The sequence below is a fragment of the Pseudomonas sp. MPB26 genome, from assembly GCF_046605355.1.
Taxonomy (GTDB): domain Bacteria; phylum Pseudomonadota; class Gammaproteobacteria; order Pseudomonadales; family Pseudomonadaceae; genus Aquipseudomonas; species Aquipseudomonas cedrina.
The window spans coordinates 2,495,461-2,553,131 of record NZ_CP176793.1 but is presented as its reverse complement, the minus strand read 5'-3'; the positions used below and the strand labels follow the sequence as shown (position 1 = coordinate 2,553,131).

Below are 57,671 nucleotides of genomic sequence, written 5' to 3'. Positions count from 1 at the left end.
TCACCTTGAGACCCTGCAGGGCGACCAAGTGATGAAAACCCACCACGTACCACCGCGCAACGATCATAACGATGACTACGGCCGCGTGGACCTCGCCGTCGTTCATCTCTGAACAGCAAAGCCTCCATTGGCCAGGCACAGACGGTATCCTGTGACGCTAATGGAGGCTTTTTCATGAAAATCTACAAAGTCGGCGGTGCGGTACGGGACCGTCTCCTGGGCATCCCGGTCACCGATATCGACCGCGTTGTCGTGGGCGCAACTGCCGAAGAGATGCTGGCCAAGGGTTACAAGCCGGTTGGCGCTGACTTCCCGGTGTTCCTCGACCCAAAAAACGGCGATGAATACGCGCTTGCCCGCACGGAACGCAAGAGTGGCCGGGGTTATGGCGGCTTTGTGTTTCACGCCAGCCCCGAGGTCACGCTGGAAGAAGACCTGATCCGTCGCGACCTGACCATCAATGCCATGGCGGAAGACGATGACGGCAACCTGACCGATCCTTATCACGGCCAGCGCGATCTTGAAGCACGTATTTTGCGGCATGTTTCCCCGGCATTCGCCGAGGATCCCTTGCGAGTCCTGCGCGTTGCGCGCTTTGCCGCGCGGTACGCTCACCTGGGTTTTACCGTCGCGCCGGAAACACTCGCACTGATGCGTCAGCTCTGCGCGTCCGGCGAACTGCAAGCCCTGACGCCGGAGCGCAGTTGGAAAGAAATCTCTCGAGCGCTGATGGAAGACCAGCCCCAGGTCTTTATCCAAGTGCTGCGCGACTGCACGGCGCTGAAAACCTTGATGCCTGAGGTCGATGCGCTGTTCGGTGTTCCACAACCCGAAGCCCATCACCCTGAAATCGATACCGGCATACACACCTTGAGCGTGCTGGAACAAGCAGCCTTGCATCAGCAACCACTCACCGTGCGCTGGGCCTGCCTGCTTCACGACCTGGGCAAGGGCACGACACCTGTGGATAAGTTGCCGCAGCACATTGCCCATGAACATCGGGGCTTGAAGCTGATCAAGGCCGTCAGCGAGCGCTTCAAGGTACCCAAGGACTGTCAGGAATTGGCGCTGCTGGTGGGCCAGTATCACACCCACGGCCACCGTGCTCTGGAGCTGAAAGCTTCGACGTTGCTGGAGCTGCTGCAGAGTTTCGACGTTTACCGCCGGCCGCAGCGCTTTGAAGAGTTTGTCGTCGCGTGCGAGATGGATGCCCGAGGCCGCAAGGGCCTGGAACAAAGAAGTTATCCACAGGCGGATTATTTACGCGGCGCGGCGAAGGCGGCGCGCGAAGTCGCCGTTGCGCCGCTGCTGGAGAAAGGCTTCAAAGGCCCCGAATTGGGGGAGGCCCTCAAGCGCGAACGGCACAAAGCATTGAAGGCCTACAAGGAACGGCAGTCCCTATAGGAGCGCATCCGGCGTCAGTTGGTGGCCCTGCCATTCGAAACCGACAGGCGCCAGCACCTGGGCAATCTGCGCATCGCGCCACAGCTCAGCCAGGGTCTTGCCCGCTTCAGGATGCACACGCTCAGGCGCCATCAACGACAGTGGCCACAGCACAAAGGCGTTCTTGAGGATTTCCGCACGCGGCAGGATCAAGCCATCGAAGTTGCCCACCAAATCGCCATACAACAACACATCGATATCCAGCGGCAGGCCCTTGCGGTCTGGCGCATAGCGGCCGTTATCGGCTTCGATGAATTTCAACCGGCGATCCAGTTCCATCAAGGGCAGGTCGGTGTAAGCCGACACCACCAAGTTGAAGAACGGCCCGCTCTTGATGCCCACCGGCTGGCTTTCGAACACCGGCGAGCAACGCACATCGGTCAAGAAACCTGCCAGCGCATCAAGGCCGGCGCGTAGATGCGACTCGCGCTCGATATTGCTGCCTAGGCCAAGGTAAACCTGAGTTAGCGACATCCGCGCTCGATCTCCACGCCCACGCCCTTGGCAGCCGGCACGGCACCTGGCTTGGTCAACTTGAGGTGCAACCAGGGAATCTGAAATTCACTCATCAGTACTTCGGCCAGGCGCTCTGCGAACGTTTCGACCAACTGGTACTGGGCCTGCTCGGCAAAAACCTGGATGCGGGCGGACACGCTGGCGTAATCCAGCGCCAGGGTCAGGTCGTCACCCGCGGCAGCCGGGCGGTTGTCCCAGGCGAAGCTCAGGTCCAGACGCAGGCATTGGCGGATTCCGCGCTCCCAGTCGTAGGCCCCGATCACGGTGTCGACTTCCAGGCCTTCGATAAACACTCTGTCCAAGCACTCTTCTCCGCAGCACGACAAGGGCGCGATGCCCCGTTAGAATCAGGGCGTCCTCGCCCGGAATAGTTAGCATGTTTTGGTCACTGGCGACTTTCGCCTACCTGCTCGGCTCGCTGTCCTTCGCCATTTTGCTCAGCCGCCTGACGGGAAATCCCGACCCGCGAATGAGTGGCTCAGGCAATGCCGGCGCCACTAATATGTTGCGCCTGGCCGGCAGGAAACTCGCCGTACTCACGCTGCTGGGCGACGTATGCAAAGGCTTGTTGCCCGTCCTGATTGCCAGCCTCGCCGGCCTTACCCTGCAACAGCAGGCCTGGATCGGCGTATGCGCCGTCCTCGGCCACCTGTTCCCACTGTACTTCCGTTTTCGCGGTGGCAAAGGCGTCGCCACGGCAGCCGGCATGTTGCTGGGGATCTACCCCCCAGCGGCCTTGCTGGCCGTGCTCGCCTGGCTACTGACCTTCTACCTGACCCGCACCAGCTCACTCGCCGCCTTGATCGCGACCCCGCTCACCCTGCCGCTGCTGGCCTGGCAAGAACCGGCGGCGCTGCTGCCGATGAGCGTGCTGACACTGCTGATCGTGTGGCGCCACCGGGGCAATTTACGCGACCTGTTTGCCGGGCGCGAACGGCATTTCTAAATACGTACGCTGAGCCCGGCTCACATTGCGGCCTTACAGCGGCGACAACTGCTCCATAGGCCAGCGTGCCTGCACACTGATCGCCAGGCTTTCGTGCTGGCCCGCTTGCAAGCGTTGGCAACCGGCATAGGCAATCATTGCACCGTTGTCCGTGCAGAACTCGGGCCGGGCGTAGAACACATCGCCTTTCATGTCGCCGAGCATTTTTTCCAGTGAAGTGCGCAGCGCCCTGTTAGCGCTGACGCCGCCAGCGATTACCAGGCGCTTCATGCCCGCCTGTTTCAGGGCGCGCTTGCACTTGATGGTCAAAGTCTCCACCACGGCCTGCTGGAACGCCAGTGCGATGTCGCAACGGGCTTGCTCACTGTCGTCCCCGGCGCTGACGCTGTGCTGCCAGGTATTCAGCGCAGAGGTCTTCAAACCACTGAAACTGAACATCAGGCCAGGGCGATCGCACATCGGGCGCGGAAAGGTGTAACGCCCGGCAACGCCTTTTTCGGCCAGACGCGCGATTTCCGGGCCACCGGGATAATTGAGGCCCATCATCTTCGCGGTCTTGTCGAATGCCTCGCCGGCGGCGTCATCCAGGGACTCACCCAACAGGGTGTATTGGCCGATACCATCCACCTGAACCAACTGCGTATGGCCGCCTGAAACCAACAAAGCGACGAACGGGAACTCAGGGGGTGTTTTTTCCAGCATCGGTGCCAATAAATGGCCTTCCATATGGTGCACGCCCAGGGCCGGAATGCCCCAGGCAAATGCCAGCGCCTGGGCGCAAGAGGCCCCAACCAGCAGGGCTCCGACCAATCCAGGGCCCGCGGTATAGGCGATGGCGTCGATCTCGGTCGGCACGCAGCCGGCCTCATCCAGCACCTGGCGGATCAGGGGCAGCATGCGTTTGACGTGATCACGGCTGGCCAGCTCCGGCACCACGCCGCCATAGGCCCGGTGCAGGTCGATCTGGCTGAACAGCGCATCGGCCAACAGCCCGCGTTCACTGTCGTAAAGTGCGACACCGGTTTCGTCGCAGGAGGTTTCAAGTCCCAGTACTAGCATGGGTTTGCGCCTTGTAGAGGCTAGATTCGAAGGCGCGCATAATAGTCGCCGCTCCCCCTCCCGACTAGCGGTTTTCGATCAGAGGCTTTGCATTCCGGTCAATGAGGGGTTAACATCCGCAACCCTTAAAAACCGACGACCTCAGCCGCGAATTTTTTGCGACGAGAACGTTGATCCCGGTAATGAAAGAAGGTAGCTCTGGATGCCAGCCGTCAAAGTTAAAGAGAACGAACCCTTCGACGTAGCTCTGCGTCGTTTCAAGCGCTCCTGCGAAAAAGCCGGTGTACTGGCTGAAGTTCGTAGCCGCGAATTTTACGAGAAGCCAACTTCTGAGCGTAAGCGTAAAGCAGCAGCCGCTGTTAAGCGTCACGCCAAGAAAGTTCAGCGCGAACAGCGCCGCGCCGTTCGTCTGTACTAATACACAGACGTTCGTAGCAAGCTTCTGCCAAGCCCGGCCCTCAGCCGGGCTAATGGCATTTGCGGATATCGCTTGATGCTTCACTGTTGACGCCGCACATGCGACCGAAACACCTGCTTCACACGTCAGGACTGGCGTTTCTGCCAGCGGTGCACGTCTTTTCTGACGAGCCTAACAAGGCTACTGACGAGCACACTCATTCTTCAAGCAGGCGATCAACTGTATCGGCTGTGCCCGACAATGCGCTTCCGAGGCCCGCCATTGGCCAAGACCGGACGCCGGGGCAACATTTCCATGCCGAAAAGCTGATTGAAATTAACGTCAGTGAATGCGCGGCAGATACACTTCCTGAAAGCCCAAGCGGACATTTGATGATCGAGCCACACGATGCGTGCGCTTGAACACTTGATGGGCCTCATTGACACGCAGTGATGACGAGAACGCCATGGCCGGGCTGATTCCCCAGAGCTTTATTGACGACCTTCTGAACCGCACCGACATCGTCGATGTTGTCAGCTCGCGCGTGCAACTGAAAAAAGCCGGCAAGAATTACACCGCCTGCTGCCCGTTCCACAAGGAAAAGACCCCCTCGTTCAGCGTCAGCCCCGACAAGCAGTTCTACTACTGCTTCGGTTGCGGCGCCGGCGGCAACGCCCTGGGCTTTCTCATGGACCACGACAACCTGGACTTCCCCCAGGCTATCGAGGACCTGGCGAAAGCGGCGGGCATGGAAGTCCCCCGCGAAGAAAGTGGCCGCCCACACAAACCGCGACAACCCACCGATTCACCGCTTTACCCGCTGCTGACCGCCGCTGCCGACTTCTACCGTCAGGCGCTTAAAAGCCATCCGCAGCGTAAAGCCGCCGTCGACTACCTCAAAGGCCGCGGCCTCACCGGTGAAATCGCGCGTGACTTCGGCCTCGGTTTCGCCCCGCCGGGTTGGGACAACCTGTATAAGCACTTGAGCAGCGACACCCTCCAGCAAAAAGCCATGATTGATGCCGGCCTGCTGGTGGAAAACGCTGAAACCGGCAAACGCTATGACCGCTTCCGCGACCGCGTGATGTTTCCGATCCGCGACAGCCGTGGGCGCATCATCGCCTTTGGTGGCCGGGTGCTGGGTGATGACAAACCCAAGTACCTGAACTCCCCGGAGACCCCGGTATTCCACAAGGGCCAGGAACTCTACGGCCTGTTTGAAGCACGCAAGAACAACCGCAACCTCGACGAGATCATCGTGGTTGAAGGCTATATGGACGTGATCGCGCTCGCTCAACAAGGGCTGCGCAACGCCGTGGCCACGCTTGGCACCGCCACGAGCGAAGAACACATGAAACGCCTGTTTCGCGTGGTGCCCAGCGTGCTGTTCTGCTTCGACGGTGACCAGGCCGGCCGCAACGCCGCCTGGCGCGCGCTTGAGGCAACACTGTCGAGCCTGCAGGACGGGCGTCGCGCACGCTTCCTGTTTCTGCCCGAAGGCGAAGACCCGGATACCCTGGTGCGCTCCGAAGGCACCGACGCATTCCGTGCGCGCATCAATCAACACGCGCAGCCACTGGCGGACTATTTCTTCCAGCAACTGACCGAAGAAGCTGACCCGCGCTCCCTCGAAGGCAAGGCCCACATGGCCACCCTCGCGGCACCGCTGATCGACAAAGTCCCCGGCGCCAACCTGAAATCGCTGATGCGCATGCGCCTGCTGGAAATCACCGGCTTGAGCGGCGAAGCGGTCAGCCAACTGGTGCACAACGCACCGCAAGATGCCCCGCCCGCGTACGACCCAGGCATTGATTACGACGCCATGCCGGACTATGCCGACTTCCACCAACCGCAGGAGGCCTACGCGCCCCAGCAGGAGTGGACGCCGAAAAAACCCGGCAACGGCGGCAAGAAATGGGACAAGAAACCCTGGAGCAAGAACGGCAAGCGCGGCGATCGCGATGAGCCCTACGCCCCGCGAACGCCCGTGGCCGTTGAAGCGCCAACGCTCATTGCACTGCGTACGCTCATCCACCACCCGCAGCTGGCGGGCAAGGTTGAGAGCGCCGACCATTTTGCAAACGCCAGCAATACCTATGCCCAAGTGCTGATCGCCCTGATCGAGGCGGTACAGAAAAATCCCAAGCTAAACTCAATTCAGTTGATGGCCCGCTGGCACGGCACCGAACAAGGCCGGCTGTTGAAAGCACTCGCGGAAAAGGAGTGGCTAATTGACGGCGACAACCTTGAACAACAGTTTTTAGACACCATTAATAGGTTATCTGCGGGTCAGCACACGCAGACCCTCGATGAACTCATCAAGAGAGCAAGACAGCCGGATTTATCGGCTGAAGAGAAAATTCAGATAGCAAAACAGATGCGCGACCTCTTAAAACAGAACGTTTGCACATCAAACCCGACCTCAGCTGGCGTGTGAGGTCATAGCTCGGGTATAATCCTCGGCTTGTTTTTTGCCCGCCAAGACCTTCAGTGGATAGGGTGTTATGTCCGGAAAAGCGCAACAGCAGTCTCGTATCAAAGAGTTGATCGTTCTCGGTCGTGAGCAGGGTTACCTGACTTACGCGGAGGTCAACGACCACCTGCCTGAGGATATTTCAGATCCAGAGCAGGTGGAAGACATCATCCGCATGATTAACGACATGGGGATCAACGTATTCGAAGCTGCGCCAGATAAGGATTCCCTTATGCTGGCGGACGCCGATACCGACGAGGCTGCCGCTGAAGAAGCGGCTGCCGCGCTGGCCGCTGTGGAGACCGATATCGGTCGTACCACCGACCCTGTGCGCATGTATATGCGTGAAATGGGTACCGTCGAGCTGCTGACACGCGAAGGCGAAATCGAAATCGCCAAGCGTATCGAAGAGGGCATCCGTGAAGTGATGGGCGCAATTGCGCACTTCCCTGGCACGGTCGACCACATTCTCTCCGAGTACACCCGCGTCACCACCGAAGGCGGTCGCCTGTCCGACGTGCTGAGTGGCTACATCGACCCGGACGACGGCATCGCGCCGCCTGCCGCCGAAGTGCCGCCGCCTGTCGACCCGAAAGCCGTTAAAGCCGACGACGAAACCGAAGACGACGATGCTGAAGCCAGCAGCGACGACGAAGATGAAGTTGAAAGCGGTCCGGATCCGGTCGTCGCTGCCCAGCGTTTCGGTGCGGTTTCCGATCAGATGGAAATCACCCGCAAGGCGCTGAAGAAGTACGGCCGCTCCAACAAGCAGGCAATCGCCGAGCTGGTTGCCCTGGCCGAGCTGTTTATGCCGATCAAGCTGGTGCCGAAGCAATTCGAAGGCCTGGTCGAGCGTGTCCGCAGCGCCCTTGAGCGCCTGCGTGCACAAGAGCGTGCGATCATGCAGCTCTGTGTCCGTGATGCGCGCATGCCGCGTGCCGACTTCCTGCGCCAGTTCCCGGGCAACGAAGTCGACGAAAGCTGGACCGATGCACTGGCCAAGGGCAAGGCGAAATACGCCGAAGCCATCGGTCGCCTGCAGCCGGACATCATTCGTTGCCAGCAAAAACTGATCGCGCTGCAGACCGAAACCGGCCTGACGATTGCCGAGATCAAGGACATCAACCGTCGCATGTCGATCGGTGAGGCCAAGGCCCGCCGCGCGAAGAAAGAGATGGTCGAAGCCAACTTGCGTCTGGTGATCTCTATTGCCAAGAAGTACACCAACCGTGGCCTGCAATTCCTCGATCTGATCCAGGAAGGCAACATCGGCTTGATGAAGGCTGTGGACAAGTTCGAATACCGTCGCGGCTACAAATTCTCGACTTATGCCACTTGGTGGATCCGTCAGGCGATCACTCGCTCGATTGCCGACCAGGCCCGCACCATCCGTATTCCGGTGCACATGATCGAGACCATCAACAAGCTCAACCGTATTTCCCGGCAGATGTTGCAGGAAATGGGTCGCGAACCGACCCCGGAAGAGCTGGGCGAACGCATGGAAATGCCTGAGGATAAAATCCGCAAGGTGTTGAAGATCGCTAAAGAACCGATCTCCATGGAAACCCCGATTGGTGATGACGAAGACTCCCACCTGGGTGACTTCATCGAAGACTCGACCATGCAGTCGCCAATCGATGTCGCTACCGTTGAGAGCCTTAAAGAAGCGACTCGCGACGTACTGTCCGGCCTCACTGCCCGTGAAGCCAAGGTATTGCGCATGCGTTTCGGCATCGATATGAATACCGACCACACCCTTGAGGAAGTCGGTAAGCAGTTTGACGTGACCCGCGAGCGGATCCGGCAGATCGAAGCCAAGGCGCTGCGCAAGTTGCGGCACCCGACGCGAAGCGAGCATCTGCGCTCCTTCCTGGACGAGTGATACCAGAACCCCCGGCCCAGGCCGGGGGTTTTGTTTTCTACAGATAAAACCCCACGCCAGACCCCTCTCACAAAAGCCCGTCTACACTCGAAACATTCCCCGTGCCATAACGAGACCGTTATGCCCAGACTGCCGGCTGTGTGTTTGCTGTGGCTGCTGACCTGGACCGCAACGGCTGGCGCGTTGACGCTCAATGATGATGAGCGTGCCTGGCTGGCGGACCACCAGGAACTGCGCCTGGGGGTGGATGCGTCATGGCCACCCTTTGAATACCGTGATGAAGTTGGCCGCTATCAAGGCCTTGCGGCGGACTACGTGCGCCTGATTCAGGACCGTCTCGGCGTGAGGATCAAGCTTATCGAACCACCCGCCTGGGGCGCCGTCCTGGAGATGGCGCGAGACAATCAGCTGGACCTCATACCCAGCATCATGTCGACACCGGAGCGACAAAATTACCTGGCCTTCACGCGCCCCTACATTGATTTTCCGATGGTCATCCTTGCCCATGCAGGCGGTGCTCGTCCCCGCAATCTCAAGGACCTCTACGGGCTGAAGGTGGCGGTGGTCGAGAACTATTCCCCTCACGAACTGCTGCGCACCCACCACCCCGACCTCAATCTGGTGGCATTACCCAACGTCAGCTCGGCCCTGCAAGCTCTGGCCACCGGTAAAGTTGACGCCGTGGTCAGCGACTTGGCTTCGACGGTGTGGAACCTGCGCGAGCTCAAGCTTGACGGCTTGTACGTCAGTGGCGAGACGCCCTACCGCTATCAACTGGCGATGGGTGTACCCCGCGACGACAAAATGCTGGTGGGCATTCTGGACAAGGTGCTCGCCGACATGAGCCCGGCGGAAACCAACGCCATCCAGCAGCGTTGGGTGGGCAGCTTCACCGACCACCGCACCTTCTGGTCTGACTTGTTGCTGTACGGCCTACCGGCGGTTTTGCTGTTGAGCACCGTATTGGCCATCGTGATCCGGATCAATCGCCGGCTCAGTTCGGAAATTGCCCGCCGCGTCGCCCTCGAACAGGAACTGCGCAGCAGCGAATATCACTATCGCGGCCTGGTGGAGAGCCTGTCCGCCATCGCCTGGGAAGCCAGCATTGCCGATTTCACCTACAGCTACGTCTCACCCCACGCCGAAGACCTGTTGGGGTATCCCCGCGCGCACTGGCTGATTCCAGGATTCTGGCGCAACATCGTTCACCCCGCCGACCTGACCCGCACCGAAGCCTACTGCTACCGGGAAACCCGTGCCAACCGTGACCACAGCGTTGACTACCGGGTCATCACCGCCGACGGCCGCTGCTTATGGGTGCGGGACATTGTCAGCCTGATCGAGCACGGCCATGAGCCCGTACTGCGCGGCTTGATGATTGATATCAGCGAGGCCAAGCGCACCGAGGAAGCCTTGCAGCTGTCCGAGCAGAAATTCGCCTCGGTGTTCCAGCAGTGCCCGGACATGCTGTTGATCGCACGGCTGTCCGATGGCTGCCTGCTGGAGGTGAACAAGGCATTTGAGGATCAGATTGGCCTGAGGGCTGCGGATGTAATCGGCAGAAAAATCACGGAGTTGGACATCTGGGACATCCAAGGGATTGGCCCTGACTTGCTGCAACGGATGCAGACCACCAGCATCCGCAACCTGGAAATGCCCTTCCTGCGCAGCAATGGCCAGGCCTTTACCGGGCTGATTTCCGCCGAGCCGTTTCAACTTGATAGCACGGAAGCCATCGTGGTGGTGGTGCGCGACATCACCCAACTCAAGGAAACCCAGCAGTTGCTGCAGACCTCCGAAGAGAAATTCGCCAAGGCCTTCCACGCCTCCCCCGATGGCCTGCTGCTGAGCCGACAACGGGACGGCCTGCTGATTGAAGTAAACGACGGCTTCACTCGAATCACCGGGTTTACCAGCGCAACATCGCTCGCCAAATCGACGCTGGACCTGGGCATCTGGGTCGACCTCAACGAACGCAAACACCTGCTGGAAATGATGCAGCGCGATGGCTTTGTGCGTGACTACGTCTGCCATATACGGCGCAGCGATGGGCAGATTCGGCTCTGCGAGGTGTCCAGCCGCCCCATGAGCATTGGTAATGAGGAATGCATGCTGACCATCGCGCGGGACATCACCGAGCGCCAGTTGATGCAAGAAAAACTGCAACAGGCCGCCACGGTGTTCGAGAGCACGGCCGAAGGCGTCTTGATCACCGATATCCGCCAGAACATCAGCGCAGTCAACCGCGCCTTTACCGAGATCACCGGCTACAGCGAGGCCGAAGCCCTCGGCCAGACCCCTCGCCTGCTTGCCTCCGGCCTGCATGACAGCGCGTTCTATGCTGCCATGTGGCATCAACTGGCCGCCGAGGGCCACTGGCAGGGCGAGATCTCCAACCGGCGCAAGGACGGCGAGCTGTACCCCAGTTGGCTGACCATCAGCGCCGTGCGCAACCGCGACCAGGTGATCACCCACTTCGTCGCGGTGTTTGCCGACATCTCCAGCCTCAAGCTGGCCCAGGCCCGCCTCGACTACCAGGCACACCACGACCCGCTGACCGGCCTGCCCAACCGCACGCTGTTCGAAAGCCGGCTGCAGGCCGCCCTCAACGGGCATCAGGAAACCGGCAAGCAAGGCGCCGTGCTGTTTCTGGACCTGGACCGTTTCAAACACATCAACGACAGCCTAGGCCATCCGATAGGCGACTTGCTGCTCAAGGGCATCGCCGTGCGCCTCAAGGAGCAGCTGCGTGACATCGATACCGTCGCGCGCCTGGGGGGTGACGAATTCATCATCCTGCTTCCCGGCCTGCAGCACGCCAGCGACGCCGAGTACCTGGCCAATAAACTGCTGGCCTGCTTCGCCCCGCCCTTCCAGGCGGGTGAACACGAGTTCTTTATTAGCGCCAGCATCGGCACCAGCCTGTATCCAAAGGACGGCAACGACGTTGCCACGCTGGTCAAGAACGCCGACGCCGCGATGTATCGCTCCAAGGCCAAGGGGCGTAACCGGGTCGAAAGCTACACCAGCGATCTCACCGCGCAAGCCAACGAACGCGTGGCACTCGAACACGAACTGCGCCGCGCCATCGAGCGCGACGAACTTAGCTTGTACTTCCAGCCCAAACTGAGCCTGGCGACCCAGGAACTGATCGGTGCCGAAGCACTGATCCGCTGGCGCCACCCCACCTTTGGCGACGTGCCGCCCGAACACTTCATTGCCCTTGCCGAAGAAAACGGCATGATCCTGCAGATCGGCGACTGGGTGCTCGAACAAGCCTGCCGACAACTGCATGCCTGGCAGGGCACCTTCGACAACTTCGGCCCGCTGTCGGTCAACCTGGCGGGCGCCCAACTGCGCCATCCCGGCTTGCTGGGCCGTATCGAACAACTGCTGCGCGACTACCGTCTCGACCCGGGCCGCCTGCAACTGGAGATCACCGAGAACTTCATCATGAGCCAGGCCGAAGAGGCGCTGGAGGTCCTGCACCAACTCAAGGACCTGGGCGTACAGCTTGCCATTGATGACTTTGGCACCGGTTATTCGTCCTTGAGCTACCTCAAGCGCCTGCCGCTGGACTTCCTGAAAATCGACCAATCCTTCGTCCGCGGCCTGCCCGACGACCCCCACGACGCCGCCATCGTGCGCGCCATCATCGCCCTGGGCCACAGCATGCAATTCACCATCATTGCCGAAGGCGTGGAGAACACCGCGCAACAGGCGTTCCTGGCTGCCGAAGGCTGCGAACAGATGCAAGGCTACATCGTCAGCCTGCCGCTACCGCCGGAGCTTTTCGCCGCGACGTTTCTTCGTATGAGCATTGAGGATTTTTCGGATGGCACAGTGGGGAAACCATCGTTATAATCCGCGACCTGTTAAGGGCCTATAGCTCAGTTGGTTAGAGCAGGGGACTCATAATCCCTTGGTCGTAGGTTCGAGTCCTACTGGGCCCACCAAACAAGGAAGCCGCGCATTGCGCGGCTTTCGCGTTTCTGGCGGAACCATCGCGGCTACCTTCGACGATTCGAGCTTAGAATCGGGATGAACAGTTGCTACTGTAAGAGTTGCCAGTATTGCGTCAAAAAAACGGATTAAAAGCATGCGGTGCGCACGCATTCACGGATGGCTCGTTGCGGCCTCTTCGACTCGCCGGCAGAATTGCGGATAGAACGCTTGGGCGTTCATGCCCCGGCAAGCGTCGTTGATCTGCGCCAAGGCGGCCGGACTGAATGACAGGCTGCGCGGCATGCTGGCGAAGTTGAAGTAACCATCCTGCTGGGTCTTGATGGCATCGAACCCCGGCATGTCGTACACCAATCCCACATCATCATCGGCGAGCATTCGCGCTCTGACGGTCACTTGGGTGTACGCCTTTCCTCCTGGCGCGCCGTTCAGCGCCGCCAGTGCGTGGCCGACGATGCGCAGCATGTCCGGGGCCCAATCGTCGGCCTCCTCCGCGGGCGTGGCTGGACGGTAGAAAACGGTCAGCGCCTGCTGGTCTCGCGTGACCTGCGTGAGGGCCGGATCATAACGCTTGATGCGGTGCTCGATGGTCAGCCAGGTCTTTTGCGCGTCGCTGACGTCGTCGGCAAGTTCCGGTTTCAACGGGCCACGCTGGCACTCGCTGACGCCGAAAACTATGAGCATGCCCGTCAGAATGACCGCGAGGGCGCCTCCACCGATTTGTACGTTCATGGCGTTACTCACCTGAAAGGGGGCTGCACTGTATTCGATGGCAGGTATTGCTGCACGGGGGAGAAGCCAATTTCTCGCTCTGATACCCAGCTCCACGTAGGCTACGCCAAACAAGAAAGCCGCGCATTGCGCGGCTTTTGTGTGTCTGGAAGTCTGTAACATGCTCTCTATCACCGCCAACACCGGAGCCCGCCTTGCCCGCCCTAGACGAAATCGACCGCCAACTCATCGCCGCCCTGCAGCTCAACGCCCGCGAAAGCGTAGCTATGCTCGCTCGGCAGCTAGGCATCGCACGCACCACGGTGACCTCGCGCCTGGCTCGCCTTGAAAAAACCCAGGTCATTACCGGTTATGGCGTGCGCCTCGGCAAGCGTGTGGTAGATGGCGGTTTGCAGGCGTATGTCGGCATCACTGTGCAGGCGCGCTCAGGCAAGGAAGTGCTGCGCCGGCTCAGCGCCATGGCGCAAGTGCAGCAGTTGTGCGCGGTCAGTGGCGAGTTCGATTACGTCGCCTGGCTACGCACGGATTCGCCGGAACAACTCGATCAATTGCTTGACCAGATCGGCAGCGTGGACGGTGTGGAAAAAACCACCACTTCGATCATCCTCAGCAACAAACTGGATCGCGGGCAGCCAATCTGACCGCCGCCTTCGTCGTTATGGCTGAAATAAGCTCAATTAGACGACACATTGCGTCTTAATAACGAACGCTCCGCTCCCTAAACTGGCTGCCATCTTTTCCTATACTCAGCGGGTCACGTCCGCCCAGTCGCCAGTAAGGTCAGCCATGAGCATCCCGTCCAGCACCCTCGCCAAGCCCCATCGCCACCCGGCCGACGGTAAGAAACCCATCACCATCTTCGGCCCGGATTTCCCGTTCGCCTTTGATGACTGGATCGAGCACCCGGCCGGCCTAGGCAGCATTCCTGCCGCCAACCATGGTGCGCAAGTGGCGATTGTCGGCGCGGGGATCGCGGGCCTGGTGGCCGCCTACGAGCTGATGAAGCTGGGCCTCAAGCCGGTGGTGTATGAAGCCTCGAAAATGGGCGGCCGCCTGCGCTCCCAGGCGTTTGAAGGCGCCGAAGGCATCATCGCCGAGCTGGGCGGGATGCGTTTCCCGGTGTCGTCCACCGCGTTCTATCACTACGTGGACAAGCTGGGCCTGGAAACCAAACCGTTTCCCAACCCGCTGACCCCGGCGTCGGGCAGCACGGTGATCGACCTCGAAGGCCAGACCCACTACGCACAGAAACTCTCCGACTTGCCCGCGCTGTTCCAGGAAGTGGCTGACGCCTGGGCCGATGCGCTGGAAGCCGGCTCGCAGTTCGCCGATATCCAGCAAGCCATTCGCGACCGTGACGTGCCGCGCCTCAAGGCGCTGTGGAACACGCTGGTGCCATTGTGGGACGACCGCACCTTCTATGACTTCGTCGCCACCTCCAAGGCGTTTGCGAAGCTGTCGTTTCACCACCGCGAAGTGTTCGGCCAAGTCGGTTTCGGCACCGGTGGCTGGGATTCGGACTTTCCCAACTCGATGCTGGAAATCTTTCGCGTGGTGATGACCAACTGCGACGACCACCAGCACTTGATCGTCGGCGGCGTCGCCCAGGTACCGATGGGTATCTGGCGCCATGTACCGGAGCGTTGCGCCCACTGGCCGGCCGGCACCAGCCTCAGTTCGCTGCACTGCGGTGCGCCACGGGCCGGGGTGAAACGCATCGCCCACGCCGCCGATGGCCGCTTCGCCGTCACCGATAACTACGGTGACACCCGCGAATACGCCGCCGTGCTGACCACCTGCCAGAGCTGGCTGCTGACCACCCAGATCGAATGCGATGAAACGCTGTTCTCGCAAAAGATGTGGATGGCCCTGGACCGCACCCGCTACATGCAATCGTCAAAAACTTTTGTGATGGTCGACCGCCCGTTCTGGAAAGACAAAGACCCGGAAACCGGGCGCGACCTGATGAGCATGACGCTCACCGATCGCCTCACCCGTGGCACGTACCTGTTTGAAAACGGCAAGTTCGACAACGGCGACGACAAGCCAGGCGTGATCTGCCTGTCGTACTCCTGGATGAGCGACGCGCTGAAAATGCTGCCTCAGCCCATCGATAAACGTGTGAAGCTGGCCCTCGATGCACTGAACAAGATCTACCCGAAAGTCGATATCAAGGCGCGCATCATCGGCGACCCGATCACGGTGTCGTGGGAAGCCGACCCGCATTTCCTCGGTGCCTTCAAGGGCGCCCTGCCCGGTCACTATCGCTACAACCAGCGTATGTATGCGCACTTCATGCAGAAGGACATGCCCGCCGAACAGCGTGGGATTTTTATCGCCGGTGACGACGTCTCCTGGACGCCTGCATGGGTCGAAGGCGCGGTGCAAACTTCGCTGAATGCGGTATGGGGCATCATGAATCACTTCGGCGGCAGCACTCACCCCGAGAACCCCGGGCCGGGTGATGTGTTCGATGAAATCGGGCCGATTGCCCTGCCTGAGTAAGGAGCCAAGCCATGCGTGTCGCCCTCTACCAATGCCCGCCCCTGCCGCTGGATGTGGCCGCCAACCTCAAGCGCCTGCATCAGCTGGCGCATGAGGCGTCCGACGCCGATGTGCTGGTGCTGCCGGAGATGTTTCTCAGCGGCTACAACATCGGCGCCGAGGCCGTGGGAGCCCTGGCCGAGGCGCAGGACGGGCCGTCGGCACAGGCGATCGCCGAACTGGCCAAAAGCGCCGGGCTGGCGATCCTGTACGGTTACCCGGAACGGGCCGAAGACGGCCAGATCTACAATGCCGTGCAGTTGATAGACGCCCACGGCCAACGCCTGCGCAACTACCGCAAGACGCACCTGTTCGGGGATTTGGACCGCTCGATGTTCAGTGCCGGCGAAGATGATTTCGCGCTGGTGCAACTCAACGGTTGGACGCTGGGTTTCCTGATCTGCTACGACTTGGAGTTTCCGGAAAACACTCGGCGCCTGGCCCTGGCCGGCGCCGAACTGATCCTGGTGCCCACCGCCAATATGGTGCCGTTCGACTTTGTCGCCGATGTCACCGTGCGCGCACGGGCCTTTGAAAACCAGTGCTATGTGGCCTATGCCAATTACTGCGGGCACGAAGGCGAGATCCAGTATTGCGGCCAAAGCAGCATCGCCGCACCGAATGGCCAGCGCATCGCCCAGGCCGGCCTGGATGAAGCCCTGATTGTCGGCACGCTGGAACGCCAATCGATCCTCGACGCGCGCGCCGCCAATCACTATCTGCAAGACCGACGCCCCGAGCTGTACGGCGCGCTGCACAAGCCCTGATCCGGCGGGTTTGTTAGCATAGGCATCTCATACGCTTCGGAAGTGCCCATGCCTGCGCCGGCCCACCTTCATCCTCTCCATCTGACCCTGGCCAATGGCCTGCGGGTTTCCTTGCGTCATGCACCGCGCTTGAAGCGTTGCGCCGCCGTTCTGCGAGTGGATGCCGGCAGCCATGACGTGCCATTGGCATGGCCGGGACTGGCGCATTTTCTGGAGCACTTGTTGTTTCTCGGTACCGAGCGTTTTCCCGCTAATGAAGGGTTGATGGCCTACGTGCAACGTCATGGAGGCCAGGTCAATGCAAGCACCCGTGAGCGCACCACGGAGTTCTTCTTCGAGCTGCCACCTGCAACGTTTACCGGTGGGCTGGAGCGTCTGGCGGATATGCTGACCCTTCCGCGGCTGGCGCTGGAAGACCAACTGCGCGAGCGCGAAGTGTTGCACGCGGAATTTGTCGCCTGGTCCCAGGATGCCAAGGCGCAGCAGCAGGTCGCGTTGCTGCAGGGCCTGGCGGCGGACCATCCGCTGCGAGGCTTTCATGCCGGCAACCGTGACAGCCTGCCGGTGGAGCGTGAGGCATTCCAGCAGGCGTTGCGCGACTTCCACGCGCATTTCTACCAGAGCGGGCAGATGACGTTGAGCCTGGCCGGTCCGCAGTCGCTGCAAGCACTGGAAAACCTGGCGCAGCAGTTCAGCGAACAATTGACCTCGGGGCCTCTACGCCCACAATCCGCGCCTGTGGCATTGATGCAGGGGCACGCGCGCAGCTATCAGCACATCGCTCACAACCACCTGCACCACGTCATCGCGTGCGATGTGCCCCGTGAAGCGCTGGATTTCCTCTGCACCTGGCTCAACGCCTCGGCACCCGGCGGGTTGCTGGCTGAATTGAAAGTGCGGCATTTGGCGAATGCCTTGCGGGCGTCAGTGCTTTACCACTTCGCCGGGCAAGCGGTGGTCGATATCGACTTTACGCTCAGTACCCAAAATGAGACGGCCACACAGATCGAGGCGTTGCTGCACGACTGGCTGAGCTTTTTCGCGCACAGCGATTGGACGTCACTGCGTGAAGAGTTCGCGCTGCTGGCCGCTCGTCAACAACAGATCCAGGGCGCCCTGGCGTTGGCCAGGCACGACAGCCGAGACCTTTCGGAACAGGATGTCGTCGCCCTCAAGGCCCTGCTGGTTTCGCTGCGCCTGCCGCCCTACGAGCACAGCTGGCAACTGCCGCCGAACAACCCGTTCCTGCGCCCACCCGCCAGGGAAGAGCGCGCCGGCCTGATTCGTGGCCAGACCAGCGCCCATCGAGGCTTGCGCACGTTTGCCCAGGATCGCTCGCGGGGGCGCAGAGAGGTATCAGCGCTGACTTTCAGCCAGGCATTGGCGCACGACAGTGATGAAGCGGCGCTGTACCTGCAATGGCGCTCGGCCCCTTCCGGCCTTGAAACAGCAGTGCAGTCGTTGCGCGAAAATGCCCGCCAGGCGGGCGTCGAATTGTCGTTCGAAAGCCTGGGTAACGACTCGCTGGTGAAGATGATCGGGCTGCAGGAACCCATACCCGCCGTGCTGGACGCGCTAGCGCAAAGCCTGAACCAACCACAAGGGGCTCAATCCGCCGAGCCCACCACGATCGCCATCCGAGCATTGCTCAAGGCACTGCCCACTTGCTGTAGCGCCATCGACCCTCAACCTGCTTCGTGGGCCACCGCCCACTGGCAAGGCTTGGGGGTGGGTTTTTCGCCCGCATATGAAGCTGCGATCAAAACAGCCGCGACCCGTTTGCCTGGACTGTCCGCGAAGCAGGATCACACATTGGCCACCCTCAGCGGCCAGCGCGTATGGCATGAGGTGAAAACCGACTCTGACGAAGCCGCATTGCTGCTGTTTTGCCCAACGCCAAGCCCGTCCCTGGCCGATGAAGCGACATGGCGATTGCTCGGCCACCTGCTTCAGGCACCGTTCTACCAGCGCCTGCGGGTAGAGCTGCAAATCGGCTACGCAGTATTCAGCGGCATCCGACAGATAAACGGCCAGACCGGCCTGCTCTTCGGCGTGCAATCCCCCAGCGTGTCCCTGGAAGGAATTGCTGATCACCTGAAAAATTTCCTGAGGCAATTGCCGACGCTGATCGAGAACAGCGACGACCTGGGCAACCTGGCCCTGGCGCAACAGTTCTCAGCACAGACCCTGCCCAATGCCCAAGCCGCTGAATTACTGTGGCACGCCCATCTGGCAGGCCATCCGTCGGGTTATCTGGCTGATCTTCAATCTCTGATCCAGACCTGTTCACAGGCAACACTGCAGGTTGCCGCCGGGCAATTGAACGACGCCGCTGGCGGCTGGCGCTGCGTGACCAACGGCCCACGCGTCTCGGTTGCCTGGCAGGCGGCTGATTGATCATTGCCGCTCCTGCAATAGGCTTTTTCCACCGAGACAGCGCTAACTTGAAAAGAATTGCGTAACATTCCCACGCACACATCTGAACATCTCCGACTGGAGGTGGACTATATGTATTACTTGGTAGTAAACGTCCCATCCCTTCGTAGGAGTAAGAATATGACCTGGTCCAAACCTGCTTACACTGATCTGCGCATCGGTTTCGAAGTCACCATGTACTTCGCCAGCCGTTAATCCGCTGGGTAATACAACGCCTCGGTTCGCCCGGGGCGTTTTTGTTTTGAGCTTGATGGAGCGACCATGTTTGTCCAGATTCTAGGTTCCGCCGCCGGCGGTGGTTTCCCGCAGTGGAACTGCAACTGCGTGAACTGCGCGGGTTTCCGAGACGGCAGCCTGCGGGCTCAGGCCCGTACCCAATCGTCCATCGCGATCTCCGACGATGGCGTGAACTGGGTGCTGTGCAACGCCTCGCCGGATATCCGCGCACAGCTTCAGGGCTTCGCCCCGATGCAACCTGGCCGTGCCCTGCGTGACACCGGCATCAGCGCGATCATCCTGATGGACAGCCAGATCGACCACACCACCGGCCTGTTGAGCCTGCGCGAAGGTTGCCCGCACCAAGTGTGGTGCACCGACATGGTCCATGAAGACCTGAGCACCGGCTTCCCGCTGTTCAACATGCTCACCCACTGGAATGGCGGCCTGGCCTGGAACCGTATCGAACTGGACGCCAGCTTTTCCATCCCGGCGTGCCCCAACCTGCGTTTCACGCCTCTGCCATTACGCAGCGCTGCGCCCCCCTACTCGCCGCATCGCTTCGACCCGCACCCGGGCGATAACATCGGCCTGATCGTCGAAGACCTGCGCACCGGCGGCACATTGTTCTATGCCCCAGGCCTGGGCAAGGTCGACGCGCCGTTGCTTGACATCATGGCCGGCAGCGACTGCCTGCTGGTAGACGGCACGATGTGGGATGACGATGAAATGCAACGCCGCGGCGTCGGTACCCGTACCGGCCGCGAAATGGGGCACCTGGCACAGAACGGCCCCGGCGGCATGCTCGAAGTGCTTGAACAATTGCCCCGCCAGCGCAAAGTGCTTATCCACATCAACAACACCAACCCGATCCTCGATGAAGATTCCCCCGAGCGAGCTGAGCTGGCGCGGCGCAATGTCGAAGTGGCTTACGACGGCATGAGCATTGAATTGTAGGAGCGACCGAAATGACTGATACGCCGTTGACCACCGCTGAATTCGAAGCAGCCCTGCGAGCCAAGGGCGCCTTCTACCATATTCATCACCCGTACCATGTGGCGATGTATGAAGGCCGTGCGACCCGCGAGCAGATCCAGGGCTGGGTCGCCAACCGCTTTTACTATCAGGTGAATATTCCGCTGAAAGACGCTGCGATCCTGGCCAACTGCCCGGACCGAGAGATCCGTCGCGAGTGGATCCAGCGCCTGCTCGACCACGACGGTGCTCCCGGTGAAGACGGCGGCATCGAAGCCTGGCTGCGCCTGGGCCAGGCTGTCGGCCTCGACCCGGACCAACTGCGCTCCCAGGAACTGGTATTGCCCGGTGTGCGATTTGCGGTGGATGCCTACGTCAACTTCGCCCGTCGCGCCAGTTGGCAGGAAGCGGCCAGCAGTTCGCTGACCGAACTGTTCGCGCCGCAGATCCACCAGTCGCGCCTCGACAGCTGGCCGCAGCATTATCCCTGGATCGACCCGGCCGGTTATGAATACTTCCGCACCCGCCTGGGCCAGGCCCGTCGCGACGTGGAGCACGGCTTGGCGATCACTCTGCAGCACTACACCACCCGCGAAGGCCAGGCGCGCATGCTGGAAATTCTCCAGTTCAAACTGGATATCCTGTGGAGCATGCTCGATGCCATGAGCATGGCCTACGAACTCAAACGCCCGCCGTATCACAGCGTGACCGAGCAGCGGGTGTGGCACAAAGGGATCACCCTATGAGCTTTGATCGCAGCAAAAAACCGACCTGGCGCCAGGGCTATCGTTACCAGTACGAGCCCGCGCAAAAGGGACATGTGTTGCTCTATCCCGAAGGCATGATCAAGCTCAACGACAGCGCCGCGCTGATCGGTGGCTTGATCGATGGCGAGCGCGACGTGGCGGCGATCATCGCCGAGCTGGATCAACAATTCCCAGGCGTGCCTGAGCTTGGTGATGACATCGAGCAATTCATGGAGGTCGCCCGTGCTGAGCACTGGATCACCCTTGCCTGACAAACCAGCGATTGGCCTGCCGTTGTGGCTGCTGGCCGAGCTGACTTATCGCTGCCCGTTGCAGTGCCCGTATTGCTCCAACCCGCTGGATTTTGCCGAGCAGGGCAAGGAGTTGAGTACCGAGCAATGGATCAAGGTATTTCGTGAAGCGCGGGAAATGGGTGCGGCGCAATTGGGTTTTTCCGGCGGTGAACCGTTGGTGCGCCAGGACCTTGCAGAGCTGATCGCGCAAGCGCGCAAGCTGGGCTTCTACACCAATCTGATCACCTCCGGCATCGGCCTGACTGAGCAAAAGATCAGCGACTTCAAGAAAGCCGGCCTGGACCATATCCAGATCAGCTTCCAGGCCAGCGACGAACAGGTGAACAACTTGTTGGCCGGCTCGAAAAAAGCCTTCGCGCAAAAGCTCGAAATGGCCCGCGCGGTGAAGGCCCACGGCTACCCGATGGTGCTGAACTTTGTCACCCATCGGCACAACATCGACAAGATCGACCGCATCATTGAGCTGTGTATCGCGCTAGAGGCGGACTTTGTCGAACTCGCCACCTGCCAGTTTTACGGCTGGGCGCAGCTCAATCGCGTGGGTTTGTTGCCGACCCGGGAGCAGCTGGTGCGCGCAGAACGCATCACCAATGAATACCGCGCCAAGCTGGAAGCCGAAGGCCACCCGTGCAAGCTGATCTTTGTCACGCCGGACTACTACGAAGAGCGCCCGAAAGCCTGCATGAACGGATGGGGCAGCATTTTCCTGACCGTGACGCCCGACGGCACCGCCCTGCCCTGCCACGGCGCCCGACAGATGCCAGTGCAATTTCCCAACGTGCGCGACCACAGCATGCAGCACATCTGGTACGACTCGTTCGGCTTCAACCGCTTTCGCGGCTACGACTGGATGCCCGAGCCGTGCCGCTCATGTGACGAAAAGGAAAAGGACTTCGGCGGCTGCCGGTGCCAGGCCTTCATGCTCACGGGGGATGCGAGCAATGCCGACCCGGTGTGCAGCAAGTCCGAGCAGCACGGCATCATCCTGCAAGCGCGCGAAGAGGCCGAACATGCCAGCCAGACCATCGAGCAACTGGCCTTTCGCAACGAGCGCAACTCACGACTCATCGCAAAAGGCTGACGGCCTCAGCGCTTGGCGATGATGTACACCGCGTGCACGATGCCTGGAATGTAGCCGCACAGGGTCAGCAGGATGTTCAGCCAGAACGCGCCGCCGAAGCCCACTTGCAGGAATACACCCAGTGGCGGCAGCAGAATGGCGATGATGATACGAATGAAATCCATGGGTCAGCTCCAAAAAAATCGGCTCGTGTGAGCCGTGTAGCTAATCGACCTTGGGTGTTCGTGAGGGTTCAGTGGGATCTGGCATAGCGCCATCCATCTTTAAACAGACAAAAAAACGCCCCCAGCCGAAAAAAATCAGACTGGGGGCGCCGCGTAGGCCGCGAGACGGTTCGGTAAATGGGGTTTAAACGGCGATGCCCTTGCGACATTGCAGCTGCGCGGTGCGCACGCGCGAGAAAGCGCGGGCCAGGCGCAGGAGCATTTCATCGATGTTGCTTTTGCTTACCGTCAGAGCCGGCGTGAAGCGCAGGCAGTTCGGTTGCGGGGCGTTAATGATCAGGCCTTCATGCAAGGCCGCTTTTACGACAGCATCCGCCGAATCGTCCGACAGCGTCAGCCCCCACATCAGGCCATGGCCGCGCAATTGGCCGTGGTCGTAGCGATAAGCCAGACGGGCGAGGCCCTCGCCAAGGTAGAAACCGGCGTTACGCACCTGCTCCAGAAAGCCATGCTCAACCACCGTATCAAGCACGGCCACCCCGACCGACGCCATCAGCGCATTGCCATGATGGGTGCCTTCCAACTCGCCCACTGCAAAGCAACAGGCTTTGCCGCGTGCCAGCAACGCCGCGAGGGGGACGCCGCCGCCCAGGCCTTTGCCGAGAGTGATGATGTCGGCACGTACGCCGTACTGTTGTTCGGCAAGCAGGCTGCCGCAGCGGCCGATCCCCGTCTGTACTTCGTCGAGGATCAGCAAGATCCCCAATTCACGGCACAAACGCTCGACGCCTTTCAGATAATGCTCAGTCGCAGGAATGACCCCGGCTTCGCCCTGGATCGGCTCGAGCATGATGGCGACGGTCTGCGCATCGACGGCAGCATGCAGGGCTGCCAGGTCGTTGAACGGTACATGGCTGAAGCCCGGTAACTGCGGTTCAAACCGGTTGGCGACAGCGCCCGCCGAGGCGGCCAACGCCGCAAAGCTGCGCCCGTGGCAACCGCCGCTCGCGCCGATGATGCGGTAGGCGCCGCCACGGTGCAGTTGGCCCCATTTGCGCGCCAGCTTGATCGCCGCTTCGCAAGCCTGCGCGCCACTGTTGAGCAGGTACGCCTGGTCGCTGCCGGTGCGATGGCATAGGCGGTCGACGAGGTTGAGCTGGGTGCGGTTATGCAGGCCGTTGCCTGGGTTGATCAGCGCTTGGGCCTGATCGGCCAACGCTTCGATCAATACCCGCGGGCTGTGGCCGAGGCTGTTGGCGGCGTTGCCCTGGCTGAAGTCCAGGTAGGCGCGTTCGTCACTGTCCCACAGCCACGAGCCTTGGCCACGAACGAAGACTTGAGGCGGACGAGCCACCGTGGGCATCAGAGATTCGCTGCAAGGACTGTCGCCTGGGGCATCCAGGATCAGGTCGTCCAGGCTTGGTGCTGGGCGACGCCTATTGAACAGGTTCACAGGTCACCGCCATTGGCAACCGGACCTTGGTCGGCATGCGCCCGGTAAGCGGGTTGAGGATTGTTTGCCTTGCCTATGTAAACGCTTTCAACATGCACGCTGTTCATTGCCCGATCCGGCCCTGTAAGCCCTGCGAATAGGCGCTAGACTAAGCGTCCCAGGGGCCAGCGGCCATTTCGTTTTTCCAGCATTTTCGATAAGTAAGCCTTATGGATTTCAAGCAACTGCGTTATTTCGTCGCGGTGTACGAGGAAGGCCACGTCGGTCGCGCCGCGGAGCGTCTGTCGATCTCCCAGCCGGCACTGTCCCAGCAGATCCGCCAGCTGGAACAGAACCTGGATGTGAGCCTGTTCGAGCGTAGCAGCAAGCGACTGCTGCCGACGTTGGCGGCTCATACCTTGTATAACCACGCGCTGCCATTGATCGACGGGATGCAGCAGGCCGTCGAAGCGTTGCGCAATTTCAAGGGCCAGGCGATGCGCACCCTGGCCATCGGCGTGCTGCAAACCGTGCACACCAGCCTGGTACCGCAGATGCTTGAACGCGTGCGCAAAGCCCAGCCGCATCTGGTGGTGCAGATCTATGAATTGACCGGGATTGAGATCGAGCGGCGCTTGCTCAATGGTTCGCTGGACATTGGTATCAGCTACCTGCCGCCACGCCAGCCAGGGCTGCACGGCGTGTTGTTGTACGAAGATGAGCTGAAGGTCGTCATCCCCGAGGACCATCCTCTGCGCGAATTCAAGAAAATCTCGCTGAAACAGGCGGCAGAACTGCCAATGTTGCTGTTGGGCGAAGAATTCCAGGTCCGGCAGATCTGGCAGGGCCAGTTGACCAACCTTGGCCGTCGTCCGCAAGTGCAGGCGGAGCTCAACACCATGGTGGGGATTCTCGACAGCCTGCCTCATACGAAGCTGGCGACCGTGTTGCCGGGGCGCTCCCAGGACGAACACAACAGCCAGTCGCTGCTGTGGAAGCCCTTGAGTGAACCGAGAGTGCCGCTGAAAGTGGGCTTGGTGTGCCGCGATGTGCAACGCCAGCAGGCGACGGTGGCGTTGCTGCGCACCTTGCTGGAGGACGTGATGAACGCCCCGCACGGGTCCGCCTGACTTTTTCGCGGGCAAAAGAAAACCCCGCCGAAGCGGGGCTTTGCAGACTGTTTCCCTGACATCCATTTCACTCCGCCTTCCTGGCAGAATCCTACGTGTCCGTGTTGTTGCTTTGCGCTTCCTGCGCGACGTCCATGTGAAGTAGATTATCGATGGATCCAATCTTGCGATAGAGGACGAATAGCAGCACGTCATGTAAGAGAATGCTTACACGCCCTCCAATCCCTTAGAACAGGGCTTCATTCAGCAAAAACAATGATTCACTACCGGCTTTTACCGACGCACTCAACGATTGGATGCGCGGCAACAGGCGCGCAAAGTAGAAGCGCGCGGTGCCCAGTTTGCTGGCATAGAAATCTTCTTCAGCCTCCTTGCCCAATGCCGCCTTGGCCATGCGTGCCCACATGTAGGCGTAGGCCATGTAGCCAAAGGCGTGCAAATACTCCACCGACGCCGCGCCGATCTCATTCGGGTTGGTCTTGGCGCGGTCCAGTACCCAGGCGGTCAATTCGTCCAGGTTATCCACTGCCGCAGCCAGCGGTTTGGTGAACTCAGCCAGCTCGACACCCGCCGAGGCGATGAACGCGCGGATCTCGTCGGCGAACAAGGTGTAGAACGCGCCGCCGCTGCCAACGATCTTGCGCCCCATGAGGTCTAGCGCCTGGATGCCATTGGTGCCTTCATAGATCTGGGTAATGCGCACGTCGCGCACCAGTTGCTCTTGGCCCCACTCGCGAATGTAGCCGTGGCCGCCGAAGACTTGCTGGCCCAACACCGTGGTTTCCAGGCCCAGATCGCTGAGGAACGCCTTGGCCACCGGTGTCAACAGCGCCACCAGATTGTCCGCGCGCTCGCGCGCAGCGGCATCTTCGCTGAACTTGGCGATGTCCAGTTGCGTCGCCACGTAGGTGGAAAACGCACGACCGCCTTCATTTGCCGCCTTCATGGTCAGCAGCATGCGACGCACGTCCGGGTGCACGATGATCGGGTCGGCCATCTTCTCCCTGGCCTGGGCGCCGGTCGGCGCACGGCTTTGCAGGCGGTCGCGCGCATATTCAATTGCGTTCTGATAGGAGCGCTCACCAGACGCCAAGCCCTGGATGCCCACACCCAGACGCTCGTAGTTCATCATGGTGAACATTGCCGCCAAGCCACGGTTCTGCTCGCCCACCAGGTAACCCACGGCTTCGTCGAAGTTCATCACACAGGTTGCCGATGCCTGGATCCCCATCTTGTGTTCGATAGACCCGCAGCTCACCGCGTTACGCGCGCCCAGGCCGCCGTCGGCGTTCACCATGAACTTCGGCACCAGGAACAGCGAAATGCCCTTGGGGCCTGCCGGTGCGTCCGGCAGCTTGGCCAGCACCAGGTGAATGATGTTATCGGTAAGGTCGTGCTCGCCACCGGTGATAAAGATTTTGGTACCGCTGACTTTGTAGGAACCGTCCGCCTGTGGCTCGGCCTTGGTGCGGATCATCCCCAGGTCGGTGCCGGCATGGGCCTCGGTCAGGCACATGGAGCCGGCCCACTCGCCAGAGTACATCTTCGGCAGGTAGGTAGCCTTTAGTTCATCGCTGGCGTGAGTCGCGATCGACACACAGGCGCCGGAGGTCAACATCGGGTACAGGCCGAACGCCAGGCTCGACGAGTTGATCATCTCTTCGACCTGAGCCGACACCGCCTTGGGCATGCCCATGCCACCAAAGGCAGGATCGCCGCCTACTCCAACCCAGCCGCCTTCAGCGTAGGTCTTGTAGGCCTGTGGAAAACCGTCCGGGGTAAACACCGCGGTGTTGTCCCAGCGGCATCCTTGTTCATCGCCGCCGCGGCTGAGCGGGGCGATGGACTTGGCGGTGACTTTGCCGGCTTCTTCGAGGATCGCCTCTACGGTTTCGGCGTCAACGGTGTCTGCCAATGCCGGCAATTGGGCCCATGTGTTGGCGACCTCAAAGACTTCGTTGAGGACGAAGCGCATATCACGCAGCGGCGCTTTGTAATCAGCCATGGCAAACCTCGTGAGAACGTGAAAAATGATTCGGTAGGATCGGTTTTACAGGCTCAGAGTGTACCCGAACAACTTTTCAGACACATAGGGTCCGTTCGTGACCAACAAGTATTTCCAAGTCACATGACTGTAGGAGCGAGCTTGCTCGCGAAAAACGCCAACGATAACGCCTGCATTCTGGATGATCGCGGTGTCTGGGAGTTCTTCGCGAGCAAGCTCGCTCCTACAGGCCAAACAACTCCGCAGGCAGACTCATCAGGCATTCGCTGCCCGCTTCCACCGCCGCGCGGTGGGTGGCGGTACGCGGCAGCAGGCGCTTGAAGTAGAAATCGCAGGTGGCCAGCTTGGCCTTGGCGAAGTCGGCGTCGGGTTGCTCAAGGGCCGCCAGGGCCATGCGCAGCCACAGGTAAGCGAGCACCACGTAGCCGCTGTACATCAAGTAATCCACGGCGGCGGCGCCGACTTCATCGGGGTTCTTTATCGCTGCCATGCCCACGCGGGTGGTCAGTTCGCCCCATTCACGGTTCAGTTGATCGAGCTGCACCACATGGGCCTTGAATTGCGGGTGCTCGGCATTCGCGGCACAGAATTTGTGTACGATTTTGGTAAACCCACGCAGCAGCTTGCCCTGGCTGCCCAGCACCTTGCGCCCCAGCAGGTCGAGGGCCTGGATGCCGTTGGTGCCTTCATAGATCGGCGCAATCCGCGCATCGCGGGCCAGTTGCTCCATACCCCATTCGCGGATGTAACCGTGGCCGCCGAACACTTGCATGCCATGGTTGGTCACCTCCAGCCCGGTGTCGGTCATGAAGGCTTTGCAGATCGGCGTGAGAAACGCCAACAGGTCTTCGGCATCCTGGCGTTGGCCGGCGTCGCTGCTCAGGTGCGCCGTGTCGAGCAATTGCGCGGTGAAGTAGGCCAGTGCGCGGTTGCCTTCGTTAAAGGCTTTCATGGTCAGCAGCATGCGACGTACATCGGCGTGCACGATGATCGGGTCGGCGGCTTTCTCCGGGGCCTTGGCGCCGGTCAGCGAACGCATTTGCAGGCGGTCGTTGGCATATTTGATCGCGCCCTGGAAACTCGCTTCGCCATTGCACAGACCCTGCATGCCAGTCCCCAGGCGTGCATGGTTCATCATGGTGAACATGCAGTTGAGGCCTTTGTTCGCCTCACCAATCAGAAAGCCCCTGGCGCCGTCGAAATTCAGCACGCAGGTGGCGGAGCCCTTGATGCCCATCTTGTGTTCGATGGAACCGCAGTGCACCGCGTTGCGCGCGCCGGAATCTGCATGAAACTTGGGCACGATGAATAACGAGATGCCCTTGGTGCCCGCCGGCGCATCCGGCAGCTTGGCCAGCACCAGGTGGATGATGTTGGCGCTCATGTCGTGTTCGCCGGCCGAGATGAAGATCTTGCTGCCGGTGACGGCATAGCTGCCGTCCGCCTGGGGCACGGCGCGGGTCTTGATCAGGCCCAGGTCGGTGCCGCAATGGGCTTCGGTGAGGCACATAGTGCCGGTCCATTCGCCGGCGGTGAGTTTGCCCAGGTAGGTGTCTTTCTGCTCGGCGGTGCCATGGGCGTGGATCGCCGACATTGCGCCGTGGGTCAGCCCTGGGTACATGCCCCAGGAAGTGTTGCTGGAGCCGATCATTTCGCTGAGCACCAGGCCCAGTGATTGCGGTAAACCCTGGCCACCGTAGGCGGGGTCCGCCGCCACGCCATGCCAACCGCCCTCGACGTATTGGGCGAACGCCTGCTTGAACCCCTTGGGCGTGGTCACCACGCCATTGTCGAAATGGCAGCCTTCCTCATCACCGCTGCGGTTGAGCGGCGCGAGCACGTTTTCGCAGAATTTCGCGCCTTCTTCGAGGATCGCATTGACCATGTCCGGGCTCGCGTCAGTCGCGCCCAGCGCAGCGTAATGGCCGTGGAAATCAAACACGTTGTCGATCAGAAAGCGCATGTCGCGAAGGGGAGCTTTGTACTCAGGCATGGCAATGTCTCCGTCAGCAGATGGTTCCAACCTACCGTCAGCCATCGCCTTGGACAATCACTGTAGAACCGCTGAATACACCGCCATCACTCAACCGGCAGCACGCTCCATGCGCACTGCGCCACGGCGGGTCTGCCCGGCCGCGACCACGCAGTTGCGCCCTGCCCCCTTGGCGGCGTACAGCGCCTGGTCGGCGGATTTGAGCACTTCCTCGGGCGTGCGCTGCTCGGCCTGACGCTCGGCCACGCCGATACTGATGGTCACCGAGACACTGGAAGCGCCGCTGCCCGAGCGACGCTGACGCCCCTGTTGATCGTCCTGGGGCCGGTCCATGTTGCGCAATTTGATGTCGTAATCGGCGATGATCTCGCGGATCTCTTCCAGGTGCGGCATGCACTCTTCCACCGTCTTGCCGGCGAACACCACGGCGAACTCTTCACCGCCGTAACGATATGCCCGCCCACCGCCGTTGACCTTGGACAGCTTGCTCGCCACCAGGCGCAGCACTTGGTCGCCAACATCGTGGCCGTGGGTGTCGTTGAAGCGCTTGAAGTGGTCGACATCGCTCATCGCCAGCACATAGTTGCGCCCCAGCCGCTGCATGCGCTCATTCAATGCGCGACGTCCCGGCAAGCCGGTCAGTTCATCGCGGAACGCCATCTGGTAAGCCTCGTGGGCCACACCGGCGGCAATCATCAGCATGACCTGGCTGCACATGATGTTCAGGGTGAACGGCAGGATGAACGTCTGCGGCAACATCCAGAACATACCCAGCAAACCCACCAGTTGCGCCGCGTGCAGCGGGCGTGGCTGGTACCAGTACTGCGCGGCCAGGGTCAGGAAACCAATCAGGAACATCGGGTACGACAACTGGATCAGGCTCATCCAGGCGCCATGCAGCACCGGCCAGCGAATCTCCGCCAGCCAATTCAGCACGCCCTGGGGATAACTTTGTTCCAGCGCCAGCGCGACGCTGCCGATCGCCAGCAACACCGCGCCACGGGCGACGAAGTCACGAAACAGGTGGGTTTTCTCCTGCCACAGCGCGTAAATGCTGAACAGCAACGGCAGCAGCAGACAGCACAAATGGAACACCACCGCCGCGTCTTCGCGCACGCGGCCGTGGTCTCGGTAGAAATCGGTCTGGGTATCGAGCAGGTAGTAGGCGATATACACCGTGATCATCAGGAACAGCTCACGCTGACGACGGTACACCGCGCAGTACGAACCGCCGAGCAACAGCACCAGGGTCGGCAGCACGTTGAACAGCGAGGTGAAGAAGACGTTGAGGTCCTTGACGTAGGCAGCCGAAAGCCCGGCCAGCAAGAGCAGCAACGAAGGGAGAAAGTGGCTGAACCGTACAGCGGACACGCGCGACAAGGGTAAAACTCCGACCCGCAAACAAATGATGGCACTATGCCTTTACCCTGACAGTTAAGCATAACCTGACGAGCATGTATCACATTGCCATCACTGTAACGGCAGCCGGACATAATCCCTGAGCGCAGGAGCACGGTTTTTTCTACCCGCCTACTGTAGGAGCGAGCTTGCTCGCGAAGAACGTCAACGATAACGCAGTGCTGTCAGGTCGCCCGCGTCGCCCATTCGTTTTTCGCGAGCAAGCTCGCTCCTACAGAAAAACAAAAAACCGCCGCGTCCCGAGGGAGGCGGCGGTTTTGGGAACTTCGGTAAGGCTTAGTAAGCCAGGCCGAAGTCTTCTTCTTTCATGTCCATCAGATTACCTGCGCCCGAGAGCATGGTCGCGACGTGCGTGCGGGTGCGCGGCAGGATGCGCTGGAAGTAGAAGCGCGCGGTTTGCAGCTTGGCGGTGTAGAACGCCTCTTCGCTGGTGCCGGCCGCCAGTTTCTCGGCCGCCAGGCGCGCCATATCGGCCCAGAAGTAGGCCAGGCACGCGTAACCGGAGTACATCAGGTAATCCACCGAAGCGGCACCGACTTCTTCACGGTCTTTCATCGCGGCCATGCCGACCTTCATGGTCAACTCGCCCCACTCTTTGTTCAGTGCGGCCAGCGGTGTGACGAACTCCTGGACCGCCTCGACGCCTTCGTTGGCCTGGCAGAACTTGTGCACGATCTTGGTAAAGCCCTTGAGCGCTTCGCCCTGGGTCATCAGCACTTTACGGCCCAGCAGGTCCAAGGCCTGGATGCCGGTGGTGCCTTCGTACAGCATCGAAATGCGGCTGTCACGAACGTTCTGCTCCATGCCCCACTCGGCGATGAAACCGTGGCCGCCGTAGATCTGCACACCGTGGTTGGCCGATTCAAAACCGACTTCGGTCATGAACGCCTTGGCGATCGGGGTCATGAAGGCCAACAGGCCGTCGGCCTGTTTCTTGGCTTCGTCGTCGGTGCCGTACTTGACGATGTCCACTTGCTTGGCGGTGAAGTACACCATCGCACGGTTGCCTTCGGCGAAGGCTTTCATGGTCAACAGCATGCGGCGCACGTCAGGGTGCACGATGATCGGGTCGGCGGCCTTCTCCGGCGCTTTCGGGCCAGTCAGGGAACGCATTTGCAGGCGGTCGCGAGCGTATTTCAGGCCGCCCTGGAAGCCGATCTCGGCGTGGGCCAGACCTTGCAGCGCGGTGCCCAGGCGAGCGGTGTTCATAAAGGTGAACATGCAGTTCAGGCCTTTGTTCGCCGGGCCGATCAAGAAACCGGTGGCCGCGTCGAAGTTCATCACGCACGTAGCGTTGCCGTGGATGCCCATCTTGTGTTCCAACGAGCCGCAGGTCACCGCGTTGCGCGCGCCGATCGAGCCATCGGCGTTCGGCAGGAACTTGGGCACGATAAACAGCGAAATGCCTTTGGTGCCAGCCGGTGCATCCGGCAGGCGGGCCAGAACGATGTGGACGATGTTATCGGCCATGTCGTGCTCACCGGCCGAGATGAAGATCTTGGTCCCGGAGACTTTGTAGGAACCATCAGCCTGAGGCTCGGCCTTGGTGCGCAGCATGCCCAGGTCGGTGCCGCAGTGCGGCTCGGTCAGGCACATGGTGCCGGTCCACTCGCCCGACACCAGTTTGGTCAGGTAGGCGTCTTGCTGTTCGGGCGTGCCGTGCTCGGAGATGGTGTTCATCGCGCCGTGCGACAGGCCTGGGTACATGCCCCACGACCAGTTGGCTTCGCCGACCATTTCGCTCACCGCCAGACCCAGGGATTCCGGCAGGCCTTGGCCACCGTGCTCCACGTCGTGGGCCAGGCTTGGCCAGCCGCCTTCGACGAACTGTTTGTAGGCTTCCTTGAAACCTGTAGGGGTCTTAACGCCTGACTCGCTCCAGGTGCACCCTTCAATGTCGCCCACGCGGTTCAGCGGTGCCAGTACCTGCTCACAGAACTTGGCGCCCTCTTCAAGGATGGCGTCAACCATGTCCGGCGTAGCGTCCTGGCACGCCGGCAGGCTCTGATAGTGCGCTTCATAGCCAAGCAGTTCGTCACGAACGAAGCGAATATCACGCAAGGGGGCCTTGTAGTCAGGCATAGCGATAAACCTCTGCTGATGTATCTGGGATGAACAACCGCGTGGGTGTGTGGAGGCGGTCAAACAGGTGTTTGAAACATACGTTTACGACCTGGGGATGTCAAGCGCCGTTCGGGTGCCGTTTGTCCTGATGTGGGTCAACATCAGACACGGCAAGGCCTGCGGCAAGACGCCACGTCATTTGGGAAGTATAGAGGTGCGGGGAAGCGAAGCAGGTCAAATGTGGGAGCAGGCTTGCCTGCGCTGCGTGCGCTGCGGTTTATCAGGCATAGCGAGGTGATTCGATCGCAGGCAAGCCAGCCCCCACAGAAAGCAGAGCCGGCATGCGTGGGGACGAGGGATTAAGCGTAGGTATCGATGAAAGTACCGAGCATTTCATCCGCGGCCTTGGCCACTTTGACGCCCAGCGCCACCTCAAATTTGCCTTGGGCCAGCTCCACCATATTGCTCGCGGAATTAGTCGGCTGGCCGCGATTGACCGCCTGCAAGCGATCACTCTGGGCGTCCGAGGGTTGGCTGGTGGCGGCACTGGCGATCTTGCCGGCGGCCTGGTCGACACGGCTCTGCCCGGACGCAATGGTATTCAGGCCTGAGTAAAATGCGCTGCTGCCAGAGATATCCATGGCTTGAACCTGCTTTCAGAGAATCGTGAACGATGATTGAAACAGAGATAGTGGCAAAACGCCCGACAAAAACACTAATGGCACAATGCCTGGCAATAGCCAAAATCAGTCAAGCAAATCCAACTGCAGGTAGTGCGCCACGGCCTCAGCCCCGGCGTGCTTGAGTCTTGGTACCCGCCCCAGACAGGGCGCAGGCAACCTTTCGGCCAGGGTGGCGAGGTTTTCTTCCAGACGGGAGGTCTTGGAGTCGATGATATTGGCCACCCACCCGGCCAACGGCAAACCGTCCCGCGCAATGGCTTCGGCGGTGAGCAGGGCATGGCTGATGCAACCCAGGCGCACGCCCACCACCAGGATCACCGGCAGTTTCAGCGCCATGGCCAGGTCTGACATATTCGCCTGGTCGGCCAGGGGCACACGCCAACCGCCTGCGCCTTCGATCAAGGTGAAATCCGCGTTCAAGGCCAGGACCTGCTGCATGGGTTTCAACAAGGACTGCACCGTAAGCGAGACCCCCGCCTCCCGCGCCGCCAGATGCGGTGCGATGGCCGGTTCGAACGCCACCGGGTTCACATCAGCGTAGCTCAGGGGCAACGTACATTCGGCCAATAACGCCAGCGCATCGGCGTTGCGCAAGCCTTTGGGCGTGACCTCGCAGCCGGAAGCGACGGGCTTGCCGGCGGCGGTGCTGCGGCCGGCGTGCCGCGCCGCGTGCAGCAGGCCGGCGGCGATGGTGGTCTTGCCGACATCGGTGTCGGTACCGGTGATGAAATAAGCGGCGCTCATAGAGGTTTCTCCAGTACGGCATACACCACTTGGTAAGTCGCCGGCAGGCCCTGGGCCTGGCGGAACTGCTCATACGCTTGCACCAGTGCAGCAATCCGCGTGCGCCCCGTCAACCCGCCCGGTCGGCCGGGGTTGAGGTTATGCGCGCCCAACGCTTTCAATTCATGGGTCAGGCTGCGCACATCAGGATAATGCAGCACGTGGGGGCGACGCTCCAGGCTCACCACCCGCAGGCCGCTGGCTGCGCACCGTTGCTGGTAAGCCTCGAAGGTGCGAAAGCGATTGACGTGAACCAGGCCATCCGCCGCGCGCCAGCTTTCGCGCAGCTCGCGCAAGGTGCCCACGCACAGGCTGGCGAAGGCCAGCACACCGCCCGGTTGCAACACGCGATGAGCCTCGCTGAGCACCGCCTCGAAGTTCGCGCACCATTGCACCGCAAGGGAGGAAAACAGCAGCTCCACGCTTTCAGCCTTCAGCGGCAAGCGTTCTGCATCACCCGCGATGAAATGGTTCGCGCCACCCAACGGTCGTGCATGGTTGAGCATGCCTTCGGCGATATCCAGTGCGATGCCTTGGCTATCGGGCAATCGCGCTTGTAACGCGCGGCTGAAGTACCCGGTGCCGCAGCCCATATCCAGCCAGCGTTGCGGCGCGAGACCTGCTGGCAAGCGCGCCAGTAACTGGTTGCCCACCGCTCGCTGCAACTCGGCGACGCTGTCGTAACTGGCGGCGGCACGGGAAAAGGACGCCGCCACCTGGCGCTTGTCCGGCAAGGCACCCGGCAGCGGGGGGTGGGATAAATCAGTCATCGACGCACTCATGCAAAAAAGCCTGGATGGCCCCCGCTACACCGTGGGGGTCTTCCAGAAGAAAAGCGTGGCTGGCCTGTTCAATCAGGCCGATTTCAACATCGGGGAGCAGGGCCAGCAGTGTGCCGGCGGCTTCGGCGGGTACCAACTCGTCCAGACCTGCAAACAGATGCAACTGCGGGCCGCGATACGCCAGCAGAGCGTCGCGGGTATCGAGTTGGGCGAGCAGCTCAAGCCCCGCCATCAGGCGCGCGGACGACGTATTCGGCGCCCCGCTGACCAACAGCCGCGCCAGACCGCGCGGGTCTTCGGCGCCCTTGGCACACAACAGGCCGAAGCGTTTGAGGGTGACCTGGGAGTCGGCATGGCATCCGGCGAGAAACGCATCGAAGGTCTCGGCGGGCATCGCATTCGGCCAGCCATCATGGGCGACAAAACACGGGCTGCTCGCCAGGGTCAGCAGGCCGCAGCAACGTTCGCCGCGTCGTGCCGCCAGCTCCGCGGCCAGCATGCCGCCCAGGGACCAGCCGCCCAGCCAGGCGTTGTCCGGCAGCGTGGCGTCGAGCTCGTCGAGCCATTCATTAAGGCCGCTGGAGTCCAGCGCGGGCAACGGTTCGATCTGCACCCGCAGGTGCTCGTCCAGACCCAGCAGTGCGGCGGCCAACGGCTCCAATGGCGAAACACCCAGGCCCCAGCCGGGCAGCAATATCAGTCGATCACGCATGGGCAGGCTCCAGGCGGAAACTGTCTTCCAATGCGCTTAACAATAGCTGCACCTGCGCCGCGCTGTGGGCCGCCGTCAATGTCACGCGTAGACGCGCGCTGCCGGCCGGCACCGTGGGCGGGCGGATCGCGGTCACCATCAGTCCGCGCTCGCGCAGCCTCTGGGACAGGCGCATGGCCCTGGCACTGTCGCCGATCAGGATCGGCTGGATCGGCGTGAAGCTGTCCATCAACTCCAGGCCCAACTGCTCGGCGCCTTGGCGAAATTGACGGATCAGCGCGTTCAGGTGTTCGCGCCGCCAATGCTCGCTGCGCAACAGTTCCAGGCTTTTCAGGGTGGCGCAGGCCAGGGCCGGCGGTTGGCTGGTGGTGTAGATATACGGCCGCGCGAACTGGATCAGGCTTTCGATCAGCTCTTCACTGCCCGCCACAAAGGCCCCGGCCGTACCAAACGCTTTGCCGAGGGTGCCGACCAGTACCGGCACATCCTCCTGGCTCAGGCCGAAATGCTCGACGATACCGCCGCCATTGGCGCCCAAGGGACCGAAACCGTGGGCGTCATCCACCATCAACCAGGCGCCTTTGGCCTTGGCCTCACGGGCCAGCGCGGGCACGTCGGCCAGATCGCCGTCCATGCTGAACACGCCGTCGGTGACCACCAGCGTATTGCCGGTGGCCTTTTCAAGCCGCTTGGCGAGGCTGTCGGCGTCGTTATGCAGGTAGCGATTGAAGCGCGCACCGGACAGCAGGCCCGCATCCAGCAGCGAGGCATGGTTAAGACGGTCTTCCAGCACGGTGTCGCCCTGCCCCACCAGCGCCGTGACCGCGCCAAGGTTGGCCATGTAGCCGGTGGTAAACAGCAGCGCGCGCGGGCGACCGGTCAGATCAGCCAGGGCTTCTTCCAGTTCATGGTGCGGGGTGGCATGCCCGACCACCAGATGCGAAGCACCACCGCCGACGCCCCAACGGGACGCACCGGCGCGCCAGGCTTCGATCACCTGCGGGTGATTGGCCAGGCCCAGGTAATCGTTGTTGCAGAACGCCAGCAACGGCTGGCCGTCGACCACCACGTCCGGGCCTTGGGGGCTTTGCAGTAGCGGGCGTTGGCGATAAAGGTGTTCGGCACGGCGGGCAGCGAGGCGCGCGGCGAGATCGAAAGACATGCTGGCCTCGGTTTACGGTCAAAAATGTGGGAGCTGGCTTGCCTGCGATGACGGCGGCACATTCACCAGCAATGTGCCTGACAGACCGTTATCGCAGGCAAGCCCGCTCCCACATTTGGATTGCATTTCAATCAAACGGCGGCGTTGTAGAACTGTTCGCTGCTTTTCTGTTCGACCAACGCCTGCTCGATCGCCGCCTGGTGCACTTCATCCGCGTGCTCTTCGCGCGCTTGCGGCAGGATCCCCAGGCGCGCGAACAGTTGCATGTCCTTGTCGGCCTGCGGGTTGGAGGTAGTCAGCAGCTTGTCGCCGTAGAAGATCGAGTTGGCACCGGCAAAAAACGCCAAGGCCTGCATCTGCTCGTTCATCGCCTCACGGCCAGCCGACAGGCGCACATGGGACTTGGGCATCAGGATGCGCGCCACGGCGAGCATGCGAATGAAGTCGAACGGGTCGATATCCTCGGCGTTTTCCAGCGGCGTGCCGGCGACCTTGACCAGCATGTTGATCGGCACCGACTCTGGATGCTCCGGCAGGTTGGCCAGCTGGATCAGCAAGTTGGCGCGGTCGTCGAGGGACTCGCCCATGCCGAGGATGCCGCCCGAGCAGATCTTCATCCCTGAGTCACGCACATAGGCCAGGGTTTGCAGGCGCTCGCCGTAGGTGCGGGTCGTGATGATCGAGCCGTAGAACTCCGGCGAGGTATCAAGGTTGTGGTTGTAGTAGTCAAGGCCGGCCTGGGCCAGGGCTTCGGTCTGGTCCTGGTCGAGACGGCCGAGGGTCATGCAGGTTTCCAGGCCCATGGCTTTCACACCTTTGACCATTTCCAGCACATAGGGCATGTCTTTGGCCGACGGGTGTTTCCAGGCGGCGCCCATGCAGAAGCGGGTCGAACCGATGGCTTTGGCGCGAGCCGCCTCTTCGAGGACCTTTTGCACCTCCATCAGTTTTTCTTTTTCCAGGCCGGTGTTGTAGTGGCCCGACTGCGGACAATATTTGCAATCTTCCGGGCAGGCGCCGGTTTTGATCGAGAGCAGCGTCGACACTTGCACACGATTGGCGTCGAAATGCGCGCGGTGCACGGTCTGCGCCTGGAACAACAGGTCATTGAACGGCTGCACGAACAGCGCTTTGACTTCTGCAAGAGACCAATCGTGACGCAACGTGGCGGTGGTGCTGGCGCTCATGGGCGATTCCTTGATTATGCTTGGGCAAGCGCTGTGGGCAGGGCAATACCCACAGGCACGACACGGATGCTCGGCATATTTAAGGAAGATTCATGCGCTGTCAACCCAACTACAAACACCAGGTTTACATATGGTTAAAAAATATACAGAGCTGTTTAATATGCGATGAGACGACAGAATCGGCCCATTGTGTGTGCAACGTCTGCGAAACAGAGCTGCCGTGGTTGCTGGAACACTGCGACGTGTGCGCCCTGCCCTTGCCCATGGAGGGTTTGATCTGCGGCCAATGTCAGAAACAACCGCCTGCCTTTAAACAGGCGGTCGCGCCTTGGACCTACAGCTTCCCTGTCGACAGCCTGATCAGCCGCTTCAAACACCAGGCCCGCTGGCCCCTCGGGCAGATGCTTGCGCGGCTGTTGGCGCAACACCTGCAACACCGCTTCGACAACACCGAGCTCCCGCGGCCCGACTGCCTGCTGCCCGTGCCCATGGCCCGCAAACGCCTGCGCGAACGCGGCTATAACCAAGCCGCGATGCTGGCACGCTGGCTCAGCAGCGACCTGAATATCGCCTGCGATGAGCACCTGTTGTTACGCCCCCAGGAAACCGTCGCCCAGCAAGCCCTCGATGCCAAGACCCGCAAGCGCAACCTGCTCGGCGCCTTCGCCCTGGCGCCAGACGCCCAGGTGCGGGGGCGTCACTTCGCCTTGGTCGACGACGTACTCACCACGGGCGCCACCGCCCACAGCCTGGCGCGGTTGTTGATCGATGCCGGCGCGCGACGGGTTGATGTGTACTGCCTGGCCCGAACGCCCAAACCGGGCCACTGACTTGACGCCAGCCCCGCTTGCCCGCAACGTTCGACTCATCCCATCGAAGCGTATCCACATGTCTCTGCCCACCCCGCTCAGCCAACACATCATCCGCCGGCCCCAGCGCATTGCCTTGCTGGGGCACATCGCAGAGCAGGGCTCCATCACCCGCGCAGCGAAAAGCGCAGGCTTGAGCTACAAGGCGGCCTGGGACGCCATCGACGAGCTGAACAATCTGGCGCAAAAGCCCCTGGTGCAACGCAGCGTCGGTGGCAAGGGCGGCGGCGGCGCCAAGCTGACGGCCGAGGGTGAGCGGGTGTTGCGTCTTTACCAGCGCCTGCAAGTGCTGCAGGCGCAGGTGCTGGGCTCCGACGAAGCGGCCAGCGACTTCAACCTGCTGGGCCGCTTGATGCTGCGTACCAGCGCGCGCAATCAGCTGCACGGCCAGGTCATCGCCATCGAGCAGCAAGGCCGTAACGATCTGGTCCGCCTGCAACTGGCGGGCGGGCTGACCCTGAATGCGCAGATTACCCACGACAGCACGCAGCGGCTGGAGCTGGAAACCGGCGTGGAAGTGGTCGCGCTGATCAAGGCCGGCTGGCTGGATTTAATGGCAGCTGAACACCCCGCAACAACTGGACACAATTGCCTGCACGGCAGCGTCGACGCCATTCTCGACGCCGACGACGGCCCCAGCGAAGTCCGCATCGCCCTGCCCAACGGCCAGGTTTTATGCGCCCTGGCGCAGCCCGACGCGCTCAAGGCTATCAGCGCCGCTGAAGGCCAGGCGATCCAGGTGCAATTCGCGCCAAGCAATGTGCTGCTGGGAACACCGGTGTAAGCCGTCAGCTTCTTTTAACTGCAACAATTTCGTCACGCCCGCTCCTTAAGGTATCTGCAAAAACCGTCAAGGAGCCTGAGATGAGCCTATTAGAAGAAAACCAAGCCACCGACCTCGAACAAATGGTCGGCCTCACCCGCCGCCGCTTCATCGGTGCCGGTGCCTTGTGCGGTGCCGCGATGTTCCTGGGCGGCAACCTGTTGACCCGCAGCGCCCTGGCCGTCAATGCCGCCACCCCCAGCCCGCTGCTGGGCTTTACCAGCATCGCCGCCGCCACCAGCGACACCATCAGCCTGCCGCCGGGCTACAGCGCGTCGGTGCTGATCAGTTGGGGCCAACCGCTGAGCAAGAACGCGCCAGCCTTCGACCCGTCCGGCAACGGCACGGCGCAGGCCCAGGAACATCAGTTCGGCGACAACAACGACGGCATGAGCCTGTTCCCCTTCCCCGGCGACGATAACCGCGCGCTGATGGCGATCAACAACGAATACACCAACTACCGCTATCTCTACGCCCACGGCGGCGCGCCGCAATCGGCCGAGGACGTGCGCAAGGCCCTGGCCAGCGAAGGCGTGTCGGTGATCGAAGTGCGGCGCCAGGGCGACACTTGGCAATTCGTCCAGGACTCGCGCTACAACCGGCGCATCCACGGCAACTCGCCGATCCGCCTCAGCGGCCCGGCCGCCGGCCATGAATGGCTGAAAACCAGCGCCGACAAATCCGGCAAGAAAGTCCTGGGCACCTTCCAGAACTGCGCCAACGGCAAAACGCCGTGGGGCACTTACCTGACGTGCGAAGAGAACTTCACCGACTGCTTCGGCAGCAGCAACCCACAACAGACCTTCGACGCCGGGCAGAAACGCTACGGCGCGGTCGCCGCCAGCAAAGACATCAACTGGCATCAACACGACCCGCGTTTCGACCTTGCCAAGAACCCCAACGAGCTCAACCGCCACGGTTGGGTAGTGGAGATCGACCCGTTCGACCCGCAATCCACCCCGGCCAAACGCACGGCCCTGGGCCGCTTCAAGCACGAAAACGCCGCCCTGGCCGAGACCCGCGACGGGCGCGCCGTGGTGTACATGGGCGATGATGAGCGCGGCGAGTTCATCTACAAGTTCGTCAGCCGCGACAAGATCAACCACAAGAACCCCAAGGCCAACAATGACCTGCTCGATCATGGCACCTTGTACGTGGCGATCTTCGACGCGGGCGACGGCAATGCCGACCATCCCAAGGGCAAGGGCCAATGGGTCGAGTTGACCTTCGGCAAAAACGGCATCGACGCCAGCACCGGATTCAACAGCCAGGCAGAAGTGCTGATCCACGCGCGCCTGGCCGCCAGCGTGGTGAAAGCCACACGCATGGACCGCCCGGAATGGATCGTGGTCAGCCCCTCCGATGGCCAGGTCTATTGCACCCTCACCAACAATGCCAAGCGCGGTGAAGACGGCCAGCCGGTCGGTGGCCCCAACCCCCGTGAGAAAAACGTCTATGGCCAGATTCTGCGCTGGAAGGCCGACGCCGATAACCACGGCGCCCAGTCGTTCACCTGGGACCTGTTCGTGGTGGCCGGCAACCCTGGCGTGCACGCTGGAACGCCCAAGGGCGGTTCGTCAAACATCAACCCGCAGAACATGTTCAACAGCCCCGACGGCCTGGGCTTCGACAAGGCCGGGCGCTTGTGGATCCTTACCGACGGTGACTACAGCAACGCGGGCGATTTCGCGGGAATGGGCAATAACCAGATGCTCTGCGCCGACCCGAGCACCGGGGAAATCCGCCGCTTCATGGTCGGACCAGTGGCCTGTGAAGTAACGGGCATCAGCTTTTCGCCGGACCAGAAGACGCTGTTCGTGGGCATTCAGCATCCGGGCGAAACCGGCGGTTCGACCTGGCCGGAGCATTTGCCCAATGGCAAGCCGCGCTCGTCGGTGATGGCGATTCGGCGGGATGATGGTGGGGTCGTCGGCGCCTGATAAACCGCTTTCGCGAGCAAGCCCGCTCCCACAGTTGACCGCGCATATCCTGTAGGAATGCGATCGAATGTGGGAGCGGGCTTGCTCGCGAAGGCGTCCGCACAGCCACCACCTATCTGCGCCCTGGTGCGTTACCATACCGGGCCGGACGCGGCGACCTGCTGCGCGCAGGAGTTCGCATGGCCCATCCGTTTGAAACGCTCACCCCCGACCTGGTGCTCGACGCTGTCGAAAGTATCGGCTTCCTCAGCGATGCTCGCATCCTGGCGCTCAACAGCTACGAAAACCGCGTCTATCAAGTGGGCATCGAAGACGCCGAGCCGCTGATCGCCAAGTTCTATCGCCCGCAACGCTGGACCAACGAAGCGATCCTCGAAGAACATCGCTTCACCTTCGAACTGGCTGAATGCGAAGTGCCGGTGGTGGCGCCGCTCATCCACAACGGCGCGAGCCTGTTCGAACACGCCGGTTTCCGCTTCACCTTGTTCCCCCGCCGCGGCGGCCGTGCGCCGGAGCCGGGCAATCTCGATCAGCTCTACCGTCTTGGGCAATTGCTGGGCCGTTTGCATGCGGTGGGTTCCACCCGCCCGTTCGAACACCGCGAAGCCTTGGGGGTGAAGAACTTCGGCCATGACTCCCTCACCACGCTGCTGGAAGGCAACTTCATTCCCAAAAGCCTGCTGCCGGCCTACGAGTCCGTAGCCCGCGACCTGCTCAAGCGTGTGGAAGAGGTGTACAAGGCCACGCCGCACAAGAACATCCGCATGCACGGCGACTGCCACCCCGGCAACATGATGTGCCGCGACGAAATGTTCCACATCGTCGACCTGGATGACTGCCGCATGGGCCCGGCGGTGCAGGACTTGTGGATGATGCTCGCCGGAGACCGTCAGGAATGCCTGGGCCAGTTGTCGGAATTGATGGATGGCTACCAGGAATTCCACGACTTCGATCCGCGTGAATTGGCGCTGATCGAACCGCTGCGCGCCCTGCGCCTGATGCACTACAGCGCCTGGCTGGCCCGACGCTGGGATGACCCGGCGTTCCCTCACAGCTTCCCGTGGTTTGGCAGCGAGCGTTATTGGGGCGATCAGGTGCTGGCGTTGCGCGAGCAACTGTCGGCGCTGAATGAAGAGCCGCTGAAACTCTTCTGACTGCTGATCGTTCCCACGCTCCGCGTGGGAATGCATCAGGTGACGCTCTGCGTCATGCGTTCAAGAGCGGACGCGGAGCGTCCAAATCGGCATTCCCACGCAGAGCGTGGGAACGATCGGTAAACCCAATTACAATCGCGCTTTGTTAGCTGCCTAAGCAAGGATTCCGCATGCAAGCCGCCAACCCCCGCAAGGGTTACATCCTGGGCCTGAGCGCCTATGTCATCTGGGGCCTGTTCCCGCTTTACTTCAAAGCCATCGCCAGCGTACCCGCCGCCGAAATCATCGTGCACCGGGTGCTCTGGTCGGCGCTGTTCGGCGGTTTGCTGCTGATGGTCTGGAAACACCCCGGCTGGTTCCGCGAGTTGCGCGACAACCCCAAGCGCCTGGCGATCCTGGCCCTGAGCGGTTCGTTGATCGCGGCTAACTGGTTGACCTATGTCTGGTCGGTAAACACCGGACGCATGCTGGAAGCGAGCCTGGGTTACTACATCAATCCATTGGTGAACGTCCTGCTGGGCATGCTGCTGCTCGGCGAGCGCCTGCGTCGCTTGCAATGGGTAGCCGTCGGGTTGGCCGCGGTGGGCGTGGCGCAACAAGTCTGGCAAGTCGGCAGCTTGCCATGGGTGTCGCTGGTGCTGGCGCTGACCTTTGGCTTCTATGGGCTGATCCGTAAACAGGCGCCGGTGAAAGCCCTGCCGGGGCTGGTGGTGGAAACCTGGATGCTGGTGCCGATTGCCGTGGCCTGGTTGCTGTTCAACCCGACAGCGCATAGCGCACAGCTGGAGTTCTGGAGTACTTCCGAGGCTTGGTGGTTGGTAGCCGCAGGCCCGGTGACGCTGATCCCACTGGTGTGTTTCAACGCTGCCGCGCGGCATTTGCCCTACACCGCACTGGGCTTCTTGCAGTACGTAGCGCCCACCCTGGTGCTGCTGGAAGCCGTATTGCTGTTCGGCGAACACCTGGCGCCAAGCACGCTGACCGCCTTCGCCTTTATCTGGGCGGGCCTGGTGGTGTACAGCGTGGATATCTGGCTGAGCGTGCGCAAACGCTGATCAAAAAACGCTCAAACATCTGCAAGCCACAGCCTGCGTGGCTTGCAGACATCCACCCCAAGGTTATCCACAGGCCCATGCAAGATTTGCATGCATAACCGGGTAGGTGGGTTATTCCTCGTTGCGCAGTTCCACCATCAAGTCGTCCGCCAGGGTTTCCAGGGATTGCTGCAAGTCATCCAGGGATAATGTCGACGGCACCTGCAGCAAAGCTTCGGCGCTGAACAGCGGATCACCGCTCATCGGCGCCGGACGTACATCGGTACTCAAACGCTCCAGGTTGACGCCCTGCTTGCTCAACAGCGCAGTGATCTCGCGCACGATGCCGGCGCGGTCGTTGCCTACCAGCGTCATCACGATCGACTTGGACGCGGAGGCCTGGCCGCTGCTGCCCTCACCCACCAGCACGCGAATGCCGTGTGTGGATAAATCCTCCAGCGCACCCACCAACGCCTGACGGTTCTCGGCAGGCACACTGACACGCAGGATCCCGGCAAACTGCCCCGCCATATGCGCCATTCGGCTTTCCAGCCAGTTGCCCCCGTGGGCGGCGATATTCTGCGCGATACGTTCAACCAGGCCGGGTTTGTCGGCGGCGATAATTGTGAGTACAAGATGGTCCATGGCGTTGCCCTCTGGAATTCAATCTACAAGGTGGACGCAGGCGCCCTCGAAAACAAATCGTGTACCATTTTTATATTTATCTGGAACAATCCAATAGTTTTTTGAGAACATCCGGTTCTCCGCTGTGACCGTACGACCAAAGTGGGTCGCTAAACGACGTATTTAGTCTAATTTTCACAACCGCAAGTCATGATGTAGTATGCCCAACCGTGCACTACATAATGAAAATCCGAAACAGCGCATAAGCTCCGCAGAGTGAGGCAAGAGATGACTGAACACGTTCAAGTCGGTGGCCTGCAGGTCGCCAAAGTCCTGTTCGACTTCGTGAACAACGAAGCCATTCCCGGCACCGGCATCACTGCCGCGCAGTTCTGGGCCGGCGCCGACAAGGTCATCCACGACCTGGCCCCGAAGAACAAAGCCCTGCTCGCCAAACGCGACGACTTCCAAGCGCGGATCGACACCTGGCACCAGACTCACGCAGGCAAGGCTCACGACCCGGTGGCCTACAAGGCCTTCCTGCAAGACATCGGCTACCTGCTGCCGGAAGCCCCGGACTTCCAGGCCACGACCCAAAACGTCGACGACGAAATCGCGCGCATGGCCGGCCCCCAATTGGTGGTACCGGTCATGAACGCCCGTTTCGCCCTCAACGCCTCGAATGCGCGCTGGGGTTCGCTGTATGACGCGCTGTACGGCACCGACGCCATCAGCGAAGCCGACGGCGCCGAGAAGGGCCAGGGCTATAACAAGGTACGCGGCGACAAGGTCATCGCCTTCGCCCGTGCATTTCTCGACGAAGCCGCGCCGCTCAGCGCCGGCAGCCACGTCGAGTCGACCGGCTACAAGGTCGTCGATGGCAAGCTGATCGTCAGCCTCAAGGGCGGCAGCAACAGCGGCCTGCGCGACGACGCCCAGTTCATCGGCTTCCAGGGCCCCGCGGCCGAGCCGATTGCAATCCTGCTCAAACACAACGGCCTGCACTTCGAAATCCAGATCGACGCCAGCACCCCGGTCGGCCAGACCGACGCCGCCGGCATCAAGGATGTGCTGATGGAAGCCGCGCTGACCACCATCATGGACTGCGAAGACTCCGTCGCCGCCGTCGATGCCGACGACAAAGTGGTGATCTACCGCAATTGGCTCGGCCTGATGAAGGGCGACCTGGCTGAAGAAGTGGCCAAGGGCGGCAAGACCTTCACCCGCACCATGAACGCCGACCGCGTTTACACCGGCGTGGACGGCAACGACGTGACGCTGCACGGCCGTTCGCTGCTGTTCGTGCGTAACGTGGGTCACCTGATGACCATCGACGCGATCCTCGACAAAGACGGCAACGAAGTACCGGAAGGCATCCTCGACGGCCTGCTCACCAGCCTGGCGGCGATCCACAGCCTCAACGGCAACAACACGCGCAAGAACAGCCGCACCGGTTCCGTGTACATCGTGAAACCGAAGATGCACGGCCCGGAAGAAGTGGCGTTCACCAACGAGCTGTTCGGCCGCATCGAAGACGTGCTGAACCTGCCGCGCAACACGTTGAAAGTCGGGATCATGGACGAGGAGCGCCGCACCACGGTCAACCTCAAGGCGTGCATCAAGGCCGCCAGCGAGCGCGTGGTGTTTATCAACACCGGCTTCCTCGACCGTACCGGCGACGAGATCCACACCTCCATGGAAGCCGGCGCGATGGTGCGCAAGGCGGCGATGAAATCGGAGAAGTGGATTGGCGCCTACGAAAACTGGAACGTCGATATCGGCCTGAGCACCGGCCTGCAAGGCCGCGCGCAGATCGGTAAAGGCATGTGGGCCATGCCCGACCTGATGGCTTTGATGCTCGAGCAGAAAATCGCCCACCCCTTGGCCGGCGCCAACACCGCCTGGGTACCCTCGCCAACGGCAGCGGCCCTGCACGCGTTGCACTATCACAAAGTGGATGTCTTCGCCCGCCAGGCCGAACTGGCCAAGCGCGAACGCGCCTCGGTGGACGACATCCTGACGATCCCCCTGGCCAGCAACACTGCTTGGTCCGACGAAGAAATCCGCAACGAGCTGGACAACAACGCTCAGGGCATCCTCGGTTATGTGGTGCGCTGGATCGACCAGGGCGTCGGCTGTTCGAAAGTGCCGGACATCAACGATGTGGGACTGATGGAAGACCGCGCCACCCTGCGCATCTCCAGCCAGCACATCGCCAACTGGCTGCGTCACGGTGTCGTCACGCAAGCCCAGGTGATGGAAAGCCTCAAGCGCATGGCGCCGGTGGTGGACCGTCAGAATGCCGGTGATGCGTTGTATCGCCCGCTGGCGCCGGATTTCGACAGCAATATCGCATTCCAGGCGGCGGTGGAGTTGGTGATTGAAGGGACTAAACAGCCCAATGGGTATACCGAGCCGGTGTTGCATCGTCGGCGTCGGGAGTTCAAGGCTAAAAACGGCCTGTAAATGAAAAAGCCCTGATCGCAAGATCGGGGCTTTTCTCATCTGGGAAGATTCAGGTATGCCCTGATGGCCTCATCGCAGGCAAGCCAGCTCCCACAGTTTGATGTGTGAATACATTCATATGTGGGAGCTGGCTTGCCTGCGATGACGTCAGTTCAGTCATCCAAAAATTCAGGAGTCCATCCCCAACTCCCGCTTCACCAGCTTCGCCAGCTTCACGCTATCAATAGGCTTGAGCAAAAAATCCACCACGCTCAAATGCATCGCATCGATCACATCCGGCGCTTCCGCGTCCCCGGACATGATGATGATCGGCAGCGCCGCGCGGGTGGACTCACGCACCTGGCGGATCAGCTCCAGGCCATTGCTGGGGGCCATGCGCAGGTCAGTGATCAGCAAACCGATGGAGCTGCTGGATTTCAACAAATTCCACGCCGCCTCGCCACTGTCGGCGGTCATGCAGCGAATACCGTCCAGCCCCAGGATCTCCGCCAGCAGTTCACGCGCATCCTTGTCGTCGTCAACAATCAACACGCGTTGTGGCGGTAAATCAGGCTCCAGCATCACGGCGCTCAGCGCCTCGCGCTCGGCATCGCTCAAAATATCGTGGTCGGACATACGCTTCTCAACAGTTCTATTCACTCTTCCAGCACACTCGTCAGACATCTGCGCAAGGGCGATCAATGTGCACTTCGTCGGAAAGTTTGCCTAGTGGGCGTTATACGGGGTTCGGACGATAGTCGTGTAAGGTTTTTCCTTAGGTGCGTGCCTTTTGTATCGACCTAGACTTACGTCCAATGGGCACCCGCCGCGCGGGGGTCGACCATGAGGGACGATAACGACAAAAAAATGCGGCCACTGTTATGAGTAAAGCTGATGCCTTCGCCCAGGCGGGGAAAACTGCTGTGTTGCAAAACATCCACGGTACGCTGCAGTTCCTGCAGCGCTTCCCGCCCTTCAACCAGATGGAAAACGCCCACCTGGCGTTTCTGGTGGAACAGTGCCAGCTGCGCTTCTATGGTCCCGGTGACAGCATCCTCAAGCCGTCGGGTGGGCCGGTTGAACACTTTTATATCGTCAAGCAAGGCCGGGTCGTCGGTGAGCGGCCCGGGTTGCACCAGGAAGCCGCCGAAACCACCTTTGAAATCACCACCGGCGAATGCTTTCCCCTCGCGGCCCTGCTGGGTGAACGGGCGACCCGCACCGAGCACAAGGCCGCCGAAGACACCTTCTGCCTGCAACTGAACAAACCGGCCTTTATCAAGCTGTTCGCGCTTTCCAGCCCGTTCCGCGACTTCGCCCTGCGCGGTGTCAGCAGCTTGCTGGACCAGGTCAATCAGCAAGTTCAGCAAAAAGCCGTGGAAACCCTCGGTACCCAGTATTCCCTGAACACACGTCTGGGCGAATTGGCCATGCGCCACCCGGTGACGTGCAGCCCGGCCACGCCGCTGCGCGAAGCGGTGACGCTGATGCATGAACAGCAGGTCGGCAGCATTGTGATTGTCGATGAGCACAAGGCGCCGCTGGGGATTTTCACCCTGCGCGACTTGCGCCAGGTGGTGGCCGATGGCACCAGCGACTTTGGCCAAGGCATCGAAGGTCATATGACCCAGGCGCCGTTCTTCTTGACCCCGGACCACAGCGCCTTCGACGCCGCCATCGCCATGACCGAACGGCATATCGCCCATGTGTGCCTGGTCAAAGACCAACGCCTGTGTGGCGTGGTGTCTGAGCGCGACCTGTTTTCCCTGCAGCGTGTCGACCTGGTGCACCTGGCGCGTACCATCCGTAACGCGCCGCGGGTGGACAACCTGGTGGCGATACGCGGCGAGATCGGCCAATTGGTGGAGCGCATGCTGGCCCACGGTGCGTCGTCCACCCAGATCACCCATATCATTACCCTGCTTAACGATCACACCGTGTGCCGGGTGATCGAATTGACCCTCTCCGAAAAAGGCGACCCCGGCATGCCGTTCAGTTGGCTATGCTTTGGCAGCGAAGGCCGCCGCGAGCAGACGCTGTACACCGACCAGGACAACGGCATCCTGTTTGAAGCCAAGGATGCGGGGGAAGCGGAGGCGATGCGTGGCCTGCTGCTGCCGCTGGCGCAGCAGATCAACCAGAGCCTGGCGCTGTGCGGGTTCAGCCTGTGCAAGGGCGATATCATGGCCGGCAACCCGCAATTGTGTTTGTCGCGAGCCGAATGGGCGCGGCGGTTTGCGGCATTCATTCGTGAGGCGACGCCGGAGAATCTGCTGGGCTCCAGCATTTATTTCGACTTGCGCGTGGTGTGGGGCGATGAACGTGGCTGCGAACAACTGCGCCAGGGCATCCTTGATCAAGTGGCGGATAACCGGCTGTTCCAGCGCATGCTGGCGCAAAACGCGCTGCGCCAGCGCCCGCCCGTGGGGCGTTTTCGCGAGTTTGTGCTGACACGCAAGGGCGGCGAAAAAGCTACCCTCGACCTCAAGGTCCAAGGCCTGACGCCGTTTGTCGACGGCGCACGCCTGCTGGCCCTGGCCAATGGCATACACGCCAACAACACCCTGGAGCGCCTGCGCCAACTGGTGGTCAAGGAAGTCATCGAACCGTTGGACGGCGCCGCGTATGAAGAGGCGTACCACTTCATCCAGCAAACCCGCATGCAACAGCACCAACGGCAAACCCGCGAGAACCAGCCGTATTCCAATCGCGTCGACCCCGACAGCCTCAACCACTTGGACCGGCGCATCCTGCGCGAATCCCTGCGCCAGGCTCAACGCCTGCAAAGCAGCCTGACATTGCGGTATCAGCTGTGAGCCTGTTCAGTTGGCTGCGCACGAAAAAGCCTGGGCTCGACAGCGCACAACTCAAGCGCATGGAGCAGCTGCGCAAGCCCACCGTTCTGGGTCACGGTTCCTTGCGCGACCAGCGTTGGGTCGTGCTGGACCTGGAAACCAGCGGGCTGAACCTCAACCGTGACCAGGTGCTGTCCATTGGCGCGGTGGTGATCGAAGACGGCGCAGTGGATTTCTCCCAACTCTTCGAGCGCACCCTGCAACGCGCCGAAACCAAACTCAGCCCCAGCGTGTTGATCCACGGCCTCGGCCCCAGTGCGATTGCGGCCGGCTGCAACCCGGTGGAGGCGCTGCTGGACTTCATGGAGTACGTCGGCGACAGCCCGTTGCTCGCGTTTCACGCGCCGTTCGATCAACACATGTTGTGCCGGGCGCTCAAGGACAGCCTGGGTTACCGCCTGACGCATACGTTTCTCGATGTTGCCGAGATCGCCCCGCTGCTGTGTCCCGATGTGCCTTTGCGCGAGGCTGGGCTGGACGATTGGGTCAACCACTTCAACCTGCACGTGGGCGAGCGCCATCACGCCAGCGCCGATGCCCTGGCCACGGCGGAACTGATGCTGATCCTGTTGAGCCGCGCGCGCCAGCAGCACATCGACTCGCCACAGGCGCTGCAAGAGCGTTTGAGCCAATGGAAACGGCGCAGACAGACACCCTCTTTCTAGGCGACGCAGGGCGTCACGGGATGCATTCCCACGCAGAGCGTGGGAACGATCTCCCGACAGACGCCAATTGCGCCCACCCCACGGCTCTGACACAATCGCGAATAATTCTCGTTAGTTTAAACCTCTTGTTTATTCGGTGATGCCTTGTCGTCGGTCCAGAACCCACACAGTGAGCTCGTTGGCGCGTTGTATCGCGATCATCGTGGCTGGCTGTTGGCCTGGCTTCGGCGAAACGTAGCCTGCCCGAGTCGCGCCGAAGACTTGAGCCAGGACACCTTCATGCGCCTGCTGGGCCGTGACGAGTTACGCCAACCCCGCGAACCCCGGGCGTTTCTGGTGGCCATCGCCAAGGGCCTGTTATTCGACTATTTCCGTCGCGCCGCCCTGGAACAGGCCTACCTCACCGAACTGATGCTGATCCCGGAAAGTGAACACCCTTCTCCTGAACAGCAACAGCTGATCCTCGAAGACCTCAAGGCCATCGACCGCCTGCTCGGCAAGTTGTCGAGCAAGGCCCGCGCCGCCTTCCTCTACAACCGACTCGATGGCATGGGCCATGCGCAGATCGCCCAGCGTCTGGGCGTGTCCGTGCCGCGCGTGCGCCAATACCTGGCTCAGGGCATTCGCCAGTGCTACATCGCCCTGTATGGCGAGCCGCAGTGACGATGACCGGTTCCAAGCCGGTCTCGGCCCGCGTCCTGGATGCCGCGATTGCCTGGCAACTGTCCCTCGATTCGGGCGACGGCAGCCTGGTTGAGCGCGAAGAATTCGCCAAATGGTTCGCCAGTCATGAGGAACACGCCCGCGCCTGGCGCCAGCTGGGCATGCTCGACCAACGCTTCAGCGCCGCTTCGGGCCCGGCGCGGGCGGCGCTGCTGCAGTCGCGCCAGGGTATTCGCCAGCGGGTGCGCAAGCTGGGCAGCGGCCTGGCGAGCATCGCACTGGTCATTGGCCTGGCGTTGTTTGCCGGTGAGCGCTATGTGCCGATCCATTACTGGCTGGCCGACCAGCGCACCGCCACCGGCGAGCAGCGCACGCTGAAACTGGAGGACGGCACCCTGGTCAACCTCAACACCCACAGTGCAATCGACGTGCGCTTTGATGAAAAACGTCGACTGATCGTGTTGCAGGAAGGCGAAATCCTGATCGAAACCGGCCACAACGATGCGCGCCCGTTCTATGTGCAAACCCGCGACGGCAGCCTGCGCGCGTTGGGCACGCGGTTTATCGTCAAGCGCGAAGACGACGCCACGCGCTTGAGCGTGCTGCAATCGGCAGTCGCCGCCCAGCCAGAGGCGCTGCACCAGGAACAGATCTTCAAGGCCGGCCAGCAAGTGCTGATGCGCAGCGACGGCCTCGGCCCTGCGCTCGCCGTCACCCCCGCCACCGACGCCTGGACCCGCGGCATGCTGGTGGTGGACAACGCCCGCCTGGGCGATGTGGTCGCGGAGCTCAGCCGCTACCGCACCGGTTACCTGGGGGTGGACAAGGCCGTGGCAGACCTGCGCATCACCGGCAGCTTCCCGCTGCACGACACCACCCTGGCGTTGAATGCGCTGCTGCCTACGTTGGCGGTGCGGATCGAGCAGCGCACGCCGTGGTGGGTGACGGTGAAGAGTAAGCCTTAGATTTGGCGGTGCCTGGGCGATTGCTATCGCAGGCAAGCCAGCTCCCACATTTGACTGGGTTCACAAATCGTAATGTGGGAGCTGGCTTGCCTGCGATGGCGCCCTGAAGACCACCTCAGAAAAAATATTTTCACCCAGCCCTATCACTTTTCGATTCTCGTTCGGCACCTAGGCAATTGAGAAATATTTCCATTCAGGAGCCGCCCTATGTCCCGCACGCTAGACACCTTGTTGCGCCCCAGCCTGTTAGCCGTGGCCATTGCCCTCAGCGCACCGCTCGCCAGCCCATTGCTGATCGCCGCCGAGCAGGCGTCCAGCGTGCGTGCGTACAACCTGCCGGCAGCGCCCCTGGCCACCACCCTGAACCAGATCGCCAGCCAGGGCGGCCTCGCGCTGACCCTCAGCCCGACGCTAGCCGCAGGCAAGACCTCGGCGCCGGTCCAGGGCCAGTTCGATGCCCCGGGTGCACTGCGTGAAGCGTTGCGTGGGACGGGGTTGCAGTTGGAGCAGAGCAGTGCGGGGACCTATACGTTGGTGGCGGTCCCGGAGGGCGTGATGGCGCTGCCGGTGACCAACATCACCGGCCAGGACGGCAGCCAGGAAACCGCCTGGGGCCCGGTCCAAGGCTACCTGGCCACGCGCACCGCCGCCGGCACCAAGACCGACACCGCCCTGGTCGAAGCGCCGCGTTCGATCTCTGTCGCCACCCGCGCGCAGATGCAGGACCGCAACGTGCAGAACCTGGATGACGCGGTTAAATACATGCCGGGCATCGTGTCCGCCAGCTATGGCAGCGACACCCGCTACGACTGGATGCGCGTGCGCGGCTTCGAACCGACCCAGTTCCTCGATGGCCTGCCGTTGCCACGCGGTGTGTATGCCAATCCGAAAGCCGAAACCTGGAACCTTGACCGCCTCGCCCTGCTGCGTGGCCCGGCTTCGTCGGTCTATGGCCAGACCCCGCCCGGCGGTCTGCTGGACATGGTCAGCCGCCGTCCCAGCGAAGAGTCCAGCCATGCCATCCAAGTGCAATACGGCAGCGACAACTACCGCCAGATCAACTTCGCCAGCACCGGCAAGATCGATGATGAAGGCCAGTTCCTGTATGGCCTCAGCGGTGTGGTGCGCGATGCCGGCACCCAGGTCGATCACATCGACAACAAGCGCTACAACATTGCGCCGAGTCTGACTTGGAATATTGACCCGGATACAAAGCTGACCTTCCTCTCGCAATTCACCCGCGACGATACGGGCACTACCAGCCAATTCCTGCCGATTCAGGGGACCAAGATCAAATCGCCCTTGGGTGAAGTTTCCCACCACAAGAACTTAGGCGACCCGGATTACGAATACTACGACCGTACTTACTACGCGCTGGGTTATGCGTTTGAACATCGCTTCAACGATACCTGGCAGTTCAAGCAGAACCTTCGCTACACCAAGTCGGATCTGTCATTCCAGCAACTGACCGTGGGTTCCTTTGCGTTCTCCCCGGCTGATGCGGCCGGCAATATCAGCCGCTCGACCACTAACGTGGACGAGGACATCAGTCAGTTTGCGTTGGACAACAATTTCCAGGCGGACTTCACGACTGGCGATATCATTCACACATTACTGCTTGGCCTTGATCACCAACGCACCGATACCTCCTATCGGGCGATATTCGGTACAGCGTCAGGCATCAACATCTTCAACCCGATCAACACCGCTCCGACTCTTCGCCCGACCAACGTCCGACCTTTCTACGACTACAACCAGAAAACCGTGCAAACCGGCCTCTACGTACAAGACCAGATGTCCCTCGACAACTGGCGCCTGACCTTGGGCGGACGTGAAGATTGGGTGCATCAGGGCACCACCTACTTCAACGACAGCGATGCGACCAACACTGACCGCATTAAACACTTCAGCGGCAATGCGGCGTTGAGCTATGTGTTCGACTCGGGCTTCGTACCGTACTTGTCCTACGCCGAATCATTCCAGCCGGCGAGCAACGCCGATACCAATGCCCTCACGACGTTCAAGCCGACGGAAGGCAAGCAATGGGAAATGGGGGTCAAGTACCAGCCGCCCGGCTCGAATACGCTGCTGAGCGCGGCGGTCTACGACTTGACCCAGAAAAATGTGCAGGTGACGACCATCGGCCCAGGTGGCCAGCAAATCAACAGCCAGACCGGCGAAGTGAAAGTCAAAGGACTGGAACTGGAAGCCGTGTCTGACGTCACCGACAACCTCAAGGTCATCGCCGCCTACACCTTGGCGAAATCCGAGGTACAAAAAGGCATCCACAAGGGCAACCGCCTGCAACTGATGCCCAACCAGCAAGCCTCCCTGTGGACAGACTACACCTGGCACACCGGCCCGCTCGATGGTTTCGGCATCGGCTTTGGCGCCCGCTACACCGGCAATACCTATGGTGACCAGGCCAACACCTGGCTGGGCAAGGCCAATGCCTACACCGTATTCGACGGTGCTGTGCATTATGACCTCGGGCGCCTGGACAACAGCCTGAAGGGCGCGTCGGTCAAGTTGAACGCGACCAACCTGTTCAACAAGGACTACCTTTCCACCTGTGACGGCAACTACTGCTACTTCGGCGACCAACGCAGCGTAGTCGCCAGCGCCACCTACCAGTGGTAAGCGCTGGAAAATGAAAAGCAAAACCATCCGCCGCTGGTCCTTTATCCACACCTGGACCAGCCTGATCTGCACGGTGTTCCTGCTGCTGCTCGCTTTCACCGGCCTGCCGCTGGTGTTTCACCACGAGATCGATCACCTGCTGGGCAATGAGCCTGAGCTGGCGCAAATGCCCGCCGATACGCCGCGGCTCGACCTGGAGCAACTGGTGGCCAGTGCCCAGGCCCATCGCCCCGGCGAAGCCCTGCAGTACCTGGCCTGGGACGAAGACGATGCGAACGGTGTGATCGCCATCATGGCCGCCACCGCCGGCACCGAACCCAATTTGTCGCACACCTTCATGCTTGACGCGCGCACTGGTGATGTCGTGGAAACCCCGGCGGCCAACGGTGGGTTCACCTTGTTCCTGCTGCGCTTGCATGTGGACATGTTCGCCGGCTTGCCGGGCAAGTGGCTGCTGGCATTCATGGGGGTTCTGTTTGTAGTGGCGATCATCTCGGGCACGGTGTTGTACCTGCCGTTCATGCGTCGCTTGACGTTCGCCACCGTACGCCACGACAAATCCACCCGCCTGCGCTGGCTCGACCTGCATAACCTGATCGGCGTGGTCACGCTGACCTGGGCGCTGGTGGTCGGCGTCACCGGCGTGATCAGTGCGTGCGCCGACCTGATCATCGACGCCTGGCGCCAGAACAGCCTCAGCGCCATGATCGAACCCTACAAAAACGCGCCGCCCCTGACCCAACGGGCGCCGGCCAGCGATTTGCTGACGATTGCCGCCAAGGCCGCGCCCGGCATGCAAGCGGACTTCATCGCCTTCCCCGGCACGCGCTTTTCCAGCGAGCACCATTACGCCGTATTCATGAAGGGCAGCACCCAGCTTACCTCGCACTTGCTCACGCCGGTGCTGATCGATGCCAGCACCCTGGCGGTCACCGCCATCGGCGAACGGCCGTGGTACATGGACGCCATGGGCATGTCCCAGCCGCTGCATTTTGGCGACTACGGCGGCATGCCGATGAAAATCCTCTGGGCAGTGCTGGATGTGCTGACCATCATCGTGCTGGTGAGCGGGATTTATTTGTGGATCGTGCGGCGCAAGGCGGGCAAGGCATGAGGCCGCGCCAGTCGAGTTTCTGGAAGGTCTTCGGCATGCCGCTGGGCATTGGCTTGCTCAGCGCTGGGGGGTTGTTTGCGGCGCTGCTCGGGGATGGGGTGTGGGATTCGCTCAGTTGGGTGGGGTTGGGTATTCCCGCTGCCATTGCGGTTTGGGCTCTTCTGTAGGAGCGAGCTTGCTCGCGAAAAACGCGAGAGCGCCACGTCAAACCTGTTGCCCTGCGTTATCGTTGACGTCTTTCGCGAGCAAGCTCGCTCCTACAAGGGAAACATCCATGTCCGCGCCCAGCATGACCCTGTTCCACAACCCCGCTTCACCCTTCGTTCGCAAGGTGCGCGTGCTGCTGGCTGAAACCGGCCAGCAGGACCGCGTGACGCTGCACGGCTGCATGCCGACCCCGGTCAACCCCGATGCACAGCTGGTAGAGGGCAACCCCGTGGGCAAGATCCCGGCCCTGCGCCTGGCCGACGGCACGGTACTGCATGACAGCCGCGTGATCCTCGATTATTTCGACCACCAGCACGTCGGCAACCCACTGATCCCCCGTGACGGCTCGGCCCGCTGGCGCCGCCTGACCCTGGCCTCGATGGCCGACGGCATCATGGACGCCGCCGTGCTGGTGCGCTACGAGACCGCCCTGCGCCCGGTGGAAAAGCACTGGGATCAATGGCTCGACGAGCAGCGCAACAAGATCCGCCGCACCCTCGCGGAACTGGAAGCGGACGCCATCGCCGAATTGGCCAGCCACTTCGACATCGCCGCCATCAGCGTGGCCTGCGCCTTGGGTTACCTCGATTTCCGGCATCCGGACATGCACTGGCGGTCGGAAAATCCCAAGCTTGCCCAGTGGTACGCAGAGGTCAGCCAACGGCCTTCGATGCAGCAGACACAACCGCCGGTCTAACCTCCACCACCGTCCAGTGTGGGAGCTGGCTTGCCTGCGATAGCGGTGGGTCGCAAAAAGATGTGTTGGATGACACGCCGCCATCGCAGGCAAGCCAGCTCCCACAGTGTTCGGCGGCATGGTTGAGGAAGTCGATCATCCGCGCCTTCATCTGCTGATCCTCACGCAACCCGATCATTGCACCGCCTCCAGGTCAAACTGCAGCGGCTCGGCCTTCTTGCCCTTGCCCACCCCATACCAATCCAGTTTGCGCGTCAGCACCATCACCGTACCCAACAGGCCGAACAGCAACAACGAGCCCATCAACAACGCATAATCCTCGGCACTCAACAGGCCGTACAACAAGCCATACAGCGCCGCCAACCCCGCCGAGAAGCCCAGGCCATGGGCAACGCTGCGCAGCACATGGCACACGTAGAAACCAATCAACAACACGCAGGCACTGGCCGAGATGAGGTAGGCCATGGCGAAGCCAAGGTGCTCGGACAACGACAACAACAGCAGGTAAAAGAACGCCAGCGCAAAGCCCACCAAGGCGTACTGGATCGGGTGCACCGTCAGGCTCTTGAGCACTTCGAAGAGGAAGAAGCCGGCAAAGGTCAGGGCGATGAACAGCAGCGCATATTTGATCGCACGCTCGCTCTTGAGGTACTGGTCCACCGGGTCGATGAAGTTCACGCCGAAGCTGCGGCTGTTGAAGTCGTCACAGCCCTGGCCGTCCAGGCAGGTTTGCAGGGCTTGCTCTAGGTTGGTGGAAAAGAATGAGGTCTGCCAGTTGGCGCTAAAGCCCTTGTCGGTAATCTCGCGTTGCGCCGGCAGGAAGTTGCCGATGAAGCTGGGGTGCGGCCAGTTGGAGGCGAGCGACACTTGGCTGGTCTTGCCCACCGGCACCACTTGCAGTTGCTCGGTGCCTTGCAGGCGCAGGTCAAAGGCAAACGCTACGGCGTTGGGTTTTTTGCTGTCCTGTTCC

General features: G+C 61.3%; 50 protein-coding genes and 1 tRNA gene (2 of these 51 only partly in view). 32 read left to right on the top strand and 19 right to left on the bottom strand.

Annotation, left to right across the window (positions count from 1 at the left end):
* Together ACLH0H_RS11735 and ACLH0H_RS11730 are read left to right on the top strand one after the other, a co-directional pair.
* Window positions 1–112, top strand: the 3' end of a protein-coding gene (locus ACLH0H_RS11735; protein ID WP_411382119.1) for a SpoVR family protein. Its footprint begins 1,451 nt before the window's first position; the window shows 112 of its 1,563 coding nt (coding positions 1,452–1,563); its start codon lies off the left edge, out of view; it ends in the stop codon at window positions 110–112.
* A 62-nt stretch (window positions 113–174) separates the two neighbouring features.
* The gene (locus ACLH0H_RS11730; RefSeq protein ID WP_411382118.1) at window positions 175–1,404 is read left to right on the top strand and encodes a multifunctional CCA addition/repair protein; all 1,230 of its coding nucleotides are present in this window, start codon (window positions 175–177) and stop codon (window positions 1,402–1,404) included.
* Here ACLH0H_RS11730 and folK read toward each other — a convergent pair.
* Window positions 1,399–1,917 carry a 2-amino-4-hydroxy-6-hydroxymethyldihydropteridine diphosphokinase gene (gene folK, locus ACLH0H_RS11725; RefSeq protein ID WP_411382117.1) on the bottom strand — a complete coding sequence of 173 codons (519 nt, stop codon included), beginning with the start codon at window positions 1,915–1,917 and terminating at the stop codon, window positions 1,399–1,401. The two genes, ACLH0H_RS11730 and folK, sit on opposite strands and share 6 nt — an antisense overlap.
* Window positions 1,908–2,261 carry a dihydroneopterin aldolase gene (gene folB / locus ACLH0H_RS11720; RefSeq protein WP_411382116.1) on the bottom strand — a complete coding sequence of 118 codons (354 nt, stop codon included), beginning with the start codon at window positions 2,259–2,261 and terminating at the stop codon, window positions 1,908–1,910. The genes folK and folB overlap by 10 nt, the downstream gene beginning before the upstream one ends.
* A 74-nt stretch (window positions 2,262–2,335) precedes the next feature.
* Between folB and plsY the strand changes: the two genes are divergently transcribed.
* On the top strand, window positions 2,336–2,905 hold the full coding sequence (gene plsY / locus ACLH0H_RS11715; RefSeq protein WP_411382115.1) for a glycerol-3-phosphate 1-O-acyltransferase PlsY: 570 nt from the start codon (window positions 2,336–2,338) through the stop codon (window positions 2,903–2,905).
* Between the two features lie 33 nt (window positions 2,906–2,938).
* On the opposite strand, the gene tsaD is transcribed toward plsY, so the two are convergent.
* Window positions 2,939–3,964: a tRNA (adenosine(37)-N6)-threonylcarbamoyltransferase complex transferase subunit TsaD gene (tsaD, locus tag ACLH0H_RS11710; RefSeq protein ID WP_411382114.1), complete on the bottom strand. Its 1,026-nt coding sequence runs from the start codon at window positions 3,962–3,964 to the stop codon at window positions 2,939–2,941.
* Between the two features lie 202 nt (window positions 3,965–4,166).
* On the opposite strand from tsaD, the gene rpsU reads away from it, so the two are divergent.
* The 5 genes from rpsU to ACLH0H_RS11685 all read left to right on the top strand — a co-directional run bounded on the left by rpsU (window position 4,167) and on the right by ACLH0H_RS11685 (window position 12,672).
* Window positions 4,167–4,382, top strand: coding sequence for a 30S ribosomal protein S21 (rpsU, locus tag ACLH0H_RS11705; protein WP_002551877.1), 216 nt, complete (start codon window positions 4,167–4,169; stop codon window positions 4,380–4,382).
* A gap of 445 nt (window positions 4,383–4,827) precedes the next feature.
* On the top strand, window positions 4,828–6,798 hold the full coding sequence (dnaG, locus tag ACLH0H_RS11700; protein ID WP_411382401.1) for a DNA primase: 1,971 nt from the start codon (window positions 4,828–4,830) through the stop codon (window positions 6,796–6,798).
* Between the two features lie 67 nt (window positions 6,799–6,865).
* Window positions 6,866–8,716, top strand: a complete 1,851-nt coding sequence (gene rpoD / locus ACLH0H_RS11695) for an RNA polymerase sigma factor RpoD (protein ID WP_411382113.1) — start codon at window positions 6,866–6,868, stop codon at window positions 8,714–8,716.
* Window positions 8,717–8,836: 120 nt separating this feature from the next.
* Window positions 8,837–12,580: an EAL domain-containing protein gene (locus tag ACLH0H_RS11690; protein ID WP_411382112.1), complete on the top strand. Its 3,744-nt coding sequence runs from the start codon at window positions 8,837–8,839 to the stop codon at window positions 12,578–12,580.
* Window positions 12,581–12,595: 15 nt separating this feature from the next.
* A tRNA-Ile gene (locus ACLH0H_RS11685) sits at window positions 12,596–12,672 on the top strand.
* A 160-nt stretch (window positions 12,673–12,832) separates the two neighbouring features.
* Here the strand turns inward: ACLH0H_RS11685 and ACLH0H_RS11680 are convergent.
* Window positions 12,833–13,411 (bottom strand): hypothetical protein, encoded by a 579-nt coding sequence (locus tag ACLH0H_RS11680; protein WP_411382111.1) that lies wholly within the window; start codon window positions 13,409–13,411, stop codon window positions 12,833–12,835.
* A gap of 194 nt (window positions 13,412–13,605) precedes the next feature.
* On the opposite strand from ACLH0H_RS11680, the gene ACLH0H_RS11675 reads away from it, so the two are divergent.
* The 9 genes from ACLH0H_RS11675 to pqqE all read left to right on the top strand — a co-directional run bounded on the left by ACLH0H_RS11675 (window position 13,606) and on the right by pqqE (window position 22,490).
* Entirely contained in the window at window positions 13,606–14,052 is a 447-nt protein-coding gene (locus ACLH0H_RS11675; RefSeq protein WP_411382110.1) for an Lrp/AsnC family transcriptional regulator, read from the top strand.
* A 145-nt stretch (window positions 14,053–14,197) separates the two neighbouring features.
* A complete protein-coding gene (locus tag ACLH0H_RS11670; RefSeq protein ID WP_411382109.1) occupies window positions 14,198–15,916 on the top strand; it encodes a flavin monoamine oxidase family protein in 1,719 nt (572 codons plus the stop codon).
* Window positions 15,917–15,927: 11 nt separating this feature from the next.
* Window positions 15,928–16,722, top strand: coding sequence for a carbon-nitrogen hydrolase family protein (locus ACLH0H_RS11665; protein WP_411382108.1), 795 nt, complete (start codon window positions 15,928–15,930; stop codon window positions 16,720–16,722).
* Between the two features lie 48 nt (window positions 16,723–16,770).
* Entirely contained in the window at window positions 16,771–19,119 is a 2,349-nt protein-coding gene (gene pqqF, locus ACLH0H_RS11660) for a pyrroloquinoline quinone biosynthesis protein PqqF (RefSeq protein ID WP_411382107.1), read from the top strand.
* Between the two features lie 159 nt (window positions 19,120–19,278).
* Window positions 19,279–19,353 (top strand): pyrroloquinoline quinone precursor peptide PqqA, encoded by a 75-nt coding sequence (pqqA, locus tag ACLH0H_RS11655; protein ID WP_003194766.1) that lies wholly within the window; start codon window positions 19,279–19,281, stop codon window positions 19,351–19,353.
* Between the two features lie 66 nt (window positions 19,354–19,419).
* Window positions 19,420–20,331: a pyrroloquinoline quinone biosynthesis protein PqqB gene (gene pqqB / locus ACLH0H_RS11650; protein WP_411382106.1), complete on the top strand. Its 912-nt coding sequence runs from the start codon at window positions 19,420–19,422 to the stop codon at window positions 20,329–20,331.
* A gap of 11 nt (window positions 20,332–20,342) precedes the next feature.
* Complete coding sequence (gene pqqC, locus ACLH0H_RS11645; protein WP_307417234.1) at window positions 20,343–21,095, top strand: pyrroloquinoline-quinone synthase PqqC; 753 nt, start codon at window positions 20,343–20,345, stop codon at window positions 21,093–21,095.
* Entirely contained in the window at window positions 21,092–21,367 is a 276-nt protein-coding gene (gene pqqD / locus ACLH0H_RS11640; RefSeq protein WP_411382105.1) for a pyrroloquinoline quinone biosynthesis peptide chaperone PqqD, read from the top strand. Before pqqC ends, pqqD begins: the two co-directional genes overlap by 4 nt.
* Window positions 21,309–22,490, top strand: coding sequence for a pyrroloquinoline quinone biosynthesis protein PqqE (gene pqqE, locus ACLH0H_RS11635; protein ID WP_411382104.1), 1,182 nt, complete (start codon window positions 21,309–21,311; stop codon window positions 22,488–22,490). The genes pqqD and pqqE overlap by 59 nt, the downstream gene beginning before the upstream one ends.
* 5 nt (window positions 22,491–22,495) lie before the next feature.
* On the opposite strand, the gene ACLH0H_RS11630 is transcribed toward pqqE, so the two are convergent.
* Window positions 22,496–22,654, bottom strand: coding sequence for a YqaE/Pmp3 family membrane protein (locus tag ACLH0H_RS11630; protein WP_003228885.1), 159 nt, complete (start codon window positions 22,652–22,654; stop codon window positions 22,496–22,498).
* Between the two features lie 184 nt (window positions 22,655–22,838).
* Window positions 22,839–24,107 (bottom strand): aspartate aminotransferase family protein, encoded by a 1,269-nt coding sequence (locus tag ACLH0H_RS11625; RefSeq protein ID WP_411382103.1) that lies wholly within the window; start codon window positions 24,105–24,107, stop codon window positions 22,839–22,841.
* Window positions 24,108–24,316: 209 nt separating this feature from the next.
* Here ACLH0H_RS11625 and ACLH0H_RS11620 point away from each other — a divergent pair, with 209 nt between their 5' ends.
* A complete protein-coding gene (locus ACLH0H_RS11620) occupies window positions 24,317–25,216 on the top strand; it encodes a LysR substrate-binding domain-containing protein (RefSeq protein ID WP_411382102.1) in 900 nt (299 codons plus the stop codon).
* Window positions 25,217–25,442: 226 nt separating this feature from the next.
* Here the strand turns inward: ACLH0H_RS11620 and ACLH0H_RS11615 are convergent, their stop codons facing one another.
* The 10 genes from ACLH0H_RS11615 to bioB form a co-directional block, all read right to left on the bottom strand.
* A complete protein-coding gene (locus tag ACLH0H_RS11615) occupies window positions 25,443–27,221 on the bottom strand; it encodes an acyl-CoA dehydrogenase C-terminal domain-containing protein (protein ID WP_411382101.1) in 1,779 nt (592 codons plus the stop codon).
* 223 nt (window positions 27,222–27,444) lie between these two features.
* Window positions 27,445–29,214: an acyl-CoA dehydrogenase C-terminal domain-containing protein gene (locus ACLH0H_RS11610; protein WP_411382100.1), complete on the bottom strand. Its 1,770-nt coding sequence runs from the start codon at window positions 29,212–29,214 to the stop codon at window positions 27,445–27,447.
* A 90-nt stretch (window positions 29,215–29,304) separates the two neighbouring features.
* On the bottom strand, window positions 29,305–30,594 hold the full coding sequence (locus ACLH0H_RS11605) for a diguanylate cyclase (protein ID WP_411382099.1): 1,290 nt from the start codon (window positions 30,592–30,594) through the stop codon (window positions 29,305–29,307).
* 315 nt (window positions 30,595–30,909) lie between these two features.
* Window positions 30,910–32,715, bottom strand: a complete 1,806-nt coding sequence (locus ACLH0H_RS11600) for a phenylacyl-CoA dehydrogenase (RefSeq protein ID WP_307388637.1) — start codon at window positions 32,713–32,715, stop codon at window positions 30,910–30,912.
* A 341-nt stretch (window positions 32,716–33,056) separates the two neighbouring features.
* Window positions 33,057–33,338 (bottom strand): pyrroloquinoline quinone biosynthesis protein PqqE, encoded by a 282-nt coding sequence (locus ACLH0H_RS11595; RefSeq protein WP_411382098.1) that lies wholly within the window; start codon window positions 33,336–33,338, stop codon window positions 33,057–33,059.
* A 105-nt stretch (window positions 33,339–33,443) separates the two neighbouring features.
* Window positions 33,444–34,124, bottom strand: a complete 681-nt coding sequence (gene bioD / locus ACLH0H_RS11590) for a dethiobiotin synthase (RefSeq protein WP_411382097.1) — start codon at window positions 34,122–34,124, stop codon at window positions 33,444–33,446.
* Window positions 34,121–34,933, bottom strand: coding sequence for a malonyl-ACP O-methyltransferase BioC (gene bioC / locus ACLH0H_RS11585; protein WP_411382096.1), 813 nt, complete (start codon window positions 34,931–34,933; stop codon window positions 34,121–34,123). Before bioC ends, bioD begins: the two co-directional genes overlap by 4 nt.
* Window positions 34,926–35,657 carry an alpha/beta fold hydrolase gene (locus tag ACLH0H_RS11580; RefSeq protein ID WP_411382095.1) on the bottom strand — a complete coding sequence of 244 codons (732 nt, stop codon included), beginning with the start codon at window positions 35,655–35,657 and terminating at the stop codon, window positions 34,926–34,928. The genes bioC and ACLH0H_RS11580 overlap by 8 nt, the downstream gene beginning before the upstream one ends.
* Entirely contained in the window at window positions 35,650–36,819 is a 1,170-nt protein-coding gene (gene bioF / locus ACLH0H_RS11575; protein WP_411382094.1) for an 8-amino-7-oxononanoate synthase, read from the bottom strand. The genes ACLH0H_RS11580 and bioF overlap by 8 nt, the downstream gene beginning before the upstream one ends.
* Before the next feature lie 131 nt (window positions 36,820–36,950).
* Entirely contained in the window at window positions 36,951–38,006 is a 1,056-nt protein-coding gene (gene bioB, locus ACLH0H_RS11570; protein ID WP_411382093.1) for a biotin synthase BioB, read from the bottom strand.
* A 92-nt stretch (window positions 38,007–38,098) separates the two neighbouring features.
* Between bioB and ACLH0H_RS11565 the strand changes: the two genes are divergently transcribed.
* The 5 genes from ACLH0H_RS11565 to rarD all read left to right on the top strand — a co-directional run bounded on the left by ACLH0H_RS11565 (window position 38,099) and on the right by rarD (window position 43,847).
* Window positions 38,099–38,836 (top strand): ComF family protein, encoded by a 738-nt coding sequence (locus ACLH0H_RS11565; RefSeq protein ID WP_411382092.1) that lies wholly within the window; start codon window positions 38,099–38,101, stop codon window positions 38,834–38,836.
* A 58-nt stretch (window positions 38,837–38,894) separates the two neighbouring features.
* A complete protein-coding gene (locus tag ACLH0H_RS11560) occupies window positions 38,895–39,659 on the top strand; it encodes a TOBE domain-containing protein (protein ID WP_411382091.1) in 765 nt (254 codons plus the stop codon).
* 80 nt (window positions 39,660–39,739) lie between these two features.
* Window positions 39,740–41,638, top strand: coding sequence for a PhoX family protein (locus ACLH0H_RS11555; protein ID WP_411382090.1), 1,899 nt, complete (start codon window positions 39,740–39,742; stop codon window positions 41,636–41,638).
* A gap of 179 nt (window positions 41,639–41,817) precedes the next feature.
* Complete coding sequence (locus ACLH0H_RS11550) at window positions 41,818–42,792, top strand: serine/threonine protein kinase (protein WP_076953267.1); 975 nt, start codon at window positions 41,818–41,820, stop codon at window positions 42,790–42,792.
* A 170-nt stretch (window positions 42,793–42,962) separates the two neighbouring features.
* Entirely contained in the window at window positions 42,963–43,847 is an 885-nt protein-coding gene (rarD, locus tag ACLH0H_RS11545) for an EamA family transporter RarD (RefSeq protein WP_076953266.1), read from the top strand.
* 111 nt (window positions 43,848–43,958) lie between these two features.
* Here rarD and ACLH0H_RS11540 read toward each other — a convergent pair whose 3' ends face one another.
* The gene (locus tag ACLH0H_RS11540; RefSeq protein ID WP_186694053.1) at window positions 43,959–44,471 is read right to left on the bottom strand and encodes a glycine cleavage system protein R; all 513 of its coding nucleotides are present in this window, start codon (window positions 44,469–44,471) and stop codon (window positions 43,959–43,961) included.
* A gap of 267 nt (window positions 44,472–44,738) precedes the next feature.
* On the opposite strand from ACLH0H_RS11540, the gene ACLH0H_RS11535 reads away from it, so the two are divergent.
* Window positions 44,739–46,916: a malate synthase G gene (locus ACLH0H_RS11535; RefSeq protein WP_411382089.1), complete on the top strand. Its 2,178-nt coding sequence runs from the start codon at window positions 44,739–44,741 to the stop codon at window positions 46,914–46,916.
* A 168-nt stretch (window positions 46,917–47,084) separates the two neighbouring features.
* On the opposite strand, the gene ACLH0H_RS11530 is transcribed toward ACLH0H_RS11535, so the two are convergent.
* Window positions 47,085–47,531, bottom strand: coding sequence for a response regulator (locus ACLH0H_RS11530; protein WP_076953263.1), 447 nt, complete (start codon window positions 47,529–47,531; stop codon window positions 47,085–47,087).
* Between the two features lie 245 nt (window positions 47,532–47,776).
* On the opposite strand from ACLH0H_RS11530, the gene ACLH0H_RS11525 reads away from it, so the two are divergent.
* The 8 genes from ACLH0H_RS11525 to ACLH0H_RS11490 all read left to right on the top strand — a co-directional run bounded on the left by ACLH0H_RS11525 (window position 47,777) and on the right by ACLH0H_RS11490 (window position 56,701).
* On the top strand, window positions 47,777–49,711 hold the full coding sequence (locus ACLH0H_RS11525) for a putative nucleotidyltransferase substrate binding domain-containing protein (protein WP_411382088.1): 1,935 nt from the start codon (window positions 47,777–47,779) through the stop codon (window positions 49,709–49,711).
* Entirely contained in the window at window positions 49,708–50,415 is a 708-nt protein-coding gene (locus ACLH0H_RS11520) for a PolC-type DNA polymerase III (protein ID WP_411382087.1), read from the top strand. The genes ACLH0H_RS11525 and ACLH0H_RS11520 overlap by 4 nt, the downstream gene beginning before the upstream one ends.
* Window positions 50,416–50,559: 144 nt before the next feature.
* A complete protein-coding gene (locus tag ACLH0H_RS11515; protein WP_411382086.1) occupies window positions 50,560–51,078 on the top strand; it encodes an RNA polymerase sigma factor in 519 nt (172 codons plus the stop codon).
* Window positions 51,075–52,043, top strand: coding sequence for a FecR domain-containing protein (locus tag ACLH0H_RS11510; protein WP_411382085.1), 969 nt, complete (start codon window positions 51,075–51,077; stop codon window positions 52,041–52,043). The genes ACLH0H_RS11515 and ACLH0H_RS11510 overlap by 4 nt, the downstream gene beginning before the upstream one ends.
* Before the next feature lie 207 nt (window positions 52,044–52,250).
* Complete coding sequence (locus tag ACLH0H_RS11505) at window positions 52,251–54,683, top strand: TonB-dependent siderophore receptor (protein ID WP_411382084.1); 2,433 nt, start codon at window positions 52,251–52,253, stop codon at window positions 54,681–54,683.
* Between the two features lie 10 nt (window positions 54,684–54,693).
* Complete coding sequence (locus tag ACLH0H_RS11500) at window positions 54,694–55,797, top strand: PepSY-associated TM helix domain-containing protein (protein WP_411382083.1); 1,104 nt, start codon at window positions 54,694–54,696, stop codon at window positions 55,795–55,797.
* Window positions 55,794–55,964 (top strand): hypothetical protein, encoded by a 171-nt coding sequence (locus ACLH0H_RS11495; RefSeq protein ID WP_411382082.1) that lies wholly within the window; start codon window positions 55,794–55,796, stop codon window positions 55,962–55,964. Before ACLH0H_RS11500 ends, ACLH0H_RS11495 begins: the two co-directional genes overlap by 4 nt.
* A gap of 107 nt (window positions 55,965–56,071) precedes the next feature.
* A complete protein-coding gene (locus tag ACLH0H_RS11490; RefSeq protein ID WP_411382081.1) occupies window positions 56,072–56,701 on the top strand; it encodes a glutathione S-transferase family protein in 630 nt (209 codons plus the stop codon).
* Window positions 56,702–56,875: 174 nt separating this feature from the next.
* Here ACLH0H_RS11490 and creD read toward each other — a convergent pair whose 3' ends face one another.
* Window positions 56,876–57,671, bottom strand: the 3' portion of a protein-coding gene (creD, locus tag ACLH0H_RS11485) for a cell envelope integrity protein CreD (RefSeq protein WP_411382080.1). Its footprint extends 578 nt past the window's final position; the window shows 796 of its 1,374 coding nt (coding positions 579–1,374); the start codon falls outside the window, past its right edge; its stop codon occupies window positions 56,876–56,878.

Excerpts from the sequence above, each read along its gene's own strand:
- ACLH0H_RS11690 (WP_411382112.1), top strand. The coding sequence starts at position 8,837 with ATGCCCAGACTGCCGGCTGTGTGTTTGCTGTGGCTGCTGACCTGGACC.
- pqqC (WP_307417234.1), top strand. The coding sequence starts at position 20,343 with ATGACTGATACGCCGTTGACCACCGCTGAATTCGAAGCAGCCCTGCGA.
- bioF (WP_411382094.1), bottom strand. The coding sequence starts at position 36,819 with ATGTCTTTCGATCTCGCCGCGCGCCTCGCTGCCCGCCGTGCCGAACAC.
- ACLH0H_RS11555 (WP_411382090.1), top strand. The coding sequence starts at position 39,740 with ATGAGCCTATTAGAAGAAAACCAAGCCACCGACCTCGAACAAATGGTC.
- rarD (WP_076953266.1), top strand. The coding sequence starts at position 42,963 with ATGCAAGCCGCCAACCCCCGCAAGGGTTACATCCTGGGCCTGAGCGCC.
- ACLH0H_RS11600 (WP_307388637.1), bottom strand. The coding sequence starts at position 32,715 with ATGCCTGACTACAAGGCCCCCTTGCGTGATATTCGCTTCGTTCGTGAC.
- ACLH0H_RS11595 (WP_411382098.1), bottom strand. The coding sequence starts at position 33,338 with ATGGATATCTCTGGCAGCAGCGCATTTTACTCAGGCCTGAATACCATT.
- ACLH0H_RS11730 (WP_411382118.1), top strand. The coding sequence starts at position 175 with ATGAAAATCTACAAAGTCGGCGGTGCGGTACGGGACCGTCTCCTGGGC.
- tsaD (WP_411382114.1), bottom strand. The coding sequence starts at position 3,964 with ATGCTAGTACTGGGACTTGAAACCTCCTGCGACGAAACCGGTGTCGCA.
- ACLH0H_RS11490 (WP_411382081.1), top strand. The coding sequence starts at position 56,072 with ATGTCCGCGCCCAGCATGACCCTGTTCCACAACCCCGCTTCACCCTTC.
- ACLH0H_RS11500 (WP_411382083.1), top strand. The coding sequence starts at position 54,694 with ATGAAAAGCAAAACCATCCGCCGCTGGTCCTTTATCCACACCTGGACC.
- pqqB (WP_411382106.1), top strand. The coding sequence starts at position 19,420 with ATGTTTGTCCAGATTCTAGGTTCCGCCGCCGGCGGTGGTTTCCCGCAG.
- ACLH0H_RS11525 (WP_411382088.1), top strand. The coding sequence starts at position 47,777 with ATGAGTAAAGCTGATGCCTTCGCCCAGGCGGGGAAAACTGCTGTGTTG.
- ACLH0H_RS11550 (WP_076953267.1), top strand. The coding sequence starts at position 41,818 with ATGGCCCATCCGTTTGAAACGCTCACCCCCGACCTGGTGCTCGACGCT.
- ACLH0H_RS11495 (WP_411382082.1), top strand. The coding sequence starts at position 55,794 with ATGAGGCCGCGCCAGTCGAGTTTCTGGAAGGTCTTCGGCATGCCGCTG.
- ACLH0H_RS11670 (WP_411382109.1), top strand. The coding sequence starts at position 14,198 with ATGAGCATCCCGTCCAGCACCCTCGCCAAGCCCCATCGCCACCCGGCC.
- ACLH0H_RS11580 (WP_411382095.1), bottom strand. The coding sequence starts at position 35,657 with ATGCGTGATCGACTGATATTGCTGCCCGGCTGGGGCCTGGGTGTTTCG.
- ACLH0H_RS11610 (WP_411382100.1), bottom strand. The coding sequence starts at position 29,214 with ATGCCTGAGTACAAAGCTCCCCTTCGCGACATGCGCTTTCTGATCGAC.
- ACLH0H_RS11665 (WP_411382108.1), top strand. The coding sequence starts at position 15,928 with ATGCGTGTCGCCCTCTACCAATGCCCGCCCCTGCCGCTGGATGTGGCC.
- pqqE (WP_411382104.1), top strand. The coding sequence starts at position 21,309 with ATGACATCGAGCAATTCATGGAGGTCGCCCGTGCTGAGCACTGGATCA.
- bioB (WP_411382093.1), bottom strand. The coding sequence starts at position 38,006 with ATGAGCGCCAGCACCACCGCCACGTTGCGTCACGATTGGTCTCTTGCA.
- rpoD (WP_411382113.1), top strand. The coding sequence starts at position 6,866 with ATGTCCGGAAAAGCGCAACAGCAGTCTCGTATCAAAGAGTTGATCGTT.
- folK (WP_411382117.1), bottom strand. The coding sequence starts at position 1,917 with ATGTCGCTAACTCAGGTTTACCTTGGCCTAGGCAGCAATATCGAGCGC.
- ACLH0H_RS11615 (WP_411382101.1), bottom strand. The coding sequence starts at position 27,221 with ATGGCTGATTACAAAGCGCCGCTGCGTGATATGCGCTTCGTCCTCAAC.
- pqqF (WP_411382107.1), top strand. The coding sequence starts at position 16,771 with ATGCCTGCGCCGGCCCACCTTCATCCTCTCCATCTGACCCTGGCCAAT.
- rpsU (WP_002551877.1), top strand. The coding sequence starts at position 4,167 with ATGCCAGCCGTCAAAGTTAAAGAGAACGAACCCTTCGACGTAGCTCTG.
- bioC (WP_411382096.1), bottom strand. The coding sequence starts at position 34,933 with ATGACTGATTTATCCCACCCCCCGCTGCCGGGTGCCTTGCCGGACAAG.
- dnaG (WP_411382401.1), top strand. The coding sequence starts at position 4,828 with ATGGCCGGGCTGATTCCCCAGAGCTTTATTGACGACCTTCTGAACCGC.
- ACLH0H_RS11565 (WP_411382092.1), top strand. The coding sequence starts at position 38,099 with ATGCGCTGTCAACCCAACTACAAACACCAGGTTTACATATGGTTAAAA.
- bioD (WP_411382097.1), bottom strand. The coding sequence starts at position 34,124 with ATGAGCGCCGCTTATTTCATCACCGGTACCGACACCGATGTCGGCAAG.
- ACLH0H_RS11680 (WP_411382111.1), bottom strand. The coding sequence starts at position 13,411 with ATGAACGTACAAATCGGTGGAGGCGCCCTCGCGGTCATTCTGACGGGC.
- pqqD (WP_411382105.1), top strand. The coding sequence starts at position 21,092 with ATGAGCTTTGATCGCAGCAAAAAACCGACCTGGCGCCAGGGCTATCGT.
- ACLH0H_RS11530 (WP_076953263.1), bottom strand. The coding sequence starts at position 47,531 with ATGTCCGACCACGATATTTTGAGCGATGCCGAGCGCGAGGCGCTGAGC.
- ACLH0H_RS11560 (WP_411382091.1), top strand. The coding sequence starts at position 38,895 with ATGTCTCTGCCCACCCCGCTCAGCCAACACATCATCCGCCGGCCCCAG.
- ACLH0H_RS11620 (WP_411382102.1), top strand. The coding sequence starts at position 24,317 with ATGGATTTCAAGCAACTGCGTTATTTCGTCGCGGTGTACGAGGAAGGC.
- ACLH0H_RS11540 (WP_186694053.1), bottom strand. The coding sequence starts at position 44,471 with ATGGACCATCTTGTACTCACAATTATCGCCGCCGACAAACCCGGCCTG.
- ACLH0H_RS11505 (WP_411382084.1), top strand. The coding sequence starts at position 52,251 with ATGTCCCGCACGCTAGACACCTTGTTGCGCCCCAGCCTGTTAGCCGTG.
- plsY (WP_411382115.1), top strand. The coding sequence starts at position 2,336 with ATGTTTTGGTCACTGGCGACTTTCGCCTACCTGCTCGGCTCGCTGTCC.
- ACLH0H_RS11630 (WP_003228885.1), bottom strand. The coding sequence starts at position 22,654 with ATGGATTTCATTCGTATCATCATCGCCATTCTGCTGCCGCCACTGGGT.
- ACLH0H_RS11535 (WP_411382089.1), top strand. The coding sequence starts at position 44,739 with ATGACTGAACACGTTCAAGTCGGTGGCCTGCAGGTCGCCAAAGTCCTG.